The following is a 43,361-nucleotide window of genomic DNA, read 5'->3' as shown; positions in this document are numbered from 1 at the left end:
GGCGCGAAGCGGCAAGTATGGATCAAGCACCCTGCGCCCGCTCCTCATGTCCGGCGGACGATTTCCGCTGGTGAACGCCTCGACGACATAGCCGACAATGGTCACTTCGCCGCCGAGGATCAGCACGCCGGCCATCAGCGGGAACGGCCGGCGCTCCGCTGGCGCGAGGGCGACCACAGGAGCAGGGTCGTTCCGCGTCGCCACCGGCCGTGCCGAGGCCAGCGGGATCAGATCGAGGATCAGTAGCAGCGACACCGCGAGCTGCATTCAGGCACGAAACTGCCAGGCTTAGGCCAAGGAGAACGCATCAAGCGGCTGCATTCTGACACTTTGTGCTCACCCGAGATGTCTGCATTGGGTCGGGAGCGGCGGTTCGCCCTCTCTAAACCCGATGTCGGCTCCTCACGCGCGCGGCCTCTTACGCGAACAAAGACCATCTCATGCCGAGTCGTCGGCGTCGGTGCGTGAGCTTGTGGATGGCAGCCTCCGCAGTAACCCCTATGAGGGCACCCGTCAGCACGTCGGCAGGGAAGTGCGCACCGCGCACAACCTGTGCGGCTATGATCCCGGCAGCGGCGGCGTACGCGGGACCCTTGATCTCCGGGTAGGCACGAGCCGTGGCACAGGCGACGGCAGCACTCAGGGCAGAATGCCCCGAGGGGAAGGACTGCCAAGGTCCAACGTTCGTCCCTGACCAACCGCGCGCGTAGATCCCCTCATCCATGAGAACATTCGGGCGGGTCCGATGCACCGTGCGCTTCAGACTCGTCTTCACGAGGCTGGCCAGGATGCCAGCCTGCAACATGTGCCGACCTGCCTCGGCGAGCCGCCGATCGTGCGCGATCGTACCCCAGGCCAAGGTGCCGACAGATAGGGCGAGCAGAGACTGCCAGCTTCCCACCTCGCTTGCCCGCGCCAACGCACGAACTGCGGAATGATCCTTGGCGCGAGCAAGCTTGAGGCCAGCTGCGACATCGGCAGCCTCGATGCGGTTGGTTGGGCTGCCAGTCATGGCGTGAGGCGGTCGTGCAAGCATGGCTGTTAACGCAAAACGTCAGCAATCGTTCGCGGTGATAACCACACGAATGGCCTGCAAACTCCTGCCCAAAGCGGCCCTTCGAGGCGCTGCTGTCGGAGGTCCGGATGGGGTGGTAAGCCGCTGTTGAGATGACCGCTCAGGATCGCTGCTCGGGACCAGTGAGCCGTGGCAGAGTTCCCAGCTCTCGCCTGCAATGATTATCCAGCCGGTTGATCCGCGCTTCGACCTACTCGGATGATGGTCTGACCGTGCCGACGGAACGTGGTCGTTCCGGTTCCGCGCACGTCTCTTGGTGCCCGCCAGGAAGCACATGCCCGAATGGTCCGACTGGCACTTGATGGTGTCGGAGCCGGAGTCCTTCAAAATCGACGTCCATTCGGACGCGGCGAGCCGTGTGACGGCAATCTTTCCACACCAGAGCTACAGCCTGCAACTCTGCAAACACCGCTCGCGGGATGAGAACCGCGCCCACTTGGCCATCAGGCGCAGCGAAGCCCACATCAAGGGTATCGCCTCCGTCGATTGGCCCAACACCAGGGGGGCTTCACGGCGACGGCGAGCGGGGAAAGCGTCTCATAGGTTGAGACCGTGGGCGACGACAGAGTGCCGTCGCGGTCCGGCGTAGCCTGACCGGACGCGCGGAACAAGGCTTGCCAAAGGACGTTCCATCGATAATTATCAAGATAATGCAATGACTTAGTGAAATTTATGCTCTCGATCCACGCTGCCGCGCAGCAAATCTTCTCCTGCATTAGAGCGCGGTGGGAAGGCTCTTCCCGCACCTCTTCCGGGGCTCGATTCGGCAAGCTGCGCGCCGGCCGGCGGAACGGAAGCCGGGACGGGATTCCCGCTTCAAGGACACCATCATGCTGAGTGCGACGATGCTTCCCGGCGATCAGGTCGTGTTCGACCGGCTCGACCTCGCCGAAGCTCTCGGGATCTGGCGCAACGCTCGGGGCCGGGTGGTCGGCATCCACGGTCAGGCCGGCTGCGCCACGATCGATGTCCAGTTCGACGGGCACGAAACCTTGCAGAGCTACCTGCCGGATCTGTTCCGGCGCATTCAATGAAGCGATTAGACGGGCCGAAGATGCGTGCGGACTATCATCGGTGCGACGTCCGCTTCCCCCCTCTGTTCAATCCGGCGACCCGGTCGTGACCGCGGCTCTGGCAATCGTCCCGCCCCTGCGGGCGACAAGCCGCAGCACCGCGGAAGGAGAGGTCTGGGCGGCCATGCGGGCGGAGGCCGAGGCCGCACTGATCGAGGAGCCGCTCTACGCCGGCCTGATCCAGGCGACGGTGCTCGATCAGCGCAGCTTGCCGCAGGCGCTAGCCTACCGCCTCGCCCACCGGCTCGGCGACGGCGATCTCTCGCGGCTGACCATGCGCGACCTCTGCCTCTCCGCCTTCGAGGCCGACCCGCATGCGGGGGCGCACGCGGTGCGCGACCTCATCGCCATCCGCGAGCGCGACCCGACCTGTCGGCGCTATCTCGATCCGTTCCTGTTCTACAAGGGGTTTGCCGCCCTCGAAGGCTACCGGGTGGCGCACTGGCTGTGGCACCAAGGCCGGGCGACGCTCGCTCTGCACGTGCAGAGCCGCATCTCCGAGGTGTTCGGTTGCGACATCCATCCGGCGGCGCGGATCGGCTCGGGGGTGTTCATCGATCACGCCACCGGCGTCGTCATCGGCGAGACCACGGTGGTGGCCGACGACGTGTCGATCCTCCAATCGGTGACGCTCGGCGGCAACGGCAAGGAGAGCGGCGACCGGCATCCGAAGATCGCCCGCGGCGTCCTGCTCAGTGTCGGCGCCAAGGTGCTCGGCAACATCCGGGTCGGGGAAGGCGCCAAGGTCGCCGCAGCCGCGGTGGTGCTGCACGAGGTGCCCGCCCACACCACCGTCGCGGGCGTGCCGGCGCGGATCGTCTCCCGCCTCGGCCCCGGCGAGGAGCCGGCCCAGAGCATGGATCAGTCCTTCGTCGGGTACGGCGACGGGATCTGAGTGCCGCGCGACGCGCTTGAGGATAGAAATCCGTTTCAAGATTTCTCCCTGTTTTGCATTATGGGGAAGATATTTCCCCGGTTCTATCCTTTGTCGGAAGAGCAATTTTCCTTGCGCCCGAAACTTGGAGATTCATCACACAAACAGACAAAAAATGAGAAAAGTGTTCTATTGACCCTCGCGAGGTCGAGCTTCTAGGTTCGAGCCGCTTCGCCAGCCAAGACAAGTATCTGCTGGTGGTTTTTCATCGCTCGACAGTTCTGGTCGACCGCATTCGACGGTGAATGCGGTTCCGGCGCGCCTTCGGCCGCGTCGCCGCCCTCGCATGGGCGCGGACCTCCCGCAGACATCCATCACCAGGAGACGACGACAGATGAGTGGACCGGGCCTGAGCGTGAGCGCATCCGCTGCGCGCAATCTAGCGACCGCGACCGTCACTTCGGTCCAGAACGTCGCCAACACCCCGCGCTTCCTCCTGCGTCTCCTGCCCTTCGTCGACGTCGCGGGCGGCGTCTACCGGGTCAACCGCCGCGCCGTGGTGCTGGCCAAGCCCGGCCGGGTCGATCTCGTCGCCGAGGACAAGGGCCGGACGATCAGCCCCGGATCGCTGCGCGCCGTGCCGCTGTTCAGCCGCTTGGGGGACGCCGAGCTCGCCGCGCTGGCGGGCAAGTTCACGCAGAGCCGGCACAAAGCCGGCGACGTCCTCGCCGAGGAGGGCTCGTCCGGCCGCAGCCTCGTGGTGGTGGCCGACGGCACCGTCGAGCTGACCCTGTCGGGCCCCTACAAGGGCCGCCTGCGCCAGGGGCTCGCCACGCGGGGCGACTATTTCGGCGACGACGCCCTCGTCGGCGAGGCTGGCCCCGCGCCGGCGGTGAAGGCGCTCTCGGCGGTGACGCTGCTGACGCTCGACCGCGCGGCGATCGAGGACGAGGCCGTGCGCTCGCGCATTGACCAGTACCAGGAGGAGCGTGACCGTCTGAAAGGCCACACCAACTCCTACGGCGAGCAGGGCATCGAGCTGCTCGCGGTCCATGCCGGCGAGCCGCGCCTGCCGACCACCTTCGTCGACTACGAGATCGACCCGCGCGAGTACCACCTCTCGACGATCCAGACGATCCTCAACACCCACACCCGGGTCACCGACCTCTACTCCAATGAGATCGACCAGCTGCGCGAGCAGATCCGTCTCACGGTCGATGCCGTGAAGGAGCGCGAGGAGTGGGAGCTCCTGAACAACTCGCAGTTCGGCCTGCTCGGCGAGGTCGCCGGCCGCCAGCGCATCCCGACCCGCTCGGGCCCGCCGACCCCGGACGATCTCGACGAGCTGCTGACGCTGGTGTGGAAGAAGCCGGCGTTCTTCGTGGCGCACCCGCGCGCCATCGCCGCCTTCGGCCGCGAGGCCACCCGCCGCGGCGTGCCGCCGGTCGTCGTCCACCTGTTCGGCGCGCCGTTCATTACCTGGCGCGGCGTGCCGCTCGTCCCCAGCGACAAGCTGCCGATCGACACCGATCCGGTGACGGGGGCTCAGACCACCTCGATCCTGCTCCTGCGCGTCGGCGAGGGCGAGCAGGGCGTGGTCGGCCTGCAGAAATCGGGTGTGACCGGCGAGATCGAGCCCGGCCTGTCGGTGCGCTACATGGGCACCAACGACCACTCCATCGCCTCGCATCTCGTGACCCGCTACTTCTCGGCTGCCGTGCTGGTCGAGGACGCGATCGCCCGTCTCGATAACGTGCTGCTGGGCAACTACCATGACTACGCCTAACGCACCCGCTCTCGGTTTTCCGACCGGCAGCGCGGGCGATCTGGCGCATGCCGATCTCGTCGGGCGCCTTGCCCGCGAGATTTATGGCCAGGGACAGGCGGCCAGCGCGCCATTCCAGCCCCACCTGCCGCAGACGCCTCAAGCTCCCCAGGGGCTCGAGAGCCTCCCCACCGGTTCCGGGCAGCCCGGCGTCGCCCTGGGCACGCCCTCCCTGCCCTCGGGCGCCCTGCCGTCGGGCATTCAGCCCGATGTCTCGGCCCAGGCCGCGCGCTCCTTCGGCGCGCCGGCGGGCGCGAACCTGTTCGACGTGGCGGCGATCCCTTCGGTGCACCCGTTCCCGAACCAGAGCCGGTTTCCGGAGTACTTCGTGCCGAGCGTGCCCGAGGTGGCGGCGGCGATCCCCGGTGGGCCCGACCTGCACCGCCAGATCGCGGCCGATCACCCGCGCGCCAACGGCGTCGCCCACGCGCTGGCACCGCACCTCGTGCCGCTCGACCCGCCCAAAGGGGGCAAAGAGGCGGGCAAGGACGACGCGCAGGAGCAGTTTTCGGAGTTCGGCCGGCTCCCGCACCCGAAGGCGCCCGACAACACCGGCGACTACTACTTCCTGAGCCCCGCCCCCGCGCCGGCCCGCGCCAAGAAAGCCGCGGCCCAGCCGCGGGTCGCGCCGTCGCGCCATGCGGGCTCTGCCGCGCGGGTGACCTCCCACGGCTCGGTTCCGGCCGGTGCGCCTTTCGACGTCGAGCACGTGCGCAAGGATTTTCCGGCCCTGCACCAGAGCGTGAACAGTCATCGGCTGGTCTGGCTCGACAACGCGGCCACCACCCACAAGCCGCAGAGCGTGATCGACGCCACGAGCGAATTCTACGGCCGCCACAACTCGAACATCCACCGGGCCGCGCATACACTGGCCGCGCGCTCGACGGATCTGTTCGAGGGCGGGCGCGAGAAGACGCGCCGCTTCCTCAACGCGCCTTCGAAGGACGACATCGTCTTCCTGCGCGGCACCACGGAGGGGATCAACCTCGTCGCCAATTCCTACGGCCGGGCGAATATCGGCACGGGCGACGAGATCATCGTCTCGGCGATCGAGCACCACGCCAACATCGTGCCCTGGCAACTCCTGGCGCAGGCGACCGGCGCGACGATCCGGGTGATCCCGGTCAACGACCGCGGCGAGATCATCTTCGAGCAGTACGCGGCGCTGCTCTCGGGCCGCACCAAAATCGTCTCGGTGACCCACGTCGCCAACGCGCTCGGCACGGTGAACCCGATCCGGGAGATCATCGCGCTGGCGCATGGGTACGGCGTGCCGGTGCTGGTCGATGCGGCGCAATCGACCCCACACATCCCCATCGACGTGCAGGCCTTGGACGCCGACTTCCTGGTGTTCTCCGGCCACAAGGTGTTCGGGCCGACCGGCATCGGCGCTCTGTACGGAAAGAAGCACCTGCTCGAGGCGATGCCGCCGTGGCAGGGCGGCGGCCACATGATCGAGGACGTCACCTTCTCGAAGACCGTCTATAAGGGCGCGCCGGAAAAGTTCGAGGCCGGCACACCGGACATTGCCGGCGCGGTCGGCCTCGGCGCGGCATTGGACTACCTCGAGAGCGTCGGCCTGCCGGCGATCGCGGCCTACGAGCACGACCTGCTCGAATACGCGCAAGAGGGCTTGGCCGAGGTGAAGGGCCTGCGCCTGATCGGCACGGCGCTCAACAAGGCGAGCGTGATGTCGTTCACGGTCGACGGCCTGACCAACGAGGCGGTCGCCCATCACCTCGATTCCCTCGGGATCGCGGTACGGTCCGGCCACCACTGCGCCCTGCCGGCCCTGCGCCGCTTCGGCGTCGACCAATCGGTGCGCGCCTCGCTCGCCTTCTACAACACGCGGGAGGATGTCGATCTCTTCCTCCGCGCGCTGCATACCTTACCGCGGTACTAGGGCGCTTTCCGACGAAGTGGATGCCAATTCGTCGTGAGAAAGCGCGTTGCAACAAAGACCGAGCGCCGTGCCCAACCCGATGCAATCAGGTCGGCACGGCGCGAATGCGTTTCTGCGACGTCATGTGAGCCAGAGCATCGTCATGCCAAGGGTGACCATGGCGAGGGAGTTGGCCGTCCGCTTCTCGTAGCGGGTGGTGACGCGGCGGTACTGCCTGAGCCGGTTGATCAGCCGCTCGACCTTGTTGTGCTTCCGGTGCACAAGACCATGACGATGAAAAATAGCCTTATCAGAACGGCAGTATTTCTGAAGCAAACTTGCCCGGGCGAAATGCTGTTCGATATCGACTCGACATTTTGGGATTGCCGATAGAACGCGTTCAGCCTGTATGCCACCGCCGCGATCATGGTGGCGCCGCTGCCGCGCGGCTGGAAGCGATCCCGTTCTGGCCCGTCAGGTCGCCCTCGCGAGCTCCGTCGTGATGTGCTTCACGGACGGCGTGACGATCGCCACGAATTGCGCCTCGCGCAGGCGGCGGAACGGCTCCGACCCTTCGAGATAGCCGCGGGCGCCGAACTGGAGCATGGCGGCTTGCGCCGCCTCCAGGGCCAACCACGACACGTCGAGGCGCAGGCGCAGGGTCTCCAGGAAGTTCGCGCGGTCGGTCTCGGCATGCGCTTGTGCCGCGGCGGCAACGCGCGCGCGCAGGGCATCCGCCCGCGCCTCGATCGCGTCCGGCCCGAGCGGCAGGAAAGCCGCGTTGGCGCGCCCACGGGCATCCGCGCGCATCAGCGCCGCGACCCCGCGGGCGAGCCCAAGCCCCATTCCGGTCTGGAGCAGAACGAAGCCGTTGCGGATGCGCGGCACGAAGGCGGCGGCATCGTGCGTGATCACGTCGGCATCGGACAGGAGCGCGTCGCGGATCATCACCGTGTAGGTGCCGGTGCCTTCGAGCGCGATGAAACGGGCATTGCCCGCGATCGAGACAGCCTCGGCGCCGGCCTCGAACAGCCCCATCACCCGCCGGCCGTCGGGCAGCGAGAGGATGCCGGCGAAACGCTGGCCCGGGCCGAGGTTCGACACCCAGGGCAGCCGCCCGCGCACCCGGTAGCCTTCGCCCGCGCGCTCGCCCTGGAGCGCCAGCGGCTCGATGCCGGAGAACGCCTTCATCGGGTTCGACAGCCCGGTGCCGCCGAGCGCCGCGCCCGAGGCGATCGCAGCGAGATGGCGGCGCGGGCCAGCCTCGTCGCCCTGGGCGAGGTACCAGACCAGCGCGTCCTGGCACCACATGCAGAAGGCGGTCGAGAGGCAGGCCTGCCCCGCCTCCGTCATCGCGTCGATGGCGGCCAGCAGCCCCGCCGCCGTGCCATCGGCGTGGTGCCCATAGGCGCCGGCCGCCCCCAGCGCCCGCAGGATGTCGGCGGGATATTCCCCGGCGTCGATCGCGCCGAGACGCGGGCGCATGATCTCGTGCACGATCCCGGCAACGTCGAGCGGAAGGGGCTCCGCAATGCGGGCGATGGCGGCCATAGGCGTCAGGCCCGCGCCAAGGTGACGGAGACGGGGTTCTTGACGGTGTTGAGCACCGGCGACCACTGCCCGGCATGAGCCACGAGTTCGTCGAGTTCGGCCGCGCTCGCGCCTTCGACGTCGAGATGCACCTTGAGCCGCACGGCGGTGAGTCCGACCGGCTTCTCCGAGAGGTCGCCTGTGCCCCAGACCGAGGTGATGTTGATGTCGCCCTCCGACTCGACCTCGATGCCCTTGACGGTCCAGCCGCGGGCGATGGCGTTGGCCTGGAGCCCGACCGCGACGCAGGTGCCGAGCGCGGCGAGCAACGCCTCGGTCGGGTTCGGGGCGGTGTCGTCGCCGAGCAGGGCCGGCGGCTCGTCGACGATGTGGGCATCAAGGCTGCGGATGTAGTTGAGATGGCGGAAGCGTCGGCCCTCGGCGACGGTGCGGGCGCGCACGGTCTTCACCACGCTCGGGTCGGCCCGGCCCTTCTCGGAGAGGGCGTGCAGCTTCTCGCGGTCGATCGGCTCGAACACCTTCTCGAAGGTCTGGACGATTTCCTTGGCGGCGGTCGCGGTCATTGTTGTTTCCTCACGTTGCGGGAATCCAGCGGGCGCGGGCGGCCAGCCGCCCGAGACCGGTGTCGAGGGCGTAGCCGATCAGTCCGATCAGCAGGACGAGGGCGGCGAGCCGGTCGTAGGAGAGGGTGTCGCGGGCATCGTTGATGGCGTAGCCGAGCCCGCTCGTGACCCCGAGATACTCGGCCGGGACGAGCACGATCCAGGCAACGCCGAGCGCGAGCCGCACGCCGGTGAGGATGTCCTGCAGCACCGCCGGGACGACGACGGCGCGCAGAGCCGCGAGCCGGCCCGCGCCGAGATTGCGCGCCATGGCGAGCCAGACCGGATCGACCCGCTTCACCCCGGCGGCGGTCGCGAACAGGATCGGCCAAATCGCGGCGGCGGCGATCAGGAAGACGATGGCCCCGTCCCAACTCGGAAAGGCGAGCACCGCCACCGGCATCCAGGCCAGCGGCGAGATCATGCGCAGGAGCTGGAACGGCGGCTGCAGGATGCGCTCGGCGAGCGGGACCGAGCCGACCAGCAGCCCGAGCGGCGCACCGAGCCCGAAGGCGACGGCGAGGCCCTGGCCGATCCGGGCGAGACTCGGCGCGGCGGCCCGCCACGCTTCGCCGGACGCCAGGAGTTCGGCGAAGGAGGCCAGCGCGGGCCCCGGCGCGAAACCGGTGAAGGCGGCGTAGGCCGGCACGCTGTCCAGAACCAGCCCGCCCGCGAACCACAGGGCGAGCAGCCCCGCAAGGCCGAGAAGCGGGGCCAGCCGGTCGAGGGCAGAGGCGCCAAACCGTGCACCGATCCCGGCCCGGCGCGGCACCGGGGCCGCGACCTCACGCTCGACGGCAAGCGCCGCCTCGATCACGCCCCCGCTCACAGGCTCAAGGTCTCCTGGCGGGTGAGCGCGGCATCATCCGCCGCGCCCGGCCATTCGGGATAGCGCTTGAGCGAGGCCCGCACGAAGCGGTCGTCCACGAGGTCGCGCGCGACGAAATCCGGGTCGAGCCCTTTGAGGAAGCCGGCATCGCCCTCGACGACGGTGTTGCCCATCGCCTCGACGATCAGCTTCGTGGCGGAGGGGTAGGGCCAGGGCTGGAAGTCGATGCGTTGCGCCGCCCAGTCGCGGTGGCGGATTGCGCCGCTCGCCTCGTAGGCCGGGCCGTAATCGGTGGTCGCCTTGATGATGACGTCGGCGGGCATCGGCAGGTAGCCGCGGCCCTCCTTCGAGATCAGCCGGGCGACCTCCTCGCGGTTCTTCACGCAATAGGCCTGGGCCCGCACGATGGCATCGACCGCCTTGCCGGCCCATTCGGGCTTGGCCGCAACCTGGCTCTCGTGCGCGACCACGACGCAGCAGGGATGGTTTTTCCAGATGTCGCCGGTGAAGCGCAGCATCCGTGCCCTGGCCTTGATCTCGCCGAGCGCATTGAACGGCTCGGCGACGATGTAGCCGTCGATCTTGCCCGCCGCGAGCGCTGCCGGCATCTCGGGCGGCGCCAGGATCTGAAGCGCGCACTCGTTCGGCGCGGCATCCCCCCGGATCACCGGCGTGACGCCGGATTCGCGCAGCGCGTATTGCAGCACGACGTTGTGCATCGAGTACCAGTACGGCACCGCGACGCGCTTGCCCGCCAGCCCCTTGAAGTCCTCGATCCCGCTCTTGCCGCCGACGACGATGCCCGAGCCGTTGGTATGGGCCCAAGCCAGGATCTTGACCGGGAACTTGTTGTTGTAGCGCATCCAGACCGGGATGGGCTTGAGCAGGTGGGCGAGGTTGAACTTGCCCGCGGCGAACCCCTCCGCCAGCGCCGACCACGAGCGCACCGGAATCGGCTCGGCGACCTTCAGGCCCGCCTCCTCGAAGTAGCCCTTGGCATGGGCCACCAGCAGCGCAGTCGCGTCGGTGATCGGCAGGTAGCCGATGCGCACGGTGTCGTCCTCCGCGGCGTGGACCGCGTGGCCCGACAGGGCGAGCCCGCCGCCGCCGAGCAGGGCGGCGAGGCCGCCGCGGGCGAGCGCGTCGAGGGTGTTGCGGCGCGTCCAGTCGGCGCGGGCCCATTCGTGCGTCCACAGGGCGGAGAGGTCGTCGGGGGCGGTCATCTGCGGTCTCGGAGAGGAAGGATCAGGCGGCGCGACCGGTGATGCCGGACGCGTCGCGGGCAACGGAACCGAGACGGCGGCGCAACTCGGCCTCCGCATCGTCACCGAGGGCGAAGTCGGCGGCGATGCGGGCCGGGCGCCCGTCGAGCACGACAGCCCGCGCCGCCAGGGCGGCGACGTCGGCAAGGTCGTGGGTGACGACGATCAGCGTCAGGTCGCGGGCCTGGGCGAGCCGCAGCACGTCGGCACGCAGGCTCGCGCGCATCTCCGGGTCGAGCGCCGAGAACGGTTCGTCGAGAAGCAGAATCGAGGGTTCGCTCGCCAGCGCCCGGGCGAGCGCCACCCGCTGCTGCTGACCACCCGAGAGCTGGTGCGGCTTGGCGCCCACGCGTTCGCGGAGGCCGAGATCGTCGAGGAGGCGGCGCGCATCCGCCTCGCGGGCCGCGCGATCGCGGCCGAGACGCCCCGAGAGGCGGGCGGGCAGCAGCACGTTGTCGAGCACGCTCGCCCAAGGCAGCAGAGCAGGGCGCTGGAACATCACCGTGCAGCCCGGCACCGGTCCGCGCGAGGGAATGCCATCGAGCCACACGCTGCCGGCGGAGGGCGTGACGAGTCCGGCCATGATCTGCAAGAGGGTCGATTTCCCGACGCCGGAGCGGCCGAGGATGCCGATGCGCTCGCCGGCCGCGACCGCGAGATCGATGCGGTCGAGCACTGGGCTTGGGCCGTAGCGATAGGCGACGGCCGCGAGGGCGAGACGGGGAACGGAACGCGACATCGAACCTGAATAAATCCGACAAGACCACCCCGGAAGGTCGACCATGTCGTAGAGCGGCACGCGGCCAAGATGATCGATCAGCCCTCTCGAAATCAATAAATGCAATATTCAAATATCGGTACGAATTTGCATAATCGGCCTCCAAGAATCTCCCGTCGTGAAAGGATTATTCCTCCATCTCAGCCGTCCGGACCTCGCTCGATCCTACGGCGCGTCGGCGTTGAGCCTTGGTCCGCGAAGTTTGTCAGGGCTGACATCGTCCGGAGCCCGTCCCTTTCGGCACGCCGCTGCAACGTGGAAGCGTTTTGCTTCGCCGATCTGCGATCCACACGTCCCCTCGACGACTCCGATACGCCGCCCTCCCCTTTTCCGGCGCAGAAGGGACAATCTTGTCCCAGCATCGCGCTCAAAAATGGCAATCGCTTTCATTGACGCGCCAGTTTCCATTGCGGAATATCAGAGCGTAATCGAAGAGCATCAAACGAAGACAAGAAGATCTTCGTCGGGCTCTCGATGACGCGTCGGCAAAGCGGGTGGATCGACCTCCTCCCAGACCGACCGCCCGCCGAGGTGCCGCATCAAGCGGGCCGACGCCTCTCCCCCGATCCGCCTCACGTGCCTGCGTCCGCGCCGGTCCGATGACCCCTGCGCGACTGCCTGAAGACGAGCCCGATGCCGAACGTCCTGTCCCCGCCGGCCCGCCTCCTTTTGCTGAGTGCCGGCCTCGCCTGCGCCGTGCCGCTCATCGAGACCTCTGCCCTGGCGCAGTCGCCGAGCGCGGTCGAGAGCTTCACGGGCGAAGCCGGTCCCCGCACCAACCCGGAGGCGATCGGCGTCGCGCCGGACGGCAAGGTGAAGTGGCACGGGCCGCTCGCGCCCTACGCCGCCTCGCTGGCGCTCGCGGGCCTCAGCTTCGACGTCAACGTCTACGACTTCTTCTTCTCCAATCCGAGCGCGGGCCTGCGGCCCGGACAACTCTCGAATTCGGCCTATTACCTGCTGAGCCTCGATGCGGATCTGGATAAGCTGGTGGGCGTCCCCGGCGGCTGGTTCCACATCACCCAGACCTTCTTCGGCCTGCGCTGGAACAACCGCAACATGGGCGCCGATATCGGCGACACCACGATCGGCTACCAGCCGACCTTCAACCGCGACATCGCCCGCCTGTCGATCCTCACCTACGAGCAGCGCCTGCTCGACGACCGCCTCGCCATCGAGGTCGGGCGCACGCACCCGAACCGCTACTACGCGCTGCCGCCCTGCCAATCGAGCGTGAGCTGCTTCCAGGACATCCTGCAGATCAATGCTGGGCTGACCTCGCCGCTCTACGGCGTCTGGGGCGCCAACGTCGCCTACAAGACCTCTCCCGACGACTACATCCAGGCCGGCGCCTTCGCGGTCACGGGGCGCGCGAACTTCACGTCCGGCTGGGACTGGGGCCACGAGCCGCTCAACGGCGTCGTGACGCTGGCCGAGATCGGCCACGCCACGACCTTCGTCACCGATCCCTATCCGAGCCGCGTGGCGCTGACCGGCTTCTTCAACACGGCCGACCACGAGGACAACCTCAAGACCGTCTACGGCACCTCGAAGGGGCTCAATCCCGGCGATCCGGTGCGGCTGCGCTCCGGCACCTCCGGCGTGATCCTCACCGGCTCCCAGGTGGTCTGGCGCGCCGATGGCGGCGCGGAGGCGGGTAACCTCAACCCGACCTCGATCCAGGCCTATACCAGCCTCGCCTACGCCCCCGATCCGACGGTGCCGATCCGCTGGAGCGCGTTCGCCGGCCTCACCCTGCAGGCGCCCGACCAGAGCCGGCCGCTCGACCGCTACGGGGTCAAGGTCAACTGGCAGCGCATCTCCGCCGACTACGCGCAGTTCCTCTCCGACGCGAACTTTATCTCCGGCGGCAGCGGCGAACTCTATTCCCGCGACAAGCTGATCTTCGAGGCCAACGCGCATCTGGCGCTCGGCAAGGGCATCTTCTTCGAGCCGGTAGTCCAGTACCTCGTCAACGGCAATTCCTACTGGAATCCCTTCACCCCCAACCGGACCAAGGACGGCTTCTACGTCGGGGCCACCCTGATCGTGCCGCTCGGCCAGTTGCTCGGCCTCGCCCCGGGCTGAGCCTTTCCCGCCCCCGTCCCCGGTTCCAGCAAGGGCTCTCATCCGATGTCCGACAAGCCAATCCGCTTTAACGCCTTCGACATGAACTGCGTCGGTCACCAGTCGCCGGGCCTATGGGCCCATCCGCGCGACCGCTCGTGGCAGTACAAGGATCTCGAATACTGGCAGGATCTCGCCCGCACACTCGAAAGCGGAATCTTCGACGGGATCTTCATCGCCGACGTCGTCGGCTACTACGACGTCTACAAGGGCTCGAACTGGCACGCCCTGCATCAGGCGGCGCAGATCCCGGTCAACGATCCGCTCCAGCTCGCCGCGCCGATCGCGCTCGCCACCGAGCATCTCGGCATCGGCATCACCGCCTCGACCTCGTTCGAGCACCCCTACACCTTCGCCCGCCGCCTCTCGACCGCCGACCACCACACCAAGGGCCGGGTCGGCTGGAACATCGTCACCTCGTATCTGGAGAGCGGGGCCAAGAATGTCGGCCAGTCGGGGCTCGCGCGCCACGACAACCGCTACGAAGTCGCCGCCGAATATGTCGAGGTGCTCTACAAGCTGTTCGAGGGAAGCTGGGAGCCCGGCGCGGTCCTGCGCGACCGCGAGCGGCGGATCTTCACAGACCCGTCGAAGGTGCACGAGATCGACCATCGCGGCCGGCACTTCACCGTACCGGGCTATCATCTCTGCGAGCCCTCGCCCCAGCGCACGCCGGTGCTCTACCAGGCCGGCGCCTCCGGGCCCGGCAAGGCCTTCGCAGCGGGCCATGCCGAGTGCGTCTTCGTCGGCGCGCCGCTGAAATCCCTGCTCAAGGCCTATGTCGCGGATGTCCGGGCGAAGGCCGTCGCCGCCGGCCGCTCGGCCCGCGACGTGCTGATCTACAACCTCACCACGATCATCGTCGCCGAGACCGACGCGGCCGCGCAGAAGAAGTTCGAGGAATACCAGTCGTACGCCTCCTACGACGGCGCGCTGGTCTTCATGTCGGGCTGGAGCGGGATCGATTTCGGCCAGTACGCGCCGACGGACCTCGTCAAGAAGGTCGAGACGAACGCCATCGTCTCGATGGTCGAGAGCTTCTCCTCGGCCGAGAAGCCGTGGTCGATCGCCGAACTCGCCCGCTGGGGCGGCATCGGCGGGATCGGGCCGGTCTTCGTCGGCTCGGCGGCCACAGTCGCCGACATCCTCCAGGAATGGGTCGGGGAGACCGACGTCGACGGCTTCAACCTCGCCTACGCGGTGACGCCGGAGAGCTTCGAGGACACGGTCAACCTGCTGGTCCCCGAACTCCAACGCCGGGGCGTCTACCCCAAGAGCTACCGTCCCGGCACCTTGCGCGAAAAACTGTTCGGGCGCGGGCCGCTCCTGCCGGAGACGCACCCGGCCCACGGCTACCGCGACATCGCGGCGGTGAAGGCCCGTGAGGCCCACCGCCTCGAAGCGGCGGAGTGAGAGCGATGGCCGACCCGATCCTCGAACTCTCCGACGTCTCCCTCTCGTTCAAGGGGCTGAAGGCGATCAATGCTTTGAGCTTCTCGGTCGCGCGCGGCGAGATCTGCGCCCTCATCGGCCCGAACGGGGCGGGCAAGTCCTCGGCGCTCAACATCCTCAACGGCGTCTACCGGGCTGATGCCGGACATGTCGCCTTCGAGGGGCAGCGCTTGCGCGCGATCCGGCCGGGGGCGGCAGCGCGACGGGGGATCGGGCGCACCTTCCAGCACGCCGCCCTGTTCTCGGGCCTCAGCGTCCTCGACAACGTGCTGGCCGGGCTCGCCCGCCACAGTCGCACCACCCTGATCGAGCACGCGCTGGGGCTCCCCCGCGACGCCGCCGAGACGCGCCGCTTCCGGGCAGCCGCCGACGAAACGCTCGGCTTCCTCGAATTGGCGGCCTACCGCGACCGCATCGTCGCGACGCTGCCCTACGGAATCCAGAAGCGGGTCGATCTCGCCCGCGCGCTGGTGGCGCGGCCGAAGCTGCTGCTCCTCGACGAGCCGATGGCCGGCATGAACGGCGAGGAGAAGCGCGCCATGGCCCGCTTTATCGCGGCATCGCGCGACCGCCTCGGCACCACCATCGTGCTGATCGAGCACGATATCGGCGTCGTCATGAGCCTGTCCGACCACGTCGTGGTGCTCGATTACGGCCGCAAGGTCGGCGACGGCCCGCCCGAGGCGATCCGCAACGACCCGGCCGTGATCGCGGCCTATCTCGGCAAGCCGCATTGAGGGGCACCCCATGAGCTTCTTCCTGGAGACGCTCGCGGGCGGCCTGCTCGCCGGCGTGATGTATGCCCTCGTCGCGATCGGCTTCGTGCTGATCTACAAGGCGTCGGGCGTGTTCAACTTCGCGCAGGGGGCGATGGTGCTCTGCGCCGCGCTCACCTTCGTGACGCTGACCGAGCGCGACGTGCCGTTCTGGCTCGCCGGCCTGATCACGCTGGCGATCATGGTGACGCTGGCGGTCGCCGTCGAGCGGATCGTGCTGCGGCCCCTCGTGAACCGCTCGCAGATCACGCTGTTCATGGCCACGCTCGGCCTGTCCTACGTGATCGAGGGCGCCTCGCAGTTCGTGATGGGCGCGAGCGTCCACGAACTCGATCTCGGTCTCAGCGACCTGCCGGTGGCGCTCGGCCCGATCCAGCTCAGCTCGTTCGATCTCGTGGCCGCCGCGAGCGCCGGCGCCCTGGTGATCGCCCTGTGGCTGTTCTTCGAGCGCACCCGCCTCGGCGTCTCGCTGCGGGCGGTGGCCGACGACCCGCAGGCGGCCCTCTCCATCGGCATCCGGCTGCCCGTGCTCTGGGCCACGGTCTGGGCGGTGGCGGGCTTCGTGGCGCTGGTGGCGGGCCTGCTCTGGGGCGCGCGCCAGGGGGTGCAGTTCTCCCTCACCTTCGTGGTGCTCAAGGCGCTCCCGGTGCTCATCATCGGCGGCTTCACCTCCATCACCGGCGCCGTCGTCGGTGGCTTCATCGTCGGCGCCGCCGACGCGCTCGCCGAGATCTATCTCGGGCCGCTGCTCGGCGGCTCGGTCTCCACCTGGTTCGCCTACGGGCTCGCCGTCGCCTTCCTGCTGGTGCGCCCGGCCGGACTGTTCGGCGAACGCGCCATCGAGAGAGTTTGACCCGATGCCTCCTGCCCTCGCCGCCGCCCTCGCGCCGGGCCGGCGCCCCGTGCTGCCCGCTCTCCCCCAGCGCGCCGCCGGCCTCGTCCTTCTGCTCGCGGTCGCCTTCGTGGCGATCCCGCTCACCGCCACCGATTACTGGTACAACGCGATCCTGATCCCGTTCCTGATCATGGCTCTGGCCGGGCTCGGCCTGAACCTGACCATGGGCTATGCGGGTCAAGCCTCGCTCGGCACCGGCGCCTTCATGGCGGTGGGGGCCTACGCCACCTACAACCTGCTGCTGCGCCTGCCCGAACTGCCGCTGCCGGTCAGTCTGGCGGGCGGCGGCCTCATCGCCGGGGCGGTCGGCCTCGTCGTCGGCTTGCCGAGCCTTCGCATCAAGGGCTTCTACCTCGTCGCCCCGACGCTCGCGGCGCAGTTCCTGATCGAGTGGGTCTTCAATCAGGTCGGCTGGTTCTCGAACTACGCCTCGTCCAGCGCGATCTCGGCGCCGCGGCTGGTCTTCCTCGGCCAGGACCTGTCGAGCCCGGCCGGCCGCTACGCCCTGACGCTGACCAGCGTCACGATCGTGACCGTGCTGGCCTGGCGCCTCGTCCGGAGTCAGACCGGCCGCAACTGGCGCGCCGTGCGCGACGGCGAGACCGCGGCGGCCGTCATCGGCGTCCCCGTGGCGCGTGCCAAGTTCTCGGCCTTCTTCGTCGGGGCCGCGGTGAGCGGGGTGGCGGGGGCGCTCTGGGCGTTTGCCTATCTCGGTACCGTCGATGCCCGCAGCTTCGATCTCGACCGTTCGTTCCAGGCGATGTTCATCATCATCATCGGGGGCTTGAGCAGTCTCTCGGGCAGCTTCATCGGCGCGGCCTTCATCGTGCTGACGCCGATCCTGCTGACGCACCTGTCGAACGCCTTCCTCGGCGGCAGCCTCGACGGCGGCCAGATCGCGAACCTCCAGCGGATCCTCTTCGGCGCGCTCATCATCGGCTTCCTGATCAAGGAGCCGAACGGGCTGGCCGCGCTCTTCACCACGCTCTCGGGCCGCCTGCGCCGCCCCACCCGCTGACCCTTTCCCAGAACCGTCCCGGAGAAACGAAAGATGCCCCGCCTGTCCCGCGCCCTGCGCGCCGCCGCCCTCGCCGCGAGCCTGACCGCTCCCCTCGGCCTCCCATCCTCCGCCTTCGCCCAGGAGGCCGGCGCGCAAGCGGCCAAGCAGTACATCCCGATCGCCACCTACCGCGTCGGCGCCTACGCCTCGTCCGGCACGCCGGTCTGGGGCGGGACCATCGATTACTTGCGCTACCTCAACGAGGTCGAGGGCGGCATCAACGGCGTCAAGCTGACCTGGGAGGAGTGCGAGACCGAGTGGGCGGTCGAGAAGGGTGTCGAATGCTACGAACGGCTGAAGGGCGGCCGCGACGGCTCCCCAGTGCCGCTGTTCCTGCCGCATGGCGACCCGATTACGAAGGCGCTCACCGAGAAGTCCGCCGCCGACAAGATCCCGCTGCTCACCACCGGCTACGGCCGCACCGAAGCCATCGACGGGCGCGTCTTCCCCTACAGCTTCACCGTGCTGTTCAGCTTCTGGAGCGAGGCGTCCTCGGCGGTGAACTACATCGCCGAGCAGGTCGGCGGGAAGGACAAGCTCAAGGGTCTCAAGATCGCGACCGTCTACCACGACTCGCCTTACGGCAAGGAGACGCAAGTCCCACTCGACCTGCTGGCCAAGACATACGGTTTCGAGAATATCCAAATCGCCGTGCCGCATCCCGGCAACGACCAGTCGGCGCAATGGGCGCGCATCCGCCAGATCAAGCCGGACTGGGTGTTCCTGCGCGGCTGGGGCGTGATGACCCCAGTGGCGATCAAGACCGCGGCCAAGACCGGTTTCCCCGTCGATCACATCATCGGTGGCATTTGGTCGGGCTCGGAGGAGGACGTGCGCCCGGCCGGCAGCGTCGGCAAGGGCTATCTGGCCATCACCCCGTTCCCCGCTGGCGCCGAATTCGGCATCCTCAAGAAGATCAAGGCGGCGATCGTCGATCAGGGCAAGAGCGACCTGAAGGATCTCAAGAGCTTCGGCTCGGTCTACTACAATTCCGGGGTGATCGAGACGATCATCGCCGTCGAGGCGATCCGCACCGCGCAGGCCCGCTTCGGCAAGCGCCCTCTCAACGGCGAGGAGACGCAGTGGGGCCTCGAACACCTCGTGCTCGACGAGGCCCGCCTGAAGGAACTCGGCGCGGACGGCCTCGTCCAGCCGCTCCGCCTGTCGGTCAAGGATCATGAAGGCGGCGGCGCCGGCAAGGTGCTGCAATGGGACGGCGCCAAGTGGAACATCGTCTCGAACGGCTGGGTCAAGTCAGACCGCGAGCTGCTCCTGCCGGTGATCTACGAGCGCGCCGCGGCCTATGCCCGGGAGAAGAGCATCACGCCGCGCACCGAGGACACGGCGGAAGCGGTCGCGAAATGAGCGTGCAAGCCCCCTCTCGCGCTCACTTCCTCGATGTCGAGGCCATCGAGGCGGTCTACGGCGCCTCGATCCTCGCCCTACGCGACGTGTCGCTGAGCGTGGCCGAGGGCGAGATCGTCGCCCTGATCGGTCCCAACGGGGCCGGCAAGACCACGACGCTGCGGGCGATCTCGAACCTCCTCGGTGCACAGCGCGGCAGCCTGCGGCGCGGGGCCATCCGCTGGCAGGGCGAGGCGACCGGTCGCCTCGATCCGGCCGATCTCGTCGCTCGCGGTATCGTGCAGGTGCTGGAAGGCCGCCACGTCTTCGGCCAGCTCACGGTGGAGGAGAACTTGGCTGTCGGCGGCTATCTCCGCCGCCCGAGCCGACGGCAACTCGCCGAGGATCTGGAGCGGATCTACACGTGGTTCCCGCGCCTGAAGCAGCGACGTTGGGCCAAAGCCGGCCTGACCTCCGGCGGCGAGCAGCAGATGGTGGCGATCGGGCGTGCCCTGATGACCCGCCCGACGCTGCTACTGCTCGACGAGCCCTCCATGGGGCTCGCGCCGATCATCGTCGCCGAGATCTTCGAAATTGTCGCTCGGCTTAATCGTGAGGAGGGCGTGAGCGTCCTCGTCGCCGAGCAGAGCGCCAACCTCGTGCTCGATTACGCCCACCGCGCGGTGGTGCTGGAGAGCGGGCGCGTGGTTGCCTCCGGCACCAGCGTGGAACTGGCCGCAAGCGGACGCCTCGGCGCGCTCTACCTCGGCGGCGCCGAGGCTGTGACCCGGCACTGATTTTCGCCCCGTACCGATTGAGATGGATGATGAGTGAACCCGACGCCACCCCATGGGCCGGCTGGGGCACGCCCCCGAGCCCGCGCTACGAGACCCTCGCCGCGCGCTTCCGGCCCGTCTTCGCCCGCATCCGCGAGCGAGCCGTCTCACGCGAGCGGGAGCGCGATCTGCCCTACGAGGCGGTCGGCTGGCTGCGCGAGGCCCGCTTCGGTGCCCTGCGGGTGCCGGAGGCAGAGGGCGGCTTCGGCGCAAGCCTGCCCGACCTGTTCGGGCTCCTGGCCGAACTGGGGCAAGCCGATTCCAACCTGCCTCAGGCGCTGCGCAACCATTTCGGCTTCGCCGAGGACACCGTCGGCAGCCCGACCGGCGAGCGCCGGACGCACTGGGTCGAACGTCTCACGGCAGGCGACCTGTTCGGGGGCGCGTGGTCCGAGACCGGCCTGGCCACGGTCGGCACCTTCGAGACGCGCATCCACCGCAGCGGCGCGCGCTGGGGTCTGACGGGCCGGAAGTACTACACCACGGGTTCGCTGTTTGCCGACTGGATCGACGTCGTCGGCACCGGCGAGGCGGGGGAGGAAACCTCGGTGGTGGTGCCGGCGAAAGCCCCGGGTGTCGAGGTGATCGACGATTGGGACGGCTTCGGCCAGCGGCTGACGGCGAGCGGCACCGCCCTGTTCGAGGACGCGCCCGCGATCGGCGAGCCGCTGCCGACAGCGGACCGCTTTCCCTACGGCCCGGCCTTCTTCCAGGCGGTGCATCTCGCCACCCTCACCGGCATCGCTCGGGCGGCAGCGGGCGAGGTGGCGCAGGCGGTTCGCGAGCGCAACCGCACCTACTCTCATGCCGCCGGAGCGCGCCCGAGCGCCGACCCGCAGGTGCTCCAGGTCGTGGGCCGGGTGCATGGCCTCGCCTACGCGGCGGGCGCCATCAACCAGCAGGCGGCGCAGGCCGTGCAGCGCGCTTACGAGGCGCGGGCCGCCGGCCTCCCCGAGGCGGAGGCGCACGCGATCAACGTCGCCGCCGAGATCGAACTGGCGCAGGCCCAGAGCGTGCTGACCGGTCTCGTCCTCGACGCGGGGACGATCCTGTTCGACGCGCTTGGCGCCTCGGCCACCAGCCGCCGCCATGCGCTGGACCGTCACTGGCGCAACGCCCGCACGATCGCCTCGCACAATCCACGTATCTTCAAGGACCGGGTCGTCGGCGACTACGCCGTCAACGGCACCGAACCGCCGTTCCAATGGAAGATCGGACAGATGCGCAAGAATTAGCTCTGAGATCTGTACACATACATCCCAGAGCACCGTCCGCTGCTTCATCAGGAGCCGACCTTCGGTCTGTTGAGGCCGAAGGTCCGGTTGTGGCGCGTGGCTGAACAAGTGGCATGTGAATTGGTGAGATCGAGCGGTCTGACGGCAACCTACTTAAGATCTAAGGATGTCTCGATGAGACCACGCACCTCCTGCCAAGCAGGCGCCGACGGCGTGACTAGGTCGAAGTGTCCGGCATCCGGGACGTTGATGAGTTGCGGCGCACGTCCAGACCTCCCTTGAACGGCGCGGGCATAGTCGTAGGCCACCCATGGTGGCGTGAGCCGGTCCAGAACGCCGCTGACCAGAAAGATCGGCACCCCTGCGGGCGGGAGGGCTGCGGGTGAGACCTCCGATAGCTTGTCTGCTGGGGCGAGCCGCTCGACAATGCCCGGGCCGCAGAGCACAGGGACGAACCGCGCGAACGTCGCAAGATCGCCCACGCCACCAAGGCTAATCACCGCCCGCGGAACGAGCCGCGTTATCGCTTGAGAAGGGCTGGTGGCGGGAAGTGAGCCGCGCGAGGCCGCCCAGAGGGCGAGATGACCACCCGCCGAATGACCCACGAACACCACTCGCGAGAGGTCGAGGTGGTGGGCTCCTGCCTCTTCCGTGAGCCGGTCCAGAGCGGCGCCCACATCTTGATAAGTCCCGGGATAGCCGCCACCGGCCTCGTTGGCACGCCGGTAGCCGATGCTCCACACGGCAACGCCGCGACGCGTCAGGTCTGGGCCCAGGTGACGCATTTGCTCGCGCCCGGCGGTGGTCGCGCTCCAGCAACCGCCGTGGATGATAACCGCGACTGGGTGTGGGCCAGGGCTGGCGGGCAGGAACACATCGATGCCTTGAGAGGGGGCCCCACCGTAGGTGAGCTGCAGGGTCGGCGGAGGCCGCAACAGGTCTCGAAAGACCGCGAGCTCCACCGGGTCGGCCAATGCCGGGCCGATCGCGAACACGGCCAAAGTGAAGATCGCGCAACGCTTCATGCCAGCCTCCCTGCGCAGGAGTGATGCTCTGGATCGAGGCGATAAGTTGTGAGGTATCGTAGCGGGGCCGTTCTTCACGACGGCCCAGCCAGGCTCAGCCTAGCGGCGAATGCCACGCGTGACCCAGTACCCACGGGGAACGCAGATACCGAGCGGCGTTGAGAACTGAGCATGGAAGGCGATGAAGTCGCGGCGCAGAGCGGCCCGCCGATCCTCGTCGAGGCTCGCCGCAAGGGCCTTGGTCGGGCCATAGCCGCCGGCGAACCGCTCCCAAGCCGCCTCGGCCGTCGGCTCGCGATAGAACGAGACGCCCTTCTCGAAAGCCAATTCGAAGTCTCGACCCAGCAGTTCCTCAAGCCGCTCCGTGCGGCCCCACTCGAATGGCGAGGGCGGGGCCGGATCGGGCGGCGGCGCCATGAAGGGCTTCATCACCATGAACATCCTGAACACGTTGTCTTCCGACAGCCAGGTGGTGAGGCAGATTCTTCCGCCCTTGCGGCAGAGCCGCCCCAACTCGGCAGCCGCGGCCTCAGGCCGGCTCGCGAACATCACTCCGCAGGTGGAGATGACGGCGTCGAACGCGCCGTCGGCGAAGGGCAGATTCTCGGCGTCACCCAACTGGTAATTGATGTCGAGGTTCTCGGCCCGAGCCTGCTCAGCGGCGAACGACAAGAGGTCGGCGCTGATGTCAGCACCAGTCACCTGCGAGCCGCGCTTGGCGACGACGCGCGAAGTCCAGCCAGTGCCGGTGGCGAGGTCGAGCACCCGCTCTCCCGGCTGCGGATCGAGGCGCAACACGCAGTGTTCGATGCTGTCGGCGATGCCGCGACTGATCTCGTTGTATCGCGCTCCGCCAGAGTTCCAGATGCTGGCAGGCTTGGCGTTATGAGGTTGGATCTCGTAGTTCATGGTGCCTCCGACTCACTCGGGGCCCCCAGCTCAAGATGCCGCTTCTCGCGCGAAAGTCCACCACTGTGTTCATTGCCGATTCGAGAGAACTTTGAGCTAACTGCCGATGTGAAGTACCGTTCTCCCGCAGCGCGAGCGCATTACCGTAGACACACGTGAAATGCTTGGTACAGGAGGCAGTCACCGGTAAGGCTGTCGGATCCTCTGTCAACACCCGCTTCTACCTGGACTTCGCAGCCGACACAGGCATGTTGATCTGGGCGCCCCGACGCATGCCGACGCACGACGAACTTCGTCGCGCCTGGTCTGCGCGGGAGGAAGCAGAGTCGGCAGAGATCGCGCGGCCGGTGGCAGGCCAGACGGAGTGTCGCCAGTAAACCGCTTCTTCCCCTATTCGGTCAGATAGACGGCACCTATTTCGCGCCACAGTTTGAGGTCTATTATAAGGCAGGAGAATGCCTTCTATAGTTAACTGTTGCTGTGGGTGACGCGAAGCGGATGCCGTAAAGTCAGGCTTAGGGTTGAGGTCGTGTGAGAACGCAGGCTCATCGGGCTTGCGCAACCGGCAACGCATCGGCCTGATTCGTCCACCTCAGTTCAACGCCAGCCTACTCTTCTTCCAAGACTGCCGCCAATGGACCGTACGAATACGGTCATCGGACGCGTGCATAAGCTCGACGGTAGAAGCAAATTTTTGCACTCGCGAACGAAATCTACAAGTATATCGCTACTGCGAGATTATGTCTGGATTCGTGCAAAAGTATACTGTCGGCTAATCGCATTCTGACACAAAATGCTACACTTATCTTCTTGCTTTGAAAAATTCGAGGTGCGAATTCATTATCTGCCGGGCCGATGTTGCCCGTCGTCAAGAAGATGGAGATTTGACCATGCATCTGCGCGAGCTTGATCAGCATGAAATCGATGCCGTCTCGGGAGGCAAGGGATCCGGTAACGGCGGCGGCGGCGGTGGTGGCGGCGGCCGTGGCGGAAATGGCGGCAACGCCAATGGTGGCCGCGGTGGCGGCAACAACTCCTTGAACGTGTCCGCGCTCAACGGTGTCGGCCTGGCGATCCTCGGATTCAAAGCCGGCAATGGCGGCAACGGCAACGGCAATATCGGCGCTGGCGGTGATGGCGGCCGCGGCGGCCGCGGCGGCGACGTCGGTTGATCCCGCGCGTCCCGACTTCCGAGCTCGGACGGCGGGACCGCGCACCCAATCACGAGATCGGGGATGCCGGACAGGCCGGCATCCCCGATCCTGTCGATAGGTCCGAGCCGAAGGAGCCCGTTCCGATGGATGCGCCGAGTCCAGCGGGATCGGTCTGCGTTCATGACTCGGTGGCGCTGCGTCCGACGAGTCTCACCACGCTCTTCCGCCCCGAGGTTCTGGCTTATCAGGCCGCGCGCCGGCAATGGGGCAGCGTCGTCGAGCTGCGACCCGTTTCGGCCCGCGCCCTGTCCTGGTCGGCCGTGCTCGCGGCGGCCATCGTCGTCACCTTTCTGTGCTTCGCGCAATACGCCCGCAAGGAGCCCGTGCCCGGTTACCTGCGCCCATCGCTCGGGACCGCAAAGGTCTTCGTGCCGCAAGTGGGCGTGGTCCGCGAGGTCCGCGTCGGTGAGGGCGAGGTCGTCCGGAAGGGACAGCCTCTGATGACGATCGATACCCAGCAGGTCTCGGCCGGCGGCCGTGATCTGACCCAGGCCGCCCTCGATTCCCTCTCGGCCCAGCGCGTCATGCTCGCGCGCCAGATCCAGGCGGAGGAGGCGCGCGCCGTTTCTGAGCGGCAGCGGCTCCAGGCCTTGATCGACGGCCTGCGGCGCGAGAGCGAGGCACTCGAAATCCAGGCCCGCCGGCAAGAGGAGCGTGTCGCCCTCGGGCGAGGCCTGCTCCATTCGGCCGCCCAACTCGCCGCGAAGGGCATCATGGCCGATGCCGAGCACAAGCGACGCCAGCAGGACCTGCTGGCGCAGGAGGGCGGGCGGGATGAACTCGTCCAGCGGATCGCTCAGCGCCAGAACCAACTCGTCGAGGCGCGCGCGAACCTGGAGCAGCTGCCGACGGTCCATGGGGGGAGACTGCAGAATCTGCGCAACGACCTGTCCTGGGTCGAGCAGCGCGTCGCCGAGACGGAGGCGCGACAGGCCTACGTGGTCGTCGCACCGGTGAACGGCACCGTTGCGACGCTCCAGGCCGCGCCCGGCCAGCCCGCCCATCCGAGCCAGCTCCAGATGACGATCGTGCCGGAGGCGGCGGGATTGTCGGCCGAACTGTTCGTGCCGAGCCGCGCGGTCGGCTTCATCGCGCCGGGTCAGCCGGTCCGGCTCCTCTACGAGGCCTATCCCTACCAGAAGTACGGAGCCTACGGCGGTCGCGTCACGCGCGTCTCCGGGACCGTGGTCCGCCCCGGCGAGACGGGAGGGCCGCTGGCGCTGACCGAACCCGCCTACAAGGTCGAGGTCGCCCTTGAGAGTCCCTACGTCAAAGTCGATGGGCAGCCCGTCGCCCTGAAGCCCGACATGGCGCTGCGGGCCGACATCGTGCTGGAGAAGCGCAGCATCATGCGCTGGCTGCTCGGTCCCTTCCTCGGAATCCGCAACGCCATCGATGCCGACCCCCTGGTCCGTTGGCTGCGCGAGGAGGTGCCGGCGGCCGCCGCCGCGCTGATGGCGGGCGTGCGGGCCCTTCCCCGCGCGATCCTCGCCTTCATTCCGTCCAGGGGCGACCGCGAGCCGGGGCAGGCGCCGCGGCGAACGGCGGAGCGCTGAGCGATGGACGGCCTCCGCCTGCGCATGGGCGGTGGAAGCCTGCCCGTGATCCTCCAGACCGAGGCCGCCGAGTGCGGTCTTGCCTGCCTCGCGATGGTGGCCGCGTATCACGGCCACCGCATCGACATGAACACCCTCCGGCGGCGCCACCCGATCTCACTGCAAGGCGTCACCCTGCGCGGCCTGATCGAGGTCGCCAAGGCGCTCGATCTCGCCTGTCGCCCGGTGCGCTACGAGGTGGAGCACATCCGCCACCTCGCCCTTCCTGCCGTCGTGCACTGGGACATGAACCATTTCGTGGTCCTCAAATCGGTCTCGGCCCGCCGGATCGTCGTCCACGACCCCGCCTACGGCGAGCGGCGCCTCACTTACTCCGAGGCATCGCACCACCTGACCGGCGTCGCGCTGGAGATCGTCCCCGCCGAGGGCTTCCGGAAGCGGGACGAGCGGGCACGATTGCCGCTCTCGACCTTCTGGCAGCACAGCACCGGCATGCGGCGCAGCTTGATCGAGGTGATCGTCCTCTCGCTGGTGCTCGAAGCGCTGGTTCTGGCCGGCCCCTTCTACATGCAGGTCACGGTCGACGAGGTCATCGCCCGGGGCGACCGGGACTTGATGGCCGCGCTCGCGATCGGATTCGCTCTCCTGACGGCGCTGCGGGTGGCGGTGAATGCACTGCGCGCGCGCATCATCCTCATCCTGCAGAACATCCTTCACTACCAGATCGGCGCCCGTCTGTTTCGACACCTGCTGCGGCTGCCGATCGCCTACTTCGAGAAGCGCCATGTCGGGGATGTGATCTCCCGCTTCGGCTCGATCGATCCGATCCGCAACCTGCTGGCGCAGGGGCTCATCGCAGCCCTCATCGACGGCGTGTTGGCCCTGCTCACCTTGGCGATGATCCTCGCCTACAGCCCGACGCTCGCCGTGATCGTGCTGGTCGGGCTCACGCTCTGCATCGGCCTGCGGCTCTCCCTGTTTGCCCGCTTCCGCCGGCTGAACGAGGAAGCCATCGCCGTGGGGGCCCAGGAGGACACCACCTTCATCGAGACCCTGCGGGCCGTGCAGAGTGTCAAGCTCAACAATCGCGAGGCCGAGCGGGAGGGGCAGTGGCTGAACCGCTTCGCCGACACGGTGAACGCAAACCTCGCGCTCGGGCGCGCGAAGATCGGCTTCCTCACCATCGACCAGGCTCTGACAGGCGCCGAGTACGTCGTCACCGTCTACGTCGCCGCCGTGCTGACCCTCGACGGGGTCCTGACCGTCGGCATGATCTTCGCGTTCATGAGCTATCGCGAGCAGTTCGTGGAGAAGTCCCTTCTCCTCCTCCAAACCGCACTCGACCTCAGTCTGGTACGCCTGCACCTGGAACGGCTGTCCGACATTGCCGTGACCCCTCAGGAGCCCGGCCACGATCGACCGCTCGCCCGCCTCGCACCGCTGCGAGGGGAGATCGTCCTGGAGCGCGTCTGCTTCCGCTACGCGGAGGGCGAGCGGAACATCCTGCAGGACGTGAGCCTGACAATCCCCGCCGGCCGGTTCACGGCGATCACCGGCCCCTCGGGCGGGGGGAAGACGACCCTCGTGAAGATCATGCTCGGCCTGCTCGAGCCGACGTCCGGACAAGTGCTGATCGACGGGATGCCGCTCCAGACGTACGGCATCCGCAACTATCGTGAGCAAGTCGCCGCCGTCATGCAGGAGGATCATCTCCTGTCGGGCTCGATCGCCGACAACATCGCCTTCTTGGACACCGTCCTCGATGAGCGTCGCATGGTCGAAAGCGCCGTGCGGGCCGGCGTACACGACGAGATCCTGGCGATGCCGATGGGGTACGATAGCCTGATCGGCGATATGGGCTCCTCGCTCTCAGGCGGTCAGAAGCAGCGCATCCTGCTCGCGCGGGCGCTCTACAGGCAACCCCGTCTGCTGTTCCTCGACGAGGGCACGGCGCATCTCGATCTCCGCAATGAACGGCTGGTCAACGAGAGCCTGCGCGCCCTCGCGATGACGCGGGTGAGCGTCGCGCATCGGCCCGAGATTTCGTGCGGCGCGGACTTGCTGATCCATGTCGAGGGACGCTGTCAGGTGATCGAGGGCACGGCCGTCACGGAGGCGCTGGCACGAATCGGAGTGCCGACCGAGGCTCAGTAGACGTCGTAGGTCCGATTACAGAAAATGTAACCCACACTGCGGACCGACTTGATGTAGGCGATGCCGGGCTTGTTCGTCGACAGGCGCTTGCGCAGGCGCGCAACCTGAGCGTCGAGCGAGCGGGCCATCATCGAATGCGGGCGCCCCAGCGCCATGATGGACAGGTCGTCGCGGCTGAGGACGCGGCACGAATTCTGCGCGAAGACCGTCAGCATGTTGTACTCGGCCGTCGTCAGCGGCACGCAACCGCCCGTCGCCTCGCAGACGAGTTGGCGTCGCTCCAAGTCGAGGAACCAGCCCTTGAACTGAATGCCGCGCCGCGCCTTGCCGGCGAGCTGGTCGCCCTTGTCGAGATTCATGCGGCGCAACAGGCTCTTGACCCGGGCAAGCAACTCGCGATGCCGGAACGGCTGCACCAGCACGTCGTCGGCGCCCACTTCCAGCGTCTGGACGAGGTCCGCGTCGGCGTCCGCGTGATGGATGACGACGATGCCGACGCTGGAGGCGGTGCGATACGAACTGGCGAGACACAGCCCGCGCCTGCCATCCCGTGTGGCATCGATGATGACGAGATCGGCGTCTGCCCCTCTTCCGGCCAGGAGGTTCTTGCAAGCGGGCGCCTGATAGACCTTGTATCCAGCCTCACGGAACAGCGTCTCGATCTCGTGGCCCACCTGCGGGCTGGCGCGATCACACGCGACGAGAATTTCCGTCACGGCGCTTGCTCCCTAAGTTCCGGCCTTTTCGGCCCTGTGAACGCGCTGATCCAATACTGATACCGCAATCCCATTCACAGTCGTGAAGGGGCGCATGAGACCATAATAGCCCACAACCCGGATCGCCTAACTTTTTGTTCCCGCAATCGTATCTAGAGAATTTGGGTTACCTCGGTTAGGAAAGTTGACGTCGCTTCCCCGGCAACCGAACTAATCCTGGGCCGGCGGAGCGATCGTACCGGTGGCGGCCGGGCACCTGTCGGGACAAGGAGCGGCTGCGGGCAGGGCAGCGGATCCACGCGCGGCCGAGTCGCGCGACGCGGATGCGGCGACGTGCCCTGCTCCGGGGAGGACGCCCGATGACGAGCCATCTTCGGCGATGCAGGCGTTGCGGACAGGCTCTCCTCGACGATGCCCGGTGCTGTCCGCATTGCGCGATCCCGCGACCCATTCGCCGGAGGCTGGTTTACGGCCTCGCTGCGGGCGCTGCCGCCGTGGCCGTCCTCGGCGCGGGACTGCGCGGACGCAGCGAGTCGACCGGCAACGCCCCGGCCGCGGCACCGCCGCCATCGATCTGGGGCGTCGTGACCGCTCTGTTCGATGAACCGCCGGAGGCCGCCGCGTGCCGGCAGCGCGGGGGCACACGCGTCTGGGTGCCCGGCCCGTGGGCGAGTGCGACTCGACGATGCGCGACGAGCTTCGACGACGGAGGACCGCCCTGACCGCCCGGCACCGTTCGGTACGGCGGTCTCACGCGCTGAGAGGAGGCACATGGACCAGCAACGATCGGTGCGGTCGGCTCTGTCCGCGCCGCAGAACTTCATCTCCGAGAGCCTGCCGCGCCGCCTCTATCGCGGTCACCGATGGGCTCTGTGGATGCTCCTCGCCATCCTCGTCGGATCGAGCGGCCTGCTGGTGTTCGAGCGCGTCGGCGCGATCCTTCCCCGGCTGGAGGTCGCGCCGACGAGCCGGTCCTCCGACGTTCCGCTGCAGGACCTTGTCCAGCGCGAGCAGGATCTCATGGCCCGTCTGAAACAACTCGACGTCCCCGTCGAACTGCCGACCAGACCTGCGGAGGCGAAGGATGCGGAACTGACCGGGCCCGAACAGCCGCCAAAGGCACCCCCCCAATCGGCGGAAGCCTCGAAACCCGTGCCGCTTCAAGAGCGAGACGAAACCACCGCGAGCGTCCTGCCGAATTCCTTGGCGTCCGAGCCTGCCAAGGCTTCGCCCCGGAAACCGGATCCGGCGTCGGACGGGGTTCAAGCGCTCGAGCAGGCCGACCGCTATCTCGGACGGGGACAGTACACGATCGCTCGCTATCTCTACGAAGAGGCTTATCGAGCCGGCGATATTCAAGGCGCGCTCGGCATGGCGAAGAGCTACGACGCGGTCTACCTCAAATCCAAAGGTCTTCGGGCCAAGGGTGATCCGCAGCGTGCCCGCATCTGGTATCGCCGCGCGGCTGAGATCAAAGATGGTCTCCGGAAGCCCGCTCCCTAACGCGAGGGAGCGAGTCAGAAAGCGGAGCGGCCCACCTATCGGTCTTTCAAGGACGCCTCAACGAGACCACGCACCGCTTGCCAAGCCGGCGCGGGCGGCGTCACCAAGGCGAAGTGTCCGGCATCCGCGACGTTGATGAGCCGCGGGGCGGTCCGGTGTTTCTTTCGCAGGAGGCGGGCATAGTCGTACGCGACCCAGAGCGGCGTGAGCCGGTCGAGGACGCCGCTGACCAAAACGATCGGCACACCCGATGGCGACAGGGCCGAGGGCGAGACGTCCGAAAGCTTGTCTGCCGGGGCAAGTCGCTCGACGATGCCTGGACCGCAGAGCACGGGGACGAACCGCGCGGACGTCAGGGCATAAGGTCGTGGTGCCAGTCGCTCAAGGCGCAGCCATGGCGTCGCCGCCGACGACGATCATGAACGCCGCGGCGCCGGATAGAATTGAGAATTTCGACATAAGGGCTGCCTCCTCGTTGGACCATCGAAGCCGCCCCGGAAAACGAGCGTTCCATTGAACCTCGCTTCCGGCCGATCAGCCGCATCTCGACGCGCGGCCGGTGCGGGCCAGATGTGTATCGCATGCTCGAAAACGCCGCCGCCGGAACGTCAACGAAAGTCTCGACCCTGGCGGCGACCGCGATCGTGGTATCCGACATGATCGGCGTCGGCGTTTTCACCAGCCTCGGGTTTCAGGTCACAGACATTCGATCCGGCTTCGCACTGCTTCTGCTATGGCTCATCGGAGGTGTCGTCGCTCTGTGCGGGGCGTTCTGCTACGCGGAACTCGCGACAATGTTTCCCCGATCGAGCGGCGAGTACAACTTCCTCACGCGCCTGTACGGCCCGGCGGTCGGGTTCATGGCGGGGTGGCTCTCGGGCACGGTCGGTTTCGCCGCCCCGGTGGCGCTCGCGGCGATGGCGTTCGGGCAATACGCCAAGGCGGTTCTACCCGGCGCGCCGCCGCTCTTGCTCGGCCTGGCGGTGATCTGGGTCGTCACGGCCGTCCACCTGCGCGGAGCGCGCCAAAGCAGCGTTTTCCAAATCGGGTTGACGCTCCTCAAGCTCGCTCTGATCGTCGCCTTCATCGCGGTAGGCTTCGCGCGGGGGGGCGATCAACCGATTCATTTCACCCCCGTCGGGTTCGATGCCGGGCAGATCTTCGGCGCCAGCTTCGCCATCAGCCTCGTGTTCGTGATGTACGCCTACACGGGCTGGAACGCGGCGACTTACATCGTCGGCGAGATCGACGATCCGAAACGCAGCCTGCCGCGGGCGCTCTTCGTCGGGACGAGCCTCGTGGTCGTGCTCTACGTCGCGTTGAACGCGGTATTCCTCTACACCACACCCATCGCGGAACTCGCCGGACAGGTCGATGTCGCCCTGATCTCCGGCCGTCACGTCTTCGGCGAGGTGGGCGGCCGCCTCGTTGGCGTCGTGATCTGCGCCGGCCTGATTCCAACGATCAGTGCAATGATGTGGATCGGCCCGCGGGTGACGGTGGCAATGGGCGAGGACCTGCCGCTACTGCGCCCGTTCGCGCACCGCTCTCGCATCGGCGTACCCACCCCCGCGATCCTTCTGCAAGGCGGGGTCGCTACCCTTCTGCTTCTCACCCAGAGCTTCGAGGCGGTGCTGGAGTTCATCCAGTTCAGCCTGACCCTGTGCTCCTTCCTTGCCGTGCTCGGCCTGATCAAGCTGCGCATCACGCAGCCCGACCTGCCGCGGCCCTGCCGAGCCTGGGGCTACCCGGTGACGCCGATGATCTTCCTGTCCGTCACGCTGCTCATGATGGCCCACGTCGTGGCCGTCCGGCCGTTCCAGTCGCTCGCGGGCTGTGGTCTGATGCTAGCTGGCCTCCTCCTCTATGTCGGAGCGACGGCATGGGATCGGCGCAAGGAGGGGCTCAGTTAGGCTGCTGTTCCAACCCATGAGGGTCGCAGCGCTGACCCTACGGCGGCATCCCAGGTTTTCGATAAATGCTGTCGCGGGATATCGTAGGCCTAAGCCTTGGTCGCGCGCAGCACGTCGAGTCGATACTCGGCCGTTCGCGATTGCTTGAACACCCGCGCGAAATCACGTGCGCCTTCGATGAAGCCCTCGGCGGCATCGTCGCCGGAGAGCGGGTAGTGGGTGACGCCGAGCCAGTGAACCAGCACGATATCGGCCTCGGGCAGGATCGCACGTCTGACACGTGTCACGAGGCGCGCGAGATCGGCGCGATCGAGATAGTACGCCACCTCGGAGATCAGGATCAGATCGAACTGCCCTTCCGGCCAAGTGCCTGGGACCGCAGCCAGTTGAAACTGTGCGTTCGGGCAATCGGCGCACCGTTCCCGTGCGGCGTCCAACACGGACGGCACCACATCGAGCCCGAGCAGCGCGTCACAGCGGGGGCAGAGCTGGTGGGTGAACACCCCGATCGAGCAGCCGATTTCGAGGGCGGACGTGTAGTGGGGTCGCGGCAGGGCCGCGAGCGTCGCCGCGTACTTGTCCCGCTCGTACGGGCTCGTGGCAAAGCGCCAGGGATCGGCCTCGGTGGCATACATGCCCTTGAAGTATTCGGTATCGAGGCTCTTCGTTCGACGGCCCGTCGGAGCGTCGGTGGGTTTGCTGGAGTTCGTCTCCACCCCTGCGGCTCCTTCGATCCCGAACATGATGCTGGCGGCAGCGACACCTCCGGACTGAATGACAAATCGGCGCGACATGGGCATGCGGTCACGCACGATAACCTCGGGGTGCCAGGAGCCGTAGGGGTGGGAAACCAAGGCTGGACGCAGCTGTTCCGAGCTGCTGCGGTGACGGATAGGCGAACCTCCGGTTACGATGGCGTGATGCGTGTTTGACCGCTCCCGAGCCGAATGGCCCGTCATTCCGGTGCGAGCCAGCCGACCGCAGCCGTCATCGGATCGCTCGGGCCACCATTCGGGATCAGGACCCGTGTTTCGGTTCGCGCAAAGCCTGCGCGTCGCAGATACAGATCGACGAGCTGCGCGTGCCCCATCGCATCGAGAGCGGTCCAGATCGCGACGGCCTTGGTTGGGAAACAGCGGTTCGAGAAGCTGACGATGACCGGCGATCCTGGGCGGAGCACGCGCGCAACCTCGGACAGCACCGTCACCGGCTGCTGGAGGTACTGCACCGACACGCAGATCAGCGCCGCGTCGACGCTTGCACTCTCGATGGGGAGGTGCGGGTCGGCATTCAGATCCTGCACGAAGCGTCGCGTCAGCCGTGAGTTGGCGTCGAGTTCGCGCCGGTTCAGGCCATGGCCGATCACCGCCGCGAAGGTTTTCTCCGGGGGAAGGTGGCTGACCCAACTCGACATCATGTCGAGGATGATGCCGCCCGCGGGAAGGAGTTCGCCGTATAGGCGCGTCACCGCGGCGATGGCTGCCTCATCGATATGCGTGACGAAGCGCGGCTCCCTGTAGAACTGGGAATCGGGCGAGGGGTCGTGCTTCGTGAACGCCTCGAATGGCAGCTCGGGCAGTTCGGGCGAGGAGATCCGGGTTGCAGACACGGTCAGAGCTTACAGGTGAATCTGCCGATGATGGTGCGCCAACAGATGCGCGGCCGACTTGGTTCGAGGTGGCGCGCAGAGCCTGATGCCGCAGCGTCGATGTCGGCTCGGTGAGGCCACGAAGACCGACCCACACGTCCACAGTAGACGCCATCGAGGGCGGGCAGCCGCCGGATCGCGGGCGCCGTCGTGTCGCGTGCCATCACCGCCCCGGAACGCATGGCAATCCCGTACAAGATGTGTTCGTTGACTTTCGACATAGCAGGGAACGCCCGTGCGGCGCGCAGTGCGTTTGTTTCCATCAGCCACCGCCCGGCTACGCAGGGCAGCCGCGGCACGGATCGGTCCGTTCCGGCACCTCCCGGCCCTGTTCCGCCTCGCCTGGGCGACGAACCGCAGCCTGACGCTCGCTAGTATCGGTTTGCGCCTTGCCCGCGCGGCAATCCCTGCCCTGATGCTCTATGTCGCCAAACTCGTCGTCGACACGGTTGTGGCCGGGCAAGTCGGTGCCGCCCCGCCGGCGAGCGTGTCGGACTGGCTCGCCACTCCGCTCCTGCGTCGGGTCGGCCTGCTGATCGGGGCTGAACTCGCGTTGGCGCTCGCCTCCGACCTGCTCGGGCGCGCGACAAGCCTCGTCGACGCTGTGCTAGCCGAGATGACCGGCAACGCCACCACGCTCCGTCTGATGGCACACGCCGCAACCCTCGATCTCGCCCAGTTCGAGGACCCCGCCGTGCAGGACGGGCTGGAGCGTGCCCGGCGTCAGGTCGCGTGGCGCGCCAACCCGATGGGCCAGCTGCTCGGCCAACTTCAGGATGGGCTCACGGCCCTGTCTCTGGCTCTGGCCGTGGTTGCATTCCTGCCCTGGCTCGTCGCCCTGCTCGTGCTCGCTCTGATCCCGGCCTTCCTCAACGAACTCCACTTCAACCGCCAGGGCTACCGCCTCGCCTACCAGCGCTCGCCGGACCGGCGCGAGGGCGACTACATGCGCCAGCTCGGGGTTGGGGCCGAGAGCGCCAAGGAAATCAAGCTCTTCGGCCTCAGTGGCTACCTCGCCGAGCGCTTTCGTCTGCTCGCCCACCGGGCGCTGCGCGAGAACACCCATCTCGCGCGGCGCCGGGCCGTCGCGGGCGGGCTGTTCGCGAGCCTCGGCACGCTTGCCTACTACCTCGCCTACCTCGTGATCGCGCTGCGGACGGCCACCGGCACGCTCACCCTCGGCGACCTCACCTTCCTAAGCGGTGCCTTCCTGCGCCTCCGCGGCCTCGTCGAAGGCTTGCTTCTGGGCCTGTCCCAGCTCTCGGGCCAAGCGCAGTACCTCGACGACCTGTTCGGGTTCCTCGCACTCGCGCCTCGGCTCAGCACGCCAGAGCATCCCGCCCCGTTCCCGACGCCGATCCGCGACGGCTTCGTGTTCGAGGCGGTGGGCTACCGCTATCCCGGTGCCGAGCGCTGGGCGGTGCGCGATCTCTCGCTCACGATTCGAGCCGGCGAGGTCTTGGCGCTGGTGGGCGAGAATGGCAGCGGCAAGACCACGATCGTCAAGCTTCTGGCGCGGCTCTACGACCCGACCGAGGGGCGCATCCTGCTCGACGGGCGAGACCTGCGTGACTTCGACCCCAACGTCTTGCGCACGCGCATCGGCGTGATCTTCCAGGATTTCGTCCGCTTCGATCTCACGGCGAGCGAGAACATCGCGGTCGGGCGCATCGCGGCGCGGACGGATACGGCCCGCATCGAGGGCGCGGCGGGGCGGGCGCTTGCCGACACCGTGGTGGCGCGGCTGCCCGCGGGCTACGGCCAGCGGCTGGGGCGGCGCTTCGAGGACGGGGTCGACCTGTCCGGGGGCGAATGGCAGAAGCTCGCAATCGCCCGCGCCTACATGCGCGAGTCCGAGGTGCTGGTCATGGACGAGCCGACTGCGGCGCTCGACGCCCGCGCCGAGGCAGAAGTGTTCGCCCGCCTCCGCGCTCTCGCGCTCGGGCGCACCGCGCTCCTCATCTCGCATCGCTTCTCGAGCGTTCGCCGCGCCGACCGCATCGTCGTGCTCGGGAGCGGCCAGGTGCAGGAAGCCGGTACGCACGAGGAGCTCGTCTGCAACGCCGGTCGCTACGCCGAACTGTTCGAGCTGCAGGCAGCGGCATACCGATAGGCGGCAGCTCGCCGCAGCCACTTCGCCGTTGACCGAAACCCGCTCGATGCCGGTCAACTCACAGAAAGTGGATATTTGCCTGCGTAACCCCGTTCAATTCTGCGCGGACACCAAAAGGTAGCCTACCTGCCATTGAATGTCCGGTTCCTGGCGGTGCGTTGAAGTCTGCTTATGGCGCCACTGAGACCCGAAAGCTGAGCTGCTGCAGCGTCCGCTTTGGAGCAGCCGCGAGAGACGGCTGCGCTTAAGCGCCGAGCGATTATACGCGCACATCTCTTGGCTCGGCTGAAAACTTGACTGCGCGCCAGCCCATCAGTTGATGGACTGGCGCGTCATTTCAACAGTTGTCGGAAATAAAAGATTTTTCGCCAATGCTGGCTTTTGTCTTTCGCTGCGCGACCACGTCAGCTGGGAATATGGCGATGAATCAACGGGTTCGACAACCCGGAAAACCACGCATGGCCATGCAGATCAAGAATCTGGCGGAAGGGGTGGGATTCGAACCCACGGTGGAGTTGCCCCCACGGCGGTTTTCAAGACCGCTGCCTTAAACCACTCGGCCACCCTTCCTGAGCCGTTCAGAGCCGCGCGGTCGCGCGGCCCTGCGGTCGCTGTCTGTCTATGGCCGTGCGGGGATCAGCGTCAACGGTCGGGACGGGGATCGGGGCTCAGGCCGGCGCCAGGCGGGTGAGCTGGTCGAGCCCGGCGCGGTCGTGGAGCAGGGCGAAGCGCTCCTTCGGGGTGAGCCAGGCCTGCGCCTCGGCCACGGTCTCCGCCTCCACGATCTTGGCGCGGGCGAGCGTGTGGTCCGCGTCGATGGTTCCGCGCGGCCGGGGACGGCTCTCGGGCAGCATCGCGGCGTGGGCGCGGGCGAGGGACGCGTCGGCGTGGAGGGCGGCGAGCGCGTCCGCGTCGTCGAAGCCGCGGGCCGCGTTGCGGCGGGCGAGCTCGCCGGCGCGCAGCGCGATGGCCGGCGGGGCCTGCTCCTCCGGCGTCACCAGCAGGCCGCGGGCCTTCAGGGCGAGGCCGAGCGCCAGCTGGCCGCTCGCCCAGGAGAGCGGGATCGCCAGGACGAGGCCGAGGATCGTCGGCGACATCCATAGGAACAGGGAGGTGGCGATGGCGAACGCCGCCACGCCCGTGACCACGCCGAGGCCGGTGTGCCAGCGGTGGCGGCGCACGATGTCCGCGAAGGGGATCGAGCCGTCGTCGCGGCGCTGCGGGTTCCAGCCGGTGTCGCGCCCGGCCAGGATCTGGAACACCGAGCCCGACTGGATCAGCATCGCGATCGGCGCGATCAGCGCCGAGAGCAGGATCTCGATCAGGAAGGACAGGGTCAGCCGCCCCGCGCCGCCGCTCGCCCGCCGGGTCCCGCCGTCCAGGAGCGCCAGGATCAACCCTAAGAATTTCGGGGCGAGCAGGATGCCCATGGTGAGCGCGAAGAGCTGGAGCGCGCGCACCGGGTCGAAGCGCGGCCAGACCGGGTAGAGGCCGAACTCGGCCGAAAAATATTCCGGACGCACCCAGGCGGTCTGCAGCACGATGACGATGCCGATCACGAGCTGGGCGAGCCAGAGCGGCGAGGCGACGTAGCCGGCGATGCCCGTGGCGAAGTGCTGGCGCGAGGCGGGCGCGAGGCCGGCCGCGCCGATGACGCGGGCGTGCTGGAGGTTGCCCTGCGCCCAGCGCCGGTCGCGCACGGCGAGATCGATCAGCGAGGGCGGGCTCTCCTCGTAGGAGCCCTCCAGCCGCGGCAGCATGGTCACGCCCCAGCCCGCGCGGCGGATCAGCGCCGCCTCGACGAAATCGTGGCTGAGGATGTGGCCGCCGAAGGGCGGGCGGCCCTTGAGGTCCGGCAGGCCCGCGGCCTCGGCGAAGGCCTCCATCCGGATGATCGCGTTGTGGCCCCAGTAATTGCCGTCGCGGCCCGACCAGACCGAGAGCCCGGTGGCGATGACGGGACCGTAGATGCGCGCGGCGAATTGCTGGAGCCGGGCGAACAGCGTGTTGCGGTTGATGATCAGCGGCAGGCTCTGGATGATGCCGGCCTGCGGGTCGGCCTCCATCGCGGCGGCGAGCCGCACGATGCAGTCGCCGGTGAGCAGGCTGTCGGCGTCGAGCACCAGCATGTGGTCGTAGGACCCGCCCCAGCCGGTGACGAAGTCGGCGATGTTGCCGGCCTTGCGGTGATGGTTCTTCTCCCGGTGGCGGTAGTAGAGGCGCGCCTCGGGCCCGAGTTCCGCGCGCAGCGCGAGGAAGGCGCGCTCCTCGGCGACCCAGGCGTCGGCCTGGGTCGAGTCGGACAGGACGAACCAGTCGAAATAGCGCCCGAGGCCGGTCGCGTCGACCGCCTCGTGCATCGCCTGCAGCCCGGCGAAGACCCGGGCGCTGCCCTCGTTGTAGACCGGCATGACGATGGCGGTGCGGGTGGCGAGGTGCGCCGGGAGCGGCGCCGGCCTGTCCCGCCGCAGCAGCGCCGCGAAGCCGAGGAGCGCGGCGGTGAAGGCCAGGGCGATCCAGGAAAAGTTCAGCACGAACAGCACCAGCAGCACCCACTGCAGCCAGGTGGCGCCGCCGGAGACCGAGATCACCTCGTACATCTGCCACGCGCCGTAGGCGGTGAGCGCCGCCGCCCCCCCGAACACGAACAGGCGCGCCAGGAACGGCCCGCCGCCGCCGTCGCGACGCGCCGCCGGCCGGTCGCGCAGGTCCTGCACCGGCATCGCCAGCGGCGCCCGCGGCGGCATCGACGCCGGCAAGGACGTCGGCGAGGACGCCGGCAAGGACGCCGGGAGGGCGGCGGCCCCGGAGGGTGCCTCGGTCCGGTCGCCGGCCGGAGCCGGGCGGTCCATCACGGTCGAGACGCTGTCGGCGGGGTCGGGCATCGTCGCTCCGGCAAAAGTCACGGCGTCCAGCGGTACAGCCACGTTTCCGTGACCTGCCGCCCTTCGGTCTTGAGGGCAAGGCGCAGTTCGCAGGCCCGCTCGCTGCCCGGATCCAGCTCGAAGGCGACGCGGACGGTGCGGGTCTCCGGGTGCGGGATCCAGCGGGTCGCGCCCTCGACGATCCGGCCGGGGCCGGCGATCAGGACCGTGTCGAGGGGCACCATCGCGCCCTCCGGGGTGAACAGGACGTCGCCGGTGAAGTCGACGAGGAACAGGCGCCGGGGCGTGGCGCCGCCGCGGCCGCTGCGGGTGCTCGTGACCCGCGCGAGCGGAGCGACCGGCGGCTCGCCGCCCCAGCTCTGCCGGTAGCCGACACGGACCTCCTGGCCCGCGGGCAGGGCCGCCTTCGGCCGCCAATAGGCGATGACGTTCTCGTTGATCTCCGCATCGCTCGGGATCTCGAGGAGGGTCACGGCGCCCTCCCCCCACAGGGCTTCGCCCCCAGGTTCGCCCACCCGTTCGCCCGGCTCGACCCACAGCGAGGGGCCGCGCTCCCAGTGGTGGACATCGTCCTCGAAGGTCGCGGGGGCCCGGTCCCGCTGCGTCAGGCCGAAGCCCTGCGGACCGTTGTCGAGGAAGCCCGAGATCTGCAGCGTCTCCGGGTTGCGCACCGGGCGCCAGATCGCCTCGCCGCCGCCGTTGCGGATCTGCAGGCCGCCCGCGGCGTAGACCGCGGCGCGGGCGTCGTCCGAGCCGCGCCGGTCGTGCGGGCCGAACAGGAACGGCGCCTGCATGCCGCCGAGGCCGAGATGCTCGACCGCCTTGCGGGTGACCAGGGTGGCGGTGACCGCGGCGGTGGAGGTCTCGCCGGGGCGCAGTTCCAGGCGCAGGGCCGCGGCGAGGGAGTCGGAATCGATCAGGGCGTGGATCACGAGCGGCCCGTCGGGCGTCTTCGGGCGCTCCACGAACAGCGCGCGCCAGCGGGGGAATTCCTCGCCGCGGGGGTCGGCCGGGCGCAGCATCAGGGCGCGCCCGTTGACGCCGAATTCCTGGCCCCGCCCCACCAGCCGGTAGAAGCAGGCGCCCTGAAACACCGCGAAATCCTGGTGCCGCTCGCCGAAGCGCGCGCGGATGCGCAGGCCGGAAAAGCCCGGCTCGGTTTCCGGCAGCGCCGCCGCGCCGGCGTCCGATCCCGGCTCGTAGCGCCCGCGCTCGTAGGTGACCGGGCGGACCACGCCGTCCTCGACGAGGAACAGGGCGACCCGGTCGGTGTAGTAGAATCCGCGCAGCAGCGGCTCGACGGCGAAGCCGTGCGGCTCGCCGCCCCAGAGCAGCGCCTCGGGGCGCAGGCGGATCGCCTCGTAGGCCTCCCGCGGCAGGTTCTTGAGGGCGTCGGGCACGTCGTTGGTGGCCTGGGCCGCGAAGGGCCGGTTGCCGAGCGCCCGGGCGAGGTCGGGCACGGTGGCCTCCGAGAAGGGCGAGCCCGGCGCGGGCAGGGCCGGCGGCGCGGCCTGGGCCGCCGCCCGGCCCGGCAGCAGGGCCAGGGCGGCGCCGGCCGCGACCCCGCCGATCAGCCGCCGCCGGTCGAGGCAGGGGCCGAGCGACGCGTCGGGACCGGAATCGGGACAAGGGTCGATCCGCCGCGCGGCGCGGGTCGGAAGGTCGGTCGGTTGCGTCATGCCCTCGCCGGTTCTCGAAGTGAAGAACGGTCGCAGATAGGATCTCAACGCCTGAACCGGGCGTTAAGGTTGCCGGATCGGCCCGGCCATCGCCGGATATCGGCGCCGGCCGTCCGGCCGAGGCGGCGCGCCCCGAGGTGGCGCCCGCTCGGCGCCGGAGCCGCCGAAGGCCCGTGGACCTTTCGGGGCCGGCCGGCGTAAGAGGCTCGGACCGCGCACGCCGCGCCGGCGGCGCTCGCCGTCTCGCGTCCCGCGAGCCTCCTGTCCAGCCTTAAGCCGAGATTTCTGCCGATGATCGTCACGCAGGTCTCCCACCACGACCTCGACGGCTACGGTGCCACGACGGTGGCCGCCGCCTTCGCCGACGTGTCCCGGGTGGTGCATGTCGCCCGCTATTCCGATGTCGGCCCGGTGGTGGAGGACGAGCTGAAGCGCCTGCGCGGCGCGAGCACCGCCGAGACGCTGCTGATGACCGATCTCGGGCTGGAGGAGCCGACGGTCGCCTTCCTGCGCCGCTTCGCCGCGATGAACCGCGGCCGGGCGGAGGGGGCGCACCACCGCCTCGTGGTGCTCGACCACCACGCCTCCTCGATCGACCAGCTGAAGCGCCAGAACCTCGAGATCGGCCCCGATCCCGAGCGCGCGGGGCTGCTGCGGGCGGATTTGGGCGATCCGGAAGTGTTCGTGCTCATCGACGAGGCGCATTGCGCCACGCGGATGGCGCACGACCAGCGCGCCCTCTACGCTCCCGACAAGATCCTGCCGGAGACGCAGGCCGCCGACCTCGCGGCGCTGATCGAATCGGTCGAGGCGCTCGATCTGTGGAAGAAGGGCGAGCCGGGCTTCGCCGGCGGACTCGCGCTGGACGAGCTGTTCTGGGACAGCGTCTCGACCCTGGTGCCGGCGGGCCATCCGTGGCACGACCGCTTCGTCTCCGACCTGCTGATGGCGGCGGCCGGCCGGCTGCGGGCGGGCGCCACCCCGGCCGAGCTGGAGCGCCGCTCGGGCGAACTCCGCGCCGGCCTCGTCGATGGGCTGCTGGCGGGGGAAGCGGGCGACGACCCGACGCTCACCGCGCGCCAGCGGCTCGCCCGCGCGCTCGCCCGCTCGGACGCGCTGTTCCACCCCCTCTCGGACGGCACGCTGCTCTCCTTCGGCCTCGATTCCGGCACCTTCCAGCGGGTCTCCGACCAGGTGATGGAGGCCGGCCGGGCCAAGCGGGTCGTCAACGTGCAGCGGGCGGGCACGCTCTCGTTCCGCTCCATCGACGGCACGGCCCTGGACGGCGCCCGCGCCTTCCGCGGCGGCGGCCACCGCGACGCCGCCGGCGGCAAGCTGCCGAACGGGAGCGCGCATTCGCGGGAGGACGCGATCGCCCAGGTCGAGCCGGTGCTCAACCCCCCGCCCCCGGATGTCTCCGGCAGCCCCTTCGCCGCGCTGAAGAACTGGAAGGGGTGAGCCGATCGAGCGGGATCGGCCTCAGATCCTCAGGTTCAACGGCAGGTCGAACAGCGTCGAGTGATCGACGTAGCTGACCCGCAGGGTGTGCTCGCGGTCGCCCTCCGGCAGGGCGTCGGCCTCGCGCAGGACCCGGATCATCTCGCGGGCGGCGCGGAAGGCCATGCCGCAATCGGGGCAGTCGCGCGTCTCCGTCGGTCCGATGGTCCGGCCGTTCCGGCACAGCGCGAAATGGAAGAGAGGCATCCGGGCGCCGGTCTCCGAAGCGGGGCGGGGACCGGTGGTGCAAGCCTCGCGCCGCTGGGACGCCGAGGACGGCCGAGGCTACGTCGCCTCGTTGTTCAGGGTCAGTCCCGCATAGGTCAGCGTGCCGGTATAGACGATGGCACCGCTCTCATCGCGGACCAGGACGGTGAAGGCGCGCTGGTTGCCGTCCTTGGGGATCTCCCAGCGCGCGATTTCCGGCAGGAAGATCATCGCCTCCCGGCGGACCGCATCCAGGTCGGCGCATTCCGTCCCGTCTTCGTCACGATGGAAGGCGCCATCATGCGTGTCGAAGAAGTAGCGCGGCACGTCGGTCTCCGAGTCTGGTCCAGGCTTCATCAGCCAACCGCGCGTGACGGGGACGGGTTTCGATGCGCGGTCCGCAAGGGATGGGATCGCCAAAGAAAAACCCGCCGGCTCGCGCCGACGGGCTTTCGCAGGGTCCACACTCTCGCGCGCGGTGGGAGCTGCAGCCCCGTCCTCGGACCGGCGGGGGAACTCGACCTTCCGCAGCGTTCAGGGAGCCACTATCCCTGCCGATCCTGGTTGGGTGGCGTGTCCTGATCCGCGTCGGCGGTACGCGCGGGGGAGCCGGTGATGCCGTGATGTCTCATGGCCGACCTCCTTGTCTCAGGGCGGCGCCGCAGCGCCGATGAGGAGAGGCTAGGACGGTTCAGCGGCCTCGCGCAAGCCCCTTTCTTCCTTGCGCCCGTCCGATCGCCCTTCGGGGATGGGACGGGTGTTTTACCGGCCTCAAGCGCCGGCGGCCGCCGCCGCGGCTTCAGGGTTTAGCACCCCAAGGCGCCCCGGCCCAAAGCCCGGGCCCCCGACCCGGACGTAGCCGGCCC

34 protein-coding genes, 1 tRNA gene and 2 pseudogenes are annotated in these 43,361 nt (G+C 68.3%); 19 read left to right on the top strand and 18 right to left on the bottom strand.

What is annotated here, in order from left to right; genetic code table 11:
* Positions 1–267: pseudogene (locus ABS772_RS04910) on the bottom strand (hypothetical protein); the annotation flags it as partial.
* A gap of 151 nt (positions 268–418) precedes the next feature.
* Positions 419–1,012, bottom strand: coding sequence for a phosphatase PAP2 family protein (locus ABS772_RS04905; protein WP_350392625.1), 594 nt, complete (start codon positions 1,010–1,012; stop codon positions 419–421).
* A gap of 893 nt (positions 1,013–1,905) precedes the next feature.
* Between ABS772_RS04905 and ABS772_RS04900 the strand changes: the two genes are divergently transcribed.
* The 4 genes from ABS772_RS04900 to ABS772_RS04885 all read left to right on the top strand — a co-directional run bounded on the left by ABS772_RS04900 (position 1,906) and on the right by ABS772_RS04885 (position 6,750).
* On the top strand, positions 1,906–2,109 hold the full coding sequence (locus tag ABS772_RS04900; protein ID WP_238256163.1) for a hypothetical protein: 204 nt from the start codon (positions 1,906–1,908) through the stop codon (positions 2,107–2,109).
* 85 nt (positions 2,110–2,194) lie between these two features.
* Positions 2,195–3,043 (top strand): serine O-acetyltransferase, encoded by an 849-nt coding sequence (gene cysE / locus ABS772_RS04895; protein WP_238256164.1) that lies wholly within the window; start codon positions 2,195–2,197, stop codon positions 3,041–3,043.
* A 373-nt stretch (positions 3,044–3,416) separates the two neighbouring features.
* On the top strand, positions 3,417–4,808 hold the full coding sequence (locus tag ABS772_RS04890; protein WP_238256165.1) for a family 2B encapsulin nanocompartment shell protein: 1,392 nt from the start codon (positions 3,417–3,419) through the stop codon (positions 4,806–4,808).
* On the top strand, positions 4,795–6,750 hold the full coding sequence (locus ABS772_RS04885) for a family 2A encapsulin nanocompartment cargo protein cysteine desulfurase (protein WP_350392614.1): 1,956 nt from the start codon (positions 4,795–4,797) through the stop codon (positions 6,748–6,750). The genes ABS772_RS04890 and ABS772_RS04885 overlap by 14 nt, the downstream gene beginning before the upstream one ends.
* Positions 6,751–6,870: 120 nt before the next feature.
* Here the strand turns inward: ABS772_RS04885 and ABS772_RS04880 are convergent.
* From ABS772_RS04880 to ABS772_RS04855, 6 genes and pseudogenes are all read right to left on the bottom strand, one after another.
* Positions 6,871–7,008 (bottom strand): annotated as a pseudogene (locus tag ABS772_RS04880) (IS5-like element ISMra2 family transposase); the annotation flags it as partial.
* Between the two features lie 195 nt (positions 7,009–7,203).
* The gene (locus tag ABS772_RS04875; protein ID WP_350392610.1) at positions 7,204–8,280 is read right to left on the bottom strand and encodes an acyl-CoA dehydrogenase family protein; all 1,077 of its coding nucleotides are present in this window, start codon (positions 8,278–8,280) and stop codon (positions 7,204–7,206) included.
* A gap of 5 nt (positions 8,281–8,285) precedes the next feature.
* Positions 8,286–8,843 (bottom strand): OsmC family protein, encoded by a 558-nt coding sequence (locus tag ABS772_RS04870; protein WP_350392608.1) that lies wholly within the window; start codon positions 8,841–8,843, stop codon positions 8,286–8,288.
* A 10-nt stretch (positions 8,844–8,853) separates the two neighbouring features.
* Positions 8,854–9,711, bottom strand: coding sequence for an ABC transporter permease (locus tag ABS772_RS04865; RefSeq protein WP_350392605.1), 858 nt, complete (start codon positions 9,709–9,711; stop codon positions 8,854–8,856).
* Positions 9,708–10,934, bottom strand: a complete 1,227-nt coding sequence (locus ABS772_RS04860) for an ABC transporter substrate-binding protein (protein ID WP_350392602.1) — start codon at positions 10,932–10,934, stop codon at positions 9,708–9,710. The genes ABS772_RS04865 and ABS772_RS04860 overlap by 4 nt, the downstream gene beginning before the upstream one ends.
* A 22-nt stretch (positions 10,935–10,956) precedes the next feature.
* Positions 10,957–11,712, bottom strand: coding sequence for an ABC transporter ATP-binding protein (locus tag ABS772_RS04855; RefSeq protein WP_350392598.1), 756 nt, complete (start codon positions 11,710–11,712; stop codon positions 10,957–10,959).
* A gap of 672 nt (positions 11,713–12,384) precedes the next feature.
* Here ABS772_RS04855 and ABS772_RS04850 point away from each other — a divergent pair.
* The 8 genes from ABS772_RS04850 to ABS772_RS04815 are packed head-to-tail and all read left to right on the top strand — an operon-like array spanning position 12,385 to position 21,476.
* Positions 12,385–13,839 carry a carbohydrate porin gene (locus tag ABS772_RS04850; protein ID WP_350392596.1) on the top strand — a complete coding sequence of 485 codons (1,455 nt, stop codon included), beginning with the start codon at positions 12,385–12,387 and terminating at the stop codon, positions 13,837–13,839.
* A 45-nt stretch (positions 13,840–13,884) separates the two neighbouring features.
* Positions 13,885–15,291, top strand: coding sequence for an LLM class flavin-dependent oxidoreductase (locus ABS772_RS04845; protein ID WP_350392594.1), 1,407 nt, complete (start codon positions 13,885–13,887; stop codon positions 15,289–15,291).
* Positions 15,292–15,296: 5 nt separating this feature from the next.
* Positions 15,297–16,067: an ABC transporter ATP-binding protein gene (locus ABS772_RS04840; RefSeq protein WP_350392592.1), complete on the top strand. Its 771-nt coding sequence runs from the start codon at positions 15,297–15,299 to the stop codon at positions 16,065–16,067.
* A 10-nt stretch (positions 16,068–16,077) separates the two neighbouring features.
* Entirely contained in the window at positions 16,078–16,959 is an 882-nt protein-coding gene (locus ABS772_RS04835) for a branched-chain amino acid ABC transporter permease (protein ID WP_350392589.1), read from the top strand.
* A 4-nt stretch (positions 16,960–16,963) separates the two neighbouring features.
* Positions 16,964–18,019 (top strand): branched-chain amino acid ABC transporter permease, encoded by a 1,056-nt coding sequence (locus ABS772_RS04830; protein WP_350392585.1) that lies wholly within the window; start codon positions 16,964–16,966, stop codon positions 18,017–18,019.
* A gap of 33 nt (positions 18,020–18,052) precedes the next feature.
* Entirely contained in the window at positions 18,053–19,426 is a 1,374-nt protein-coding gene (locus ABS772_RS04825; protein WP_350392581.1) for an ABC transporter substrate-binding protein, read from the top strand.
* The gene (locus ABS772_RS04820) at positions 19,423–20,202 is read left to right on the top strand and encodes an ABC transporter ATP-binding protein (protein WP_350392579.1); all 780 of its coding nucleotides are present in this window, start codon (positions 19,423–19,425) and stop codon (positions 20,200–20,202) included. Before ABS772_RS04825 ends, ABS772_RS04820 begins: the two co-directional genes overlap by 4 nt.
* 29 nt (positions 20,203–20,231) lie before the next feature.
* The gene (locus ABS772_RS04815) at positions 20,232–21,476 is read left to right on the top strand and encodes an acyl-CoA dehydrogenase family protein (protein ID WP_350392629.1); all 1,245 of its coding nucleotides are present in this window, start codon (positions 20,232–20,234) and stop codon (positions 21,474–21,476) included.
* A gap of 149 nt (positions 21,477–21,625) precedes the next feature.
* Here the strand turns inward: ABS772_RS04815 and ABS772_RS04810 are convergent, their stop codons facing one another.
* Positions 21,626–22,501 carry an alpha/beta hydrolase gene (locus tag ABS772_RS04810; protein ID WP_350392577.1) on the bottom strand — a complete coding sequence of 292 codons (876 nt, stop codon included), beginning with the start codon at positions 22,499–22,501 and terminating at the stop codon, positions 21,626–21,628.
* 99 nt (positions 22,502–22,600) lie between these two features.
* Positions 22,601–23,410: a class I SAM-dependent methyltransferase gene (locus ABS772_RS04805; RefSeq protein WP_350392576.1), complete on the bottom strand. Its 810-nt coding sequence runs from the start codon at positions 23,408–23,410 to the stop codon at positions 22,601–22,603.
* An 890-nt stretch (positions 23,411–24,300) separates the two neighbouring features.
* On the opposite strand from ABS772_RS04805, the gene ABS772_RS04800 reads away from it, so the two are divergent.
* The 3 genes from ABS772_RS04800 to ABS772_RS04790 all read left to right on the top strand — a co-directional run bounded on the left by ABS772_RS04800 (position 24,301) and on the right by ABS772_RS04790 (position 28,334).
* The gene (locus ABS772_RS04800) at positions 24,301–24,582 is read left to right on the top strand and encodes a hypothetical protein (protein ID WP_350392574.1); all 282 of its coding nucleotides are present in this window, start codon (positions 24,301–24,303) and stop codon (positions 24,580–24,582) included.
* A 125-nt stretch (positions 24,583–24,707) separates the two neighbouring features.
* A complete protein-coding gene (locus tag ABS772_RS04795; RefSeq protein ID WP_350392572.1) occupies positions 24,708–26,180 on the top strand; it encodes an HlyD family efflux transporter periplasmic adaptor subunit in 1,473 nt (490 codons plus the stop codon).
* 3 nt (positions 26,181–26,183) lie between these two features.
* The gene (locus tag ABS772_RS04790; protein WP_350392570.1) at positions 26,184–28,334 is read left to right on the top strand and encodes a peptidase domain-containing ABC transporter; all 2,151 of its coding nucleotides are present in this window, start codon (positions 26,184–26,186) and stop codon (positions 28,332–28,334) included.
* Here the strand turns inward: ABS772_RS04790 and ABS772_RS04785 are convergent.
* Positions 28,328–29,050 (bottom strand): winged helix-turn-helix domain-containing protein, encoded by a 723-nt coding sequence (locus tag ABS772_RS04785; RefSeq protein WP_238257636.1) that lies wholly within the window; start codon positions 29,048–29,050, stop codon positions 28,328–28,330. The genes ABS772_RS04790 and ABS772_RS04785 overlap by 7 nt on opposite strands.
* A 771-nt stretch (positions 29,051–29,821) precedes the next feature.
* Here ABS772_RS04785 and ABS772_RS04780 point away from each other — a divergent pair.
* Both ABS772_RS04780 and ABS772_RS04775 read left to right on the top strand, forming a co-directional pair.
* Positions 29,822–30,553, top strand: coding sequence for an SEL1-like repeat protein (locus tag ABS772_RS04780; RefSeq protein WP_350392568.1), 732 nt, complete (start codon positions 29,822–29,824; stop codon positions 30,551–30,553).
* Between the two features lie 581 nt (positions 30,554–31,134).
* Positions 31,135–32,466, top strand: a complete 1,332-nt coding sequence (locus ABS772_RS04775; protein WP_350392566.1) for an APC family permease — start codon at positions 31,135–31,137, stop codon at positions 32,464–32,466.
* Positions 32,467–32,555: 89 nt separating this feature from the next.
* Here ABS772_RS04775 and ABS772_RS04770 read toward each other — a convergent pair whose 3' ends face one another.
* Positions 32,556–33,278 (bottom strand): class I SAM-dependent DNA methyltransferase, encoded by a 723-nt coding sequence (locus ABS772_RS04770; RefSeq protein WP_350392564.1) that lies wholly within the window; start codon positions 33,276–33,278, stop codon positions 32,556–32,558.
* 143 nt (positions 33,279–33,421) lie between these two features.
* Positions 33,422–34,075 carry a methyltransferase domain-containing protein gene (locus ABS772_RS04765; protein WP_350392562.1) on the bottom strand — a complete coding sequence of 218 codons (654 nt, stop codon included), beginning with the start codon at positions 34,073–34,075 and terminating at the stop codon, positions 33,422–33,424.
* A gap of 274 nt (positions 34,076–34,349) precedes the next feature.
* Here ABS772_RS04765 and ABS772_RS04760 point away from each other — a divergent pair, with 274 nt between their 5' ends.
* Complete coding sequence (locus ABS772_RS04760; RefSeq protein ID WP_350392561.1) at positions 34,350–36,227, top strand: ABC transporter ATP-binding protein; 1,878 nt, start codon at positions 34,350–34,352, stop codon at positions 36,225–36,227.
* Positions 36,228–36,707: 480 nt separating this feature from the next.
* Here ABS772_RS04760 and ABS772_RS04755 read toward each other — a convergent pair.
* From ABS772_RS04755 to ABS772_RS04745, 3 genes are all read right to left on the bottom strand, one after another.
* Positions 36,708–36,797, bottom strand: a tRNA-Ser gene (locus ABS772_RS04755).
* Between the two features lie 98 nt (positions 36,798–36,895).
* Complete coding sequence (gene mdoH / locus ABS772_RS04750) at positions 36,896–39,112, bottom strand: glucans biosynthesis glucosyltransferase MdoH (RefSeq protein WP_350392559.1); 2,217 nt, start codon at positions 39,110–39,112, stop codon at positions 36,896–36,898.
* Between the two features lie 17 nt (positions 39,113–39,129).
* Positions 39,130–40,791 carry a glucan biosynthesis protein D gene (locus ABS772_RS04745; RefSeq protein ID WP_350392558.1) on the bottom strand — a complete coding sequence of 554 codons (1,662 nt, stop codon included), beginning with the start codon at positions 40,789–40,791 and terminating at the stop codon, positions 39,130–39,132.
* A 291-nt stretch (positions 40,792–41,082) separates the two neighbouring features.
* On the opposite strand from ABS772_RS04745, the gene ABS772_RS04740 reads away from it, so the two are divergent.
* Positions 41,083–42,249, top strand: a complete 1,167-nt coding sequence (locus ABS772_RS04740; protein ID WP_350392557.1) for a dimethylmenaquinone methyltransferase — start codon at positions 41,083–41,085, stop codon at positions 42,247–42,249.
* Positions 42,250–42,270: 21 nt separating this feature from the next.
* On the opposite strand, the gene ABS772_RS04735 is transcribed toward ABS772_RS04740, so the two are convergent.
* Both ABS772_RS04735 and ABS772_RS04730 read right to left on the bottom strand, forming a co-directional pair.
* Positions 42,271–42,495 carry a hypothetical protein gene (locus ABS772_RS04735; protein WP_238258771.1) on the bottom strand — a complete coding sequence of 75 codons (225 nt, stop codon included), beginning with the start codon at positions 42,493–42,495 and terminating at the stop codon, positions 42,271–42,273.
* 78 nt (positions 42,496–42,573) lie between these two features.
* Positions 42,574–42,822 (bottom strand): DUF6894 family protein, encoded by a 249-nt coding sequence (locus ABS772_RS04730; protein ID WP_350392556.1) that lies wholly within the window; start codon positions 42,820–42,822, stop codon positions 42,574–42,576.
* Positions 42,823–43,361 lie beyond the last annotated feature (539 nt).

It is taken from the genome of Methylorubrum podarium (assembly GCF_040270385.1).
Classification (GTDB): Bacteria; Pseudomonadota; Alphaproteobacteria; order Rhizobiales; family Beijerinckiaceae; genus Methylobacterium; species Methylobacterium podarium.
The sequence above is the reverse complement of the archived record's forward strand: the minus strand, read 5'-3'. Positions and strand labels throughout refer to the sequence as shown.

Coding starts and splice junctions, on each gene's coding strand:
- mdoH (WP_350392559.1), bottom strand. CDS start 39,112: ATGCCCGACCCCGCCGACAGCGTCTCGACCGTGATGGACCGCCCGGCT.
- ABS772_RS04885 (WP_350392614.1), top strand. CDS start 4,795: ATGACTACGCCTAACGCACCCGCTCTCGGTTTTCCGACCGGCAGCGCG.
- ABS772_RS04820 (WP_350392579.1), top strand. CDS start 19,423: ATGAGCGTGCAAGCCCCCTCTCGCGCTCACTTCCTCGATGTCGAGGCC.
- ABS772_RS04830 (WP_350392585.1), top strand. CDS start 16,964: ATGCCTCCTGCCCTCGCCGCCGCCCTCGCGCCGGGCCGGCGCCCCGTG.
- ABS772_RS04800 (WP_350392574.1), top strand. CDS start 24,301: ATGCATCTGCGCGAGCTTGATCAGCATGAAATCGATGCCGTCTCGGGA.
- ABS772_RS04780 (WP_350392568.1), top strand. CDS start 29,822: ATGGACCAGCAACGATCGGTGCGGTCGGCTCTGTCCGCGCCGCAGAAC.
- ABS772_RS04905 (WP_350392625.1), bottom strand. CDS start 1,012: ATGACTGGCAGCCCAACCAACCGCATCGAGGCTGCCGATGTCGCAGCT.
- ABS772_RS04850 (WP_350392596.1), top strand. CDS start 12,385: ATGCCGAACGTCCTGTCCCCGCCGGCCCGCCTCCTTTTGCTGAGTGCC.
- ABS772_RS04860 (WP_350392602.1), bottom strand. CDS start 10,934: ATGACCGCCCCCGACGACCTCTCCGCCCTGTGGACGCACGAATGGGCC.
- ABS772_RS04855 (WP_350392598.1), bottom strand. CDS start 11,712: ATGTCGCGTTCCGTTCCCCGTCTCGCCCTCGCGGCCGTCGCCTATCGC.
- ABS772_RS04810 (WP_350392577.1), bottom strand. CDS start 22,501: ATGAAGCGTTGCGCGATCTTCACTTTGGCCGTGTTCGCGATCGGCCCG.
- ABS772_RS04845 (WP_350392594.1), top strand. CDS start 13,885: ATGTCCGACAAGCCAATCCGCTTTAACGCCTTCGACATGAACTGCGTC.
- ABS772_RS04875 (WP_350392610.1), bottom strand. CDS start 8,280: ATGGCCGCCATCGCCCGCATTGCGGAGCCCCTTCCGCTCGACGTTGCC.
- ABS772_RS04890 (WP_238256165.1), top strand. CDS start 3,417: ATGAGTGGACCGGGCCTGAGCGTGAGCGCATCCGCTGCGCGCAATCTA.
- ABS772_RS04870 (WP_350392608.1), bottom strand. CDS start 8,843: ATGACCGCGACCGCCGCCAAGGAAATCGTCCAGACCTTCGAGAAGGTG.
- ABS772_RS04795 (WP_350392572.1), top strand. CDS start 24,708: ATGGATGCGCCGAGTCCAGCGGGATCGGTCTGCGTTCATGACTCGGTG.
- ABS772_RS04790 (WP_350392570.1), top strand. CDS start 26,184: ATGGACGGCCTCCGCCTGCGCATGGGCGGTGGAAGCCTGCCCGTGATC.
- ABS772_RS04805 (WP_350392576.1), bottom strand. CDS start 23,410: ATGAACTACGAGATCCAACCTCATAACGCCAAGCCTGCCAGCATCTGG.
- ABS772_RS04735 (WP_238258771.1), bottom strand. CDS start 42,495: ATGCCTCTCTTCCATTTCGCGCTGTGCCGGAACGGCCGGACCATCGGA.
- ABS772_RS04825 (WP_350392581.1), top strand. CDS start 18,053: ATGCCCCGCCTGTCCCGCGCCCTGCGCGCCGCCGCCCTCGCCGCGAGC.
- ABS772_RS04900 (WP_238256163.1), top strand. CDS start 1,906: ATGCTGAGTGCGACGATGCTTCCCGGCGATCAGGTCGTGTTCGACCGG.
- ABS772_RS04815 (WP_350392629.1), top strand. CDS start 20,232: ATGAGTGAACCCGACGCCACCCCATGGGCCGGCTGGGGCACGCCCCCG.
- ABS772_RS04740 (WP_350392557.1), top strand. CDS start 41,083: ATGATCGTCACGCAGGTCTCCCACCACGACCTCGACGGCTACGGTGCC.
- ABS772_RS04835 (WP_350392589.1), top strand. CDS start 16,078: ATGAGCTTCTTCCTGGAGACGCTCGCGGGCGGCCTGCTCGCCGGCGTG.
- ABS772_RS04745 (WP_350392558.1), bottom strand. CDS start 40,791: ATGACGCAACCGACCGACCTTCCGACCCGCGCCGCGCGGCGGATCGAC.
- ABS772_RS04775 (WP_350392566.1), top strand. CDS start 31,135: ATGCTCGAAAACGCCGCCGCCGGAACGTCAACGAAAGTCTCGACCCTG.
- ABS772_RS04840 (WP_350392592.1), top strand. CDS start 15,297: ATGGCCGACCCGATCCTCGAACTCTCCGACGTCTCCCTCTCGTTCAAG.